Source organism: Burkholderia sp. BCC1640, from assembly GCF_902833125.1.
Classification (GTDB): domain Bacteria; phylum Pseudomonadota; class Gammaproteobacteria; order Burkholderiales; family Burkholderiaceae; genus Burkholderia; species Burkholderia diffusa.
Genome location: NZ_CADFEF010000002.1, coordinates 287927 through 345597, shown reverse-complemented (window position 1 = coordinate 345597; position 57671 = coordinate 287927). Strand labels below are relative to the sequence as shown.

At 66.8% G+C, this 57671-nt stretch carries 49 protein-coding genes and 1 pseudogene (2 of these 50 running past the window's edge); 38 read left to right on the top strand and 12 right to left on the bottom strand.

Annotated features, from left to right (window positions below; all coding sequences use genetic code 11):
* From HWX25_RS03945 to HWX25_RS03910, 8 genes are all read left to right on the top strand, one after another.
* Window positions 1-299, top strand: partial view of an isoaspartyl peptidase/L-asparaginase gene (locus HWX25_RS03945; RefSeq protein ID WP_175907246.1) — the 3' end only. Its footprint begins 688 nt before the window's first position; only the last 299 of its 987 coding nucleotides appear in the window; its start codon lies beyond the left edge, outside the window; it ends in the stop codon at window positions 297-299.
* A 27-nt stretch (window positions 300-326) separates the two neighbouring features.
* Window positions 327-2249 carry a dipeptide ABC transporter ATP-binding protein gene (locus HWX25_RS03940; RefSeq protein WP_175907244.1) on the top strand — a complete coding sequence of 641 codons (1923 nt, stop codon included), beginning with the start codon at window positions 327-329 and terminating at the stop codon, window positions 2247-2249.
* A 129-nt stretch (window positions 2250-2378) separates the two neighbouring features.
* A complete protein-coding gene (gsiB, locus tag HWX25_RS03935; protein WP_175907242.1) occupies window positions 2379-3941 on the top strand; it encodes a glutathione ABC transporter substrate-binding protein GsiB in 1563 nt (520 codons plus the stop codon).
* Window positions 3942-4008: 67 nt separating this feature from the next.
* Window positions 4009-4929, top strand: coding sequence for a glutathione ABC transporter permease GsiC (gsiC, locus tag HWX25_RS03930; RefSeq protein ID WP_059525070.1), 921 nt, complete (start codon window positions 4009-4011; stop codon window positions 4927-4929).
* A 13-nt stretch (window positions 4930-4942) separates the two neighbouring features.
* Entirely contained in the window at window positions 4943-5836 is an 894-nt protein-coding gene (gene gsiD, locus HWX25_RS03925) for a glutathione ABC transporter permease GsiD (protein ID WP_059818930.1), read from the top strand.
* Entirely contained in the window at window positions 5836-6918 is a 1083-nt protein-coding gene (locus HWX25_RS03920) for a P1 family peptidase (protein WP_175907240.1), read from the top strand. Before gsiD ends, HWX25_RS03920 begins: the two co-directional genes overlap by 1 nt.
* The gene (locus HWX25_RS03915) at window positions 6915-7742 is read left to right on the top strand and encodes a M55 family metallopeptidase (RefSeq protein ID WP_059818932.1); all 828 of its coding nucleotides are present in this window, start codon (window positions 6915-6917) and stop codon (window positions 7740-7742) included. The genes HWX25_RS03920 and HWX25_RS03915 overlap by 4 nt, the downstream gene beginning before the upstream one ends.
* A gap of 230 nt (window positions 7743-7972) precedes the next feature.
* Complete coding sequence (locus tag HWX25_RS03910) at window positions 7973-8752, top strand: helix-turn-helix transcriptional regulator (protein ID WP_175907238.1); 780 nt, start codon at window positions 7973-7975, stop codon at window positions 8750-8752.
* Window positions 8753-9211: 459 nt separating this feature from the next.
* Here HWX25_RS03910 and pcaG read toward each other — a convergent pair whose 3' ends face one another.
* From pcaG to HWX25_RS03895, 3 genes are all read right to left on the bottom strand, one after another.
* On the bottom strand, window positions 9212-9805 hold the full coding sequence (gene pcaG, locus HWX25_RS03905) for a protocatechuate 3,4-dioxygenase subunit alpha (protein WP_175907235.1): 594 nt from the start codon (window positions 9803-9805) through the stop codon (window positions 9212-9214).
* A gap of 3 nt (window positions 9806-9808) precedes the next feature.
* Window positions 9809-10516, bottom strand: a complete 708-nt coding sequence (gene pcaH / locus HWX25_RS03900) for a protocatechuate 3,4-dioxygenase subunit beta (protein WP_059525082.1) — start codon at window positions 10514-10516, stop codon at window positions 9809-9811.
* A gap of 291 nt (window positions 10517-10807) precedes the next feature.
* Window positions 10808-11371, bottom strand: a complete 564-nt coding sequence (locus tag HWX25_RS03895; protein ID WP_175907233.1) for a YiiX/YebB-like N1pC/P60 family cysteine hydrolase — start codon at window positions 11369-11371, stop codon at window positions 10808-10810.
* A 120-nt stretch (window positions 11372-11491) separates the two neighbouring features.
* Between HWX25_RS03895 and HWX25_RS03890 the strand changes: the two genes are divergently transcribed.
* The 4 genes from HWX25_RS03890 (at window position 11492) to HWX25_RS03875 (ending at window position 14154) form a co-directional block, all read left to right on the top strand.
* On the top strand, window positions 11492-12229 hold the full coding sequence (locus HWX25_RS03890) for a helix-turn-helix transcriptional regulator (RefSeq protein ID WP_175907231.1): 738 nt from the start codon (window positions 11492-11494) through the stop codon (window positions 12227-12229).
* A gap of 77 nt (window positions 12230-12306) precedes the next feature.
* Window positions 12307-13293 (top strand): pca operon transcription factor PcaQ, encoded by a 987-nt coding sequence (gene pcaQ, locus HWX25_RS03885; RefSeq protein WP_175907229.1) that lies wholly within the window; start codon window positions 12307-12309, stop codon window positions 13291-13293.
* Between the two features lie 134 nt (window positions 13294-13427).
* Entirely contained in the window at window positions 13428-13787 is a 360-nt protein-coding gene (locus HWX25_RS03880; protein WP_059819640.1) for a type II toxin-antitoxin system RelE/ParE family toxin, read from the top strand.
* A gap of 70 nt (window positions 13788-13857) precedes the next feature.
* Entirely contained in the window at window positions 13858-14154 is a 297-nt protein-coding gene (locus HWX25_RS03875) for an XRE family transcriptional regulator (RefSeq protein ID WP_059466239.1), read from the top strand.
* A 96-nt stretch (window positions 14155-14250) separates the two neighbouring features.
* Here HWX25_RS03875 and HWX25_RS03870 read toward each other — a convergent pair whose 3' ends face one another.
* The 3 genes from HWX25_RS03870 to HWX25_RS03860 all read right to left on the bottom strand — a co-directional run bounded on the left by HWX25_RS03870 (window position 14251) and on the right by HWX25_RS03860 (window position 20955).
* Window positions 14251-15525, bottom strand: coding sequence for an amino acid permease (locus HWX25_RS03870; protein WP_175907227.1), 1275 nt, complete (start codon window positions 15523-15525; stop codon window positions 14251-14253).
* 131 nt (window positions 15526-15656) lie between these two features.
* Entirely contained in the window at window positions 15657-20153 is a 4497-nt protein-coding gene (locus HWX25_RS03865; RefSeq protein WP_175907225.1) for a DEAD/DEAH box helicase, read from the bottom strand.
* Window positions 20154-20430: 277 nt separating this feature from the next.
* The gene (locus tag HWX25_RS03860; RefSeq protein ID WP_175907223.1) at window positions 20431-20955 is read right to left on the bottom strand and encodes a metal-dependent hydrolase; all 525 of its coding nucleotides are present in this window, start codon (window positions 20953-20955) and stop codon (window positions 20431-20433) included.
* A 399-nt stretch (window positions 20956-21354) separates the two neighbouring features.
* Here HWX25_RS03860 and ggt point away from each other — a divergent pair, with 399 nt between their 5' ends.
* Window positions 21355-23076 (top strand): gamma-glutamyltransferase, encoded by a 1722-nt coding sequence (gene ggt / locus HWX25_RS03855; RefSeq protein WP_175907221.1) that lies wholly within the window; start codon window positions 21355-21357, stop codon window positions 23074-23076.
* Window positions 23077-23319: 243 nt separating this feature from the next.
* Window positions 23320-24270, top strand: coding sequence for a polyphosphate kinase 2 (gene ppk2 / locus HWX25_RS03850; protein WP_059818940.1), 951 nt, complete (start codon window positions 23320-23322; stop codon window positions 24268-24270).
* Window positions 24271-24325: 55 nt separating this feature from the next.
* On the opposite strand, the gene HWX25_RS03845 is transcribed toward ppk2, so the two are convergent.
* Both HWX25_RS03845 and HWX25_RS03840 read right to left on the bottom strand, forming a co-directional pair.
* Window positions 24326-24613, bottom strand: coding sequence for an H-NS histone family protein (locus HWX25_RS03845; RefSeq protein WP_059818941.1), 288 nt, complete (start codon window positions 24611-24613; stop codon window positions 24326-24328).
* 209 nt (window positions 24614-24822) lie between these two features.
* A complete protein-coding gene (locus HWX25_RS03840; protein ID WP_059525103.1) occupies window positions 24823-25410 on the bottom strand; it encodes a YigZ family protein in 588 nt (195 codons plus the stop codon).
* Between the two features lie 435 nt (window positions 25411-25845).
* Here HWX25_RS03840 and HWX25_RS03835 point away from each other — a divergent pair, with 435 nt between their 5' ends.
* Genes HWX25_RS03835 through HWX25_RS03750 form a run of 18 tightly spaced genes read left to right on the top strand, consistent with a single transcriptional unit; the run spans window position 25846 to window position 42726 of the window.
* Window positions 25846-26541 (top strand): beta-ketoacyl synthase chain length factor, encoded by a 696-nt coding sequence (locus HWX25_RS03835; protein ID WP_175907219.1) that lies wholly within the window; start codon window positions 25846-25848, stop codon window positions 26539-26541.
* Window positions 26525-27319, top strand: coding sequence for a 1-acyl-sn-glycerol-3-phosphate acyltransferase (locus HWX25_RS03830; protein ID WP_059525107.1), 795 nt, complete (start codon window positions 26525-26527; stop codon window positions 27317-27319). Before HWX25_RS03835 ends, HWX25_RS03830 begins: the two co-directional genes overlap by 17 nt.
* Window positions 27294-27599, top strand: coding sequence for a phosphopantetheine-binding protein (locus tag HWX25_RS03825; RefSeq protein ID WP_059525678.1), 306 nt, complete (start codon window positions 27294-27296; stop codon window positions 27597-27599). The genes HWX25_RS03830 and HWX25_RS03825 overlap by 26 nt, the downstream gene beginning before the upstream one ends.
* Entirely contained in the window at window positions 27596-27844 is a 249-nt protein-coding gene (locus tag HWX25_RS03820; RefSeq protein WP_175907217.1) for an acyl carrier protein, read from the top strand. Before HWX25_RS03825 ends, HWX25_RS03820 begins: the two co-directional genes overlap by 4 nt.
* A 2-nt stretch (window positions 27845-27846) precedes the next feature.
* Complete coding sequence (locus HWX25_RS03815) at window positions 27847-28482, top strand: hypothetical protein (RefSeq protein ID WP_175907329.1); 636 nt, start codon at window positions 27847-27849, stop codon at window positions 28480-28482.
* On the top strand, window positions 28479-30170 hold the full coding sequence (locus HWX25_RS03810; protein ID WP_175907215.1) for an AMP-binding protein: 1692 nt from the start codon (window positions 28479-28481) through the stop codon (window positions 30168-30170). The genes HWX25_RS03815 and HWX25_RS03810 overlap by 4 nt, the downstream gene beginning before the upstream one ends.
* A complete protein-coding gene (locus tag HWX25_RS03805; RefSeq protein ID WP_175907213.1) occupies window positions 30167-31873 on the top strand; it encodes a glycosyltransferase family 2 protein in 1707 nt (568 codons plus the stop codon). Before HWX25_RS03810 ends, HWX25_RS03805 begins: the two co-directional genes overlap by 4 nt.
* A complete protein-coding gene (locus HWX25_RS03800) occupies window positions 31860-33470 on the top strand; it encodes an aromatic amino acid ammonia-lyase (protein WP_175907327.1) in 1611 nt (536 codons plus the stop codon). The genes HWX25_RS03805 and HWX25_RS03800 overlap by 14 nt, the downstream gene beginning before the upstream one ends.
* Entirely contained in the window at window positions 33467-33895 is a 429-nt protein-coding gene (locus tag HWX25_RS03795) for a thioesterase family protein (RefSeq protein ID WP_059525117.1), read from the top strand. Before HWX25_RS03800 ends, HWX25_RS03795 begins: the two co-directional genes overlap by 4 nt.
* The gene (locus HWX25_RS03790) at window positions 33886-34554 is read left to right on the top strand and encodes an outer membrane lipoprotein carrier protein LolA (RefSeq protein ID WP_175907211.1); all 669 of its coding nucleotides are present in this window, start codon (window positions 33886-33888) and stop codon (window positions 34552-34554) included. The genes HWX25_RS03795 and HWX25_RS03790 overlap by 10 nt, the downstream gene beginning before the upstream one ends.
* Entirely contained in the window at window positions 34554-36965 is a 2412-nt protein-coding gene (locus tag HWX25_RS03785; protein ID WP_175907209.1) for an MMPL family transporter, read from the top strand. Before HWX25_RS03790 ends, HWX25_RS03785 begins: the two co-directional genes overlap by 1 nt.
* Window positions 36962-38149 (top strand): beta-ketoacyl-[acyl-carrier-protein] synthase family protein, encoded by a 1188-nt coding sequence (locus HWX25_RS03780; protein WP_175907207.1) that lies wholly within the window; start codon window positions 36962-36964, stop codon window positions 38147-38149. The genes HWX25_RS03785 and HWX25_RS03780 overlap by 4 nt, the downstream gene beginning before the upstream one ends.
* 1 nt (window position 38150) lies before the next feature.
* Window positions 38151-38654, top strand: coding sequence for a hotdog family protein (locus HWX25_RS03775; protein ID WP_175907205.1), 504 nt, complete (start codon window positions 38151-38153; stop codon window positions 38652-38654).
* A complete protein-coding gene (locus HWX25_RS03770; RefSeq protein WP_175907203.1) occupies window positions 38651-39376 on the top strand; it encodes a 3-ketoacyl-ACP reductase FabG2 in 726 nt (241 codons plus the stop codon). The genes HWX25_RS03775 and HWX25_RS03770 overlap by 4 nt, the downstream gene beginning before the upstream one ends.
* A complete protein-coding gene (locus HWX25_RS03765) occupies window positions 39376-40605 on the top strand; it encodes a beta-ketoacyl-ACP synthase (protein WP_059818949.1) in 1230 nt (409 codons plus the stop codon). Before HWX25_RS03770 ends, HWX25_RS03765 begins: the two co-directional genes overlap by 1 nt.
* Window positions 40602-41822: a beta-ketoacyl-[acyl-carrier-protein] synthase family protein gene (locus HWX25_RS03760; RefSeq protein ID WP_175907201.1), complete on the top strand. Its 1221-nt coding sequence runs from the start codon at window positions 40602-40604 to the stop codon at window positions 41820-41822. The genes HWX25_RS03765 and HWX25_RS03760 overlap by 4 nt, the downstream gene beginning before the upstream one ends.
* Before the next feature lie 32 nt (window positions 41823-41854).
* Entirely contained in the window at window positions 41855-42280 is a 426-nt protein-coding gene (locus HWX25_RS03755) for a hypothetical protein (RefSeq protein WP_059818951.1), read from the top strand.
* A gap of 47 nt (window positions 42281-42327) precedes the next feature.
* Window positions 42328-42726, top strand: coding sequence for a hypothetical protein (locus HWX25_RS03750; protein WP_059819644.1), 399 nt, complete (start codon window positions 42328-42330; stop codon window positions 42724-42726).
* 45 nt (window positions 42727-42771) lie between these two features.
* Here the strand turns inward: HWX25_RS03750 and HWX25_RS03745 are convergent, their stop codons facing one another.
* Window positions 42772-43491 (bottom strand): class I SAM-dependent methyltransferase, encoded by a 720-nt coding sequence (locus HWX25_RS03745; RefSeq protein WP_175907199.1) that lies wholly within the window; start codon window positions 43489-43491, stop codon window positions 42772-42774.
* A 110-nt stretch (window positions 43492-43601) separates the two neighbouring features.
* Between HWX25_RS03745 and HWX25_RS03740 the strand changes: the two genes are divergently transcribed.
* A complete protein-coding gene (locus HWX25_RS03740) occupies window positions 43602-44849 on the top strand; it encodes an NAD(P)/FAD-dependent oxidoreductase (RefSeq protein ID WP_175907197.1) in 1248 nt (415 codons plus the stop codon).
* A gap of 114 nt (window positions 44850-44963) precedes the next feature.
* Here the strand turns inward: HWX25_RS03740 and HWX25_RS03735 are convergent.
* Both HWX25_RS03735 and HWX25_RS03730 read right to left on the bottom strand, forming a co-directional pair.
* Window positions 44964-47165, bottom strand: a pseudogene (locus tag HWX25_RS03735) (glycoside hydrolase family 3 C-terminal domain-containing protein).
* A 499-nt stretch (window positions 47166-47664) separates the two neighbouring features.
* Entirely contained in the window at window positions 47665-48924 is a 1260-nt protein-coding gene (locus HWX25_RS03730) for an oligosaccharide flippase family protein (RefSeq protein ID WP_175907195.1), read from the bottom strand.
* A gap of 572 nt (window positions 48925-49496) precedes the next feature.
* On the opposite strand from HWX25_RS03730, the gene HWX25_RS03725 reads away from it, so the two are divergent.
* Window positions 49497-51353 carry an alpha/beta hydrolase gene (locus HWX25_RS03725; protein ID WP_175907194.1) on the top strand — a complete coding sequence of 619 codons (1857 nt, stop codon included), beginning with the start codon at window positions 49497-49499 and terminating at the stop codon, window positions 51351-51353.
* Between the two features lie 153 nt (window positions 51354-51506).
* Here HWX25_RS03725 and HWX25_RS03720 read toward each other — a convergent pair whose 3' ends face one another.
* Complete coding sequence (locus HWX25_RS03720; RefSeq protein WP_175907192.1) at window positions 51507-51926, bottom strand: hypothetical protein; 420 nt, start codon at window positions 51924-51926, stop codon at window positions 51507-51509.
* Between the two features lie 127 nt (window positions 51927-52053).
* Between HWX25_RS03720 and HWX25_RS03715 the strand changes: the two genes are divergently transcribed.
* The 4 genes from HWX25_RS03715 to HWX25_RS03700 form a co-directional block, all read left to right on the top strand.
* Window positions 52054-53280 (top strand): polysaccharide biosynthesis/export family protein, encoded by a 1227-nt coding sequence (locus HWX25_RS03715; RefSeq protein ID WP_175907190.1) that lies wholly within the window; start codon window positions 52054-52056, stop codon window positions 53278-53280.
* A 58-nt stretch (window positions 53281-53338) separates the two neighbouring features.
* Window positions 53339-55612 (top strand): polysaccharide biosynthesis tyrosine autokinase, encoded by a 2274-nt coding sequence (locus HWX25_RS03710; protein WP_175907189.1) that lies wholly within the window; start codon window positions 53339-53341, stop codon window positions 55610-55612.
* Window positions 55609-57012 (top strand): oligosaccharide repeat unit polymerase, encoded by a 1404-nt coding sequence (locus HWX25_RS03705; RefSeq protein WP_175907187.1) that lies wholly within the window; start codon window positions 55609-55611, stop codon window positions 57010-57012. Before HWX25_RS03710 ends, HWX25_RS03705 begins: the two co-directional genes overlap by 4 nt.
* A gap of 87 nt (window positions 57013-57099) precedes the next feature.
* Window positions 57100-57671: the beginning of an acyltransferase gene (locus tag HWX25_RS03700; protein WP_175907185.1), read on the top strand. It continues 598 nt past the right edge of the window; the window shows 572 of its 1170 coding nt (coding positions 1-572); its start codon is at window positions 57100-57102; the stop codon falls past the right edge of the window.

Genomic DNA, 57671 nt, shown 5'->3' with positions numbered 1-57671 from the left:
GCTACGCGGACGACGCGACCTGCGCGGTATCCGCGACGGGCACCGGCGAGATGTTCATCCGGCTCGCGACCGCGCATGACGTGGCCGCGCAGATGGCCTATCGCGGCGCATCGCTCGCCGATGCCGCGCACGACGCCGTGATGAACAAGCTGTCGCGCCTGGCCGGGCGCGGCGGGATCGTCGCGGTCGACGCGCACGGCAACGTCGCGATGCCGTTCAACACGGAAGGGATGTATCGCGGCTACGCACGCGTCGGCGAGACGCCCGTGGTCGGCATCTATCGCGACGATGCGGCCTGATTCCGGACCGCACGAGGAGACCTCCGCATGACTTCGAGCCGAACCCCGTCCGCGCTGGTGCTGCCGGAACAGCGCGTCGTCGCCGTCGACGACCTGTCGGTCATGTTTCGCCGCGAAAACGCGACGTTCGATGCGGTGCGCAACGTGTCGTTTCACGTCGATCGCGGCGAGACGCTCGCGATCGTCGGCGAGTCGGGCTCCGGCAAGTCGGTCACGTCGCTTGCGCTGATGCGGCTCGTCGAGCATGGCGGCGGCGAGATCACGAGCGGCCGGATCGTGTTGCGGCGTCGCGGCGGCGCGCTCGTCGACCTCGCGCAGGCGAGCGCGGCGACGATGCGCGGAATCCGCGGCGCGGACATCGCGATGATCTTCCAGGAACCGATGACGTCGCTGAACCCGGTGTTTACGGTCGGCGACCAGATCAGCGAGGCGATCGCGCTGCACCAGTCGAAGAGCGCGACCGAAGCCCGCGCGGAAGCGTTGCGGCTGCTCGATCTCGTGCGCATTCCGGAGGCGCGCCGCGTGTTCGCGCGCTATCCGCATCAGTTGTCCGGCGGGATGCGGCAGCGCGTGATGATCGCGATGGCGCTGTCGTGCCGGCCGGCGCTCCTGATCGCCGACGAACCGACGACCGCGCTCGACGTGACGATCCAGGCGCAGATCCTGCAGCTGATCCGCGGCCTGCAGGACGAAATGAACATGGGCGTGATCTTCATCACGCACGACATGGGCGTGGTCGCCGAAGTGGCCGATCGCGTGCTCGTGATGTATCGCGGCGAGAAGGTCGAGGAGGGCGAGTCCGAACGCATTTTCGCGACGCCCGCGCATCGCTACACGCGTGCGCTGCTCGCGGCCGTGCCGCGGCTCGGCTCGATGCACGGCACCGATAACCCCGAAAAATTCCCGCTGCTGAAGGTGGACGGCGCGAGCGCGGCCACGCCGGCGCCTGCCGCGAACGATGCGGGCAACGCGGCCGCGGCCCCCGCCGCCGGGCAGCCGCACGTCGATCCGGCCGCGCCGCCGATCCTGCGCGTGCGCGATCTCGTCACGCGGTTTCCGGTGAAGAGCGGCGTGTTCGGCCGCGTGTCGCAATACGTGCACGCGGTCGAGCGCGTGAGCTTCGAGCTGCGCGCGGGCGAGACGCTCGCGCTCGTCGGCGAATCCGGCTGCGGCAAGTCGACCACCGGCCGCTCGCTGCTGCGCCTCGTCGAATCGCAGAGCGGCTCGATCGAATTCGACGGCCGCGACATCAGCGCGATGAAGGGTCATGACCTGCAGGCGCTGCGCCGAAACATCCAGTTCATCTTCCAGGATCCATTCGCGTCGCTGAACCCGCGCCTGACGGTCGGTTTCTCGATCATGGAGCCGCTGCTCGTGCACGGCGTCGCGAGCGGCAGCGAAGCGCAGGCGCGTGTCGACTGGCTGCTCGACAAGGTCGGCCTGCCGCCGGATGCCGCGCGCCGCTATCCGCACGAATTCTCGGGCGGCCAGCGTCAGCGGATCGCCATCGCGCGCGCGCTCGCGCTGAATCCGAAGGTCGTGATCGCCGATGAATCGGTGTCGGCGCTCGACGTGTCCGTGCAGGCGCAGATCGTGAACCTGATGCTCGACCTGCAGCGCGAGCTCGGCGTCGCGTATCTGTTCATCTCGCACGACATGGCCGTCGTCGAGCGCGTCAGCCATCGCGTCGCGGTGATGTATCTCGGCCAGATCGTCGAGATCGGCCCGCGCCGCGCGGTGTTCGAGGCGCCGCAGCATCCGTACACGAAGAAGCTGATGAGCGCGGTGCCGGTGGCCGACCCCGCGCGCCGGCATGCGCCGCGCCAGCTCGCGGCGGACGAGATTCCGAGCCCGATCCGCGCGGTCGGCGACGAGCCGCTCGTCGCGCCGCTCGTCGCGGTCGGCCCCGATCATTACGTCGCGACGCATCGCGTCGGCGGCGCGTATTGATTGCACGGCGAGTCGCACATGGACCGCAGCTGCGCACGCGCCAGGCAACGGCGCCATTTTCCCGAGCGGATGCAGTCACGCCGCGATTTCCACCACGCGTTACCGAATCATCCACAGGAGCCAGACAAAATGAACAAGTCGCATTCGTTCCCGATGTTCCGTCCGCGCGCGTTGTTCGCCGCGGGGGCAGGCGCGCTCGCGCTGTCGGTCGCCGTGCCCGCGTTCGCGCAGCAGAACGTCGTGGTCGCCGTGTACTCGACGTTCACGACGATGGATCCGTACGACGCGAACGACACGGTGTCGCAAGCTGTCGTCAAGTCGTTCTACGAAGGGCTGTTCGGCTTCGACAAGGACATGAAGCTCGTCAACGTGCTCGCGACGAGCTACCAGGCGTCGCCCGATGCGAAGGTCTACACGGTCAAGCTGCGCCCGGGCGTGAAGTTCCACGACGGCACGGACTTCAACGCCGACGCGGTGAAGGCGAACTTCGACCGCGTGACCGATCCGGCGAACAAGCTGAAGCGTTACGGGCTGTTCCGCGTGATCGAGAAGACCGAGGTGGTCGATCCGATGACGGTGCGCTTCACGCTGCGCGAGCCGTTCTCCGCGTTCATCAACACGCTCGCGCACCCGTCGGCGGTGATGATTTCGCCGGCCGCGCTGAAGAAGTGGGGGCGTGACGTGTCGCTGCATCCGGTCGGCACGGGCCCGTTCGAGTTCGTCGAATGGAAGCAGACCGACGACATGAAGGTGAAGAAGTTCGCCGGCTACTGGAAGAAGGGCTATCCGAAGGTCGATTCGATCGACTGGAAGCCGGTTGTCGACAACAACACGCGCGCGGCGCTGCTCAAGACCGGCGAAGCCGATTTCGCGTTCACGATCCCGTTCGAGCAGGCGGCCGACCTGAAGAGCAATCCGAAGGTCGAGCTGATCGAGCGGCCGTCGATCATCCAGCGCTACATCTCGCTGAATACGCAGAAGAAGCCGTTCGACAATCCGAAGGTGCGTGAAGCGCTGAACTACGCGGTCAACAAGGAAGCGCTCGCGAAGGTCGTGTTCGCCGGCTATGCGACCCCGCAGACGGGTGTCGCCCCGGTGGGCGTCGAATACGCGACCAAGCTCGGGCCCTGGCCGTACGATCCGGCGAAGGCGCGCGCGCTGCTGAAGGAGGCCGGTTATCCGAACGGCTTCGAGTCGACGCTCTGGTCCGCGTACAACCATTCGACGGCGCAGAAGCTGATCCAGTTCGTCCAGCAGCAGCTCGCGCAGGTCGGCGTGAAGGTGCAGGTGCAGGCGCTCGAGGCCGGCGAGCGGGTCGCGAAGGTCGAGAGCGCGCAGGACCCGGCGACGGCGCCGGTGCGGATGTACTACAGCGGCTGGTCGGCCTCGACGGGCGAGGCGAACTGGGCGCTGTCGCCGCTGCTCGCGTCCGCATCGGCGCCGCCGAAGCTCTACAACACCGCGTACTACAAGAACGGCGCCGTCGACGACGATCTCGCGAAGGCGCTCGAGACGACCGACAACGCGAAGAAGGCCGCGCTGTACGCCGACGCGCAGAAGCAGGTGTGGGCCGACGCGCCGTGGATCTTCCTGGTGCAGGAGAAGATCGTCTATGCGCGCAGCAAGCGCCTGCACGGCATGTACGTGATGCCGGACGGCTCGTTCAACTTCGACGAAATCTCGGTGAAATGACGGCGATTCGCCCGTTGTGCGGCGCCGGCGGCGCAAGCTGCCGGCGCGCTGATTCGATCGGTGCCCCATGCTGAATTTTCTCGTCAAACGCCTGTTCGGCCTGCTGCCCACGCTCGCGATCGTCGCGGTGCTGGTGTTCCTGTTCGTGCACCTGCTGCCGGGCGATCCGGCGAGGCTCGCGGCCGGCCCGGAAGCCGACGACGCGACGGTCGCGCTCGTGCGCGCCGATCTCGGGCTCGACCGCCCGCTGCCGACGCAGTTCGCGAACTTCTTCGTGAAGATCGCGCACGGCGATTTCGGCATGTCGACGCGCAGCAAGCGGCCGGTGTCGACCGAGATCGGCGAGCGCTTCATGCCGACGCTGCTGCTGACGCTCGTCAGCATGGTCTGGGCGACGGCGTTCGGAATGGCGATCGGGATCGCGTCGGCGGTATGGCGCAACCGCTGGCCCGACCGCTTCGGGATGACGATCGCGGTGTCGGGCATCTCGTTTCCGGCATTCGCGCTCGGCATGCTGCTGATGGAGATCTTCTCGGTGAAGCTCGGCTGGCTGCCCGTCGTGCCGGACGGCACCTGGAAGAGCTACGTGCTGCCGTCGCTGACGCTCGGCGCCGCGGTCGCGGCCGTGATGGCGCGCTTCACGCGCGCGTCGTTCGTCGAGGTGCTCAACGAGGACTACGTGCGCACCGCGCGCGCCAAGGGCGTGCACGAGCCGATGGTCGTGCTCAAGCATTGCCTGCGCAACGCGATGATCCCGGTCGTCACGATGATGGGGCTGCAGTTCGGCTTCCTGCTCGGCGGCTCGATCGTCGTCGAGGCCGTGTTCAACTGGCCGGGGCTCGGGCGCCTGCTGGTCGACGCGGTGACGATGCGCGACTACCCGGTGATCCAGGCGATCGTGCTGCTGTTCTCGCTCGAATTCATCCTGATCAACCTGACCGTCGACGTGCTGTACGCGGTCATCAACCCGACCATCCGGTTCAAGTGAGAGTGAGGCGCGCATGAACGCGACTGTCCAGCCCGCGGCGTCGGCCGCATCGAGCGCGATCCGCACGCCGTGGCGCGAATTCTGGCGCAAGTTCCGCAAGCAGACCGTCGCGCTGGTCGCCGGCGGTTTCGTGCTGGCGCTCGTCGTGCTCGCATTCGTCGGCCCGCACATCGTGCCGTTCGATCCGGAGAACTATTTCGACTACGACGCGTTGAACGCAGGGCCGTCGGCCGTGCACTGGTTCGGCGTCGACTCGCTCGGCCGCGACATCTTCAGCCGGATCGTCACCGGCACGCGCATCTCGCTCGCCGCGGGCTTCTTCTCGGTCGCGCTCGGTGCGCTCATCGGCACGTTCTTCGGGCTGCTCGCCGGCTACTACGAAGGCTGGTGGGACCGCATCACGATGCGCGTGGCCGACGTGCTGTTCGCGTTCCCGGGGATCCTGCTCGCGATCGGCGTGGTCGCGATCCTCGGCAACGGGATGGTCAACGTGATCTGCGCGGTCGCGATCTTCAGCATTCCGGCGTTCGCGCGGCTCGTGCGCGGCAACACGCTGATGCTCAAGCACATGACCTACGTGGAAGCCGCGCGCAGCATCGGCGCGTCAGACTGGACGATCATCATGCGGCACATCCTGCCGGGCACCGTGTCGTCGGTCGTCGTGTACTTCACGATGCGGATCGGCACGTCGATCATCACGGCCGCGAGCCTGTCGTTCCTCGGGCTCGGCGCGCAGCCGCCGACGCCGGAGTGGGGCGCGATGCTCAACGAGGCGCGTGCGGACATGGTGACCGCGCCGCACGTCGCGATCTTCCCGAGCCTCGCGATCTTCCTGACGGTGCTCGCGTTCAACCTGCTCGGCGACGGGCTGCGCGACGCGCTCGACCCGAAGCTGGAGCGGCGCTGATGCGAGCGGTTCCGATGTGGAGCACGACGCTGCCGGCCGGGCCACGCGGCACGATCGCCGACGTGCCGGGCGTGACGGTCGGCCACGCGACGCTCGATGCCGGTGACGTGCAGACGGGCGTCACCGTCGTCAAGCCGCATCCGGGCGATCTTTACCGCAGCAAGGTGCCGGCCGGCGCGGCCGTGATCAACGGCTTCGGCAAGAGCGTCGGGCTCGTGCAGGTCGACGAGCTCGGCACGCTCGACACGCCGATCGCATTGACCAACACGTTCGGCGTCGGCGCGGTCGCGCAGGCGCAGATCCGCGCGGCGATCGCGAAGAATCCGCACATCGGCCGCGACTGGTCAACCGTCAACCCGCTCGTGTTCGAATGCAACGACGGCTATCTGAATGACATCCAGGCGTTCGCGGTGACGGCCGCGCATTACGACGAAGCCTGCAACACCGCGTCGCGAGATTTCGCACGTGGCGCGGTGGGCGCCGGGCGAGGGATGTCGTGTTTCGACCTGAAGGGCGGGATCGGCTCCGCGTCGCGCGTGGCCGTCGCGGCCGGCAGGCCGTACACGGTCGGCGCGCTGGTGCTCGCGAATTTCGGCCGTCTGCCGATGCTGACGCTCGGCGGCATGCCGCTCGGGCGCGTCGTCGCGCAGCGGCGTGCCGTCGCGAACGCGCAGGCGGCGGCGCCGGAGCAAGGGTCGATCATCCTGCTGCTGGCGACCGATGCGCCGCTCGACGCGCGGCAACTGTCGCGGCTCGCCCGTCGCGCGGGCGCCGGGCTTGCTCGCACCGGCTCGGTCTACGGGCACGGCAGCGGCGACATCGCGCTCGCTTTTTCGACCGCGTACACGATCGCGCACGATGCATCGACCGTCGCGCTGCCGGCCCTCGTGGCCGATGCGGCACTCGATCCGCTGTTCATGGCCGCGGCCGAGAGCGTCGAACACGCGATCGCCGACGCGCTGCTGCAGGCCGTGACCGTGACCGGGCGTGACGGCCACGTGCGGCAATCGCTGCGCGACGCGGTGCCCGATCTCGATCGGTTATTCAACGAAGACAACGAAGGACGTCCGATCCATTCATGAAGATTCTGATCTCGACCGACATCGAGGGTGTGGCCGGCGTGTTCGCCGTCGAGCAGACGCGTGCCGGCAATCCGGAATACGAACGCGCGCGCCGCTGGATGACCGCCGAGGCGAACGCGGCGATCGAAGGCGCGTTCGCCGGCGGCGCGCAGGCCGTCTGGGTCAACGATTCGCATGGCGGCTTCCGCAATCTGCTGCCCGACGGACTCGATGCCCGTGCCCGCGTTGTGCTCGGCAAGCCGCGTACGCTGGGGATGATGGCGGGCCTCGAACAGCAGCCCGACCTCGTGTTCATGATCGGCTTTCACGCGAAATCGCAGACACGCGGCGTGCTTGCGCACACCATCAACGGCTTCGCGTTCACGCAGGTGTGGCTGAATGGCGTCGAGCTCGGCGAAGCCGGGCTGTACGGCGCGCTGGCGCGCGAATACGGTGCGCATGTCGCGCTGGCGTCGGGCGACGACGTGTTCGCCGAGGAAACCCGGCCGCTGTTTCCGGACGCGCGTTTCGAGACGGTCAAGACGGCCGGCGGCGCATCGAGCGGCGACACGCTCACGCCGGCAGCGTCCTGCGCGCGCATCGCGACCGCCGCACGCGAAACGGTCGCGCACGCGCTGTCGTCCGGCTGGCGCGCGGGTGCGCATCGGCCCGCGCCGGCTGCTTGCACGCTGCGCGTGCAGACGGCCGCGCTCGCCGATCTGTTCTGCGTGCTGCCGTCGCTCGAGCGGGTCGATGCGGTGACGCTGCGCTTCGACGGGCCGTCGGTGGAGCACGTGGTGCGCACGCTGAACAGCCTGTCGGCCATGTCGTTCATGCTGCGGTGATGTGCGCAGACCGGATGCCGGCCCGCGAATTCGCCGCTGAAATCCGTGTCGGCCCACACCGAACGAGATGAAACGTAGTGGATATCTCCGCTCCGATGAAGTCGCTATCCGGCCGATTCGGCCGTCGGGTCTTGCGGCCGTCCGGTCGCGCAAGCGTGGAGCGGATCGTAGACCGATCGAAGGTGACCCGCCTTCGGTATCGGGTCATTCATGATGATGGAATTCGGGCCTTGAGAAATACGCTGCTGGATCCCTACGAACATATTCCGCGTAGCGTCGTGGCGACCGCCAATGACTACGCGGCGGGTACGACGTTTCCGGAGCACGCGCACGGGCGCGGGCAGTTCGCGTTTGCGTCGCGCGGCACGATCAGCGTGTCGACGCCGCACGGCCGCTGGCTGGTGCCGCCGCAGCGCGCGTGCTGGGTGCCGGCAGGCGTGCGGCACGAAATGACGATGACAGGGCCGGTCACGATGCTCAACGCGTTCGTGTCCGAAGACGCGGCCCGGGCCGCGGGGCTGTCGGACCAGTGTGGCGTATACGGCGTGTCGCCGCTGTTGCGGCAACTGATCGACGATGCGATCGACCTGCCGGCGATGTACGACGTCGACAGCCGGGCAGGCAAGCTGATGGCACTGCTGATCGCGGAAATCGCGACGATGCCGCGGCTGTCGCTGCACGCGCCGCTGCCGAGCGATGCGCGCCTCGCGAAGATCTGCCGGCATCTGTTCGCGTCGCCGTCGATCGCGGCCGATCTCGACCAGGTGGCGACCGATGCGGGCGTGAGCCGGCGCACGTTTACACGGCTGTTCCGCGCGCAGACCGGCGTGAGTTTTGCCGCGTGGCGTCAGCAGGTCTGCATGCTGGCGGCGATCACACGGCTGAGCGACGGGCAGCCGGTGACGCGCGTCGCGCTCGAGCTCGGATATGCGAGTGCGAGCGCCTTTACGTCGGCGTTTCGCCGCATCCTCGGCGAAACGCCGAGCCGGTATCTGGAGGCGCGCCGCTAGTCGGAACGGATACGCTGGCGGGCGCGGTGCCACGCTTCGATCACGGACGAAAAAAACGCGCCTGCCAGGTTTCGGTCAGACGCGCTTAAAGGCACTCGGTCAGAAAAAATGCGCGACAGCCAGCGGGACGTGTTCGTGCATCGAATCGTGAAATTGTTGCTTGTTCAGATTTAATTCCCTCGGCGGGCTGCGGATAGCAAAGCATACGCCGCATAACGCGCAAACGATATTGCGCGGCCCCCACGATTTATGTGCAATCGCAGCATGCGTTTTAATCGCGCGTTCGATTTCGGGGTCTGAAGGAGCCAGCGACGGGCGTCGGCGATCCCGACCGGACATGCTGCGGCACGGCATCGAATGTCGGCGCGCGAAAACGAAAACCGCCGCGCGACGCGATACCTGTTGGTATCGCGCCACGCGGCGGTTCGGTGTGAGCAGCCGGCCGGCGCCGGCTCCGCGTCACACGTCGAAGAACACGGTTTCGTCCGGCCCCTGCATGCGGATGTCGAAGCGATACACGACGGGCCGGCCCGGTTGCGCGTCGCGCTTCGCGACGAGCGTCGCGCGGCGTTCGGCCGGCACCAGGTTCAGCACCGGATCGGCCGCGTTCGCGGCAGCTTCGTCGTCGAAATACACGCGGGTGAACGCGTGGGTCAGGATCCCGCGCATCATCACGGTCACGTTGACGTGCGGTGCTTCGTCGGCGGCGATGCGGCCCGGCTTCACCGTCGATACGACGAAGCGGTGCTGCGCATCGGTGCCCGTGCCGACGCGGGCGAAGCCCGTGAAACCGGACTTCGCGATGTCGTCACGCGACGCGGGAAAGCGGCCCGCCGCGTCCACCTGCGTGAATTCGAGCACCGCGTCGCTGACGACGTTGCCGTCGCCGTCGAACACCTGTCCGACCAGCAGCACGTGCTCACCGTCGGCGTCCGGCGTGGCGATCGTCGGCGTGAACAGACTCTTCAGATCGTAGTTGTATTGCTGCGGGCACAGGCCGTACGCGAAGTACGGGCCGACCGTCTGCGAAGGGGTTTGCTTCAGCGTCGTCATGGTTCAGCGCTCCATCGGGGTAGCGTCGCGGCCGCGCAGCACGATGTCGAATTCGTAGCCGAGCGCATAGCCTTCTTCGGTGATGTCCATCGAGAAGCGCGAGATCAGGCGGTCGCGCGCCGCTTCCGGCGTGCCCTGGAAGATCGGGTCGTACGCGAGCAGCGGGTCGCCGGGGAAGTACATCTGCGTGACGAGGCGCGAGCCGAAGTAGTCGCCGAACAGCGAGAAGTGGATGTGATTCGGGCGCCACGCGTTCGGATGGTTGCCCCACGGATAGGCGCCGGGCTTGATCGTCAGGAAGCGGTAGCGGCCTTCGGCGTCGGTCATGCAGCGGCCGGCGCCGAGGAAGTTCGGGTCGAGCGGCGCGTCGTGCTGGTCGACCTTGTGCACGTAGCGGCCGGCCGCGTTCGCCTGCCATACCTCGACGAGCGTGTTGCGCACGGGCTTGCCGCCTTCGTCGAGCACGCGGCCGGTGACGACGATGCGCTCGCCGAGCGGCTCGCCGTTCTTCACGGCGTTCTTCGTCAGGTCGTGGTCGAGCGCGCCGAGATCCTCGGCGCCGTAGACGGGGGCGAACTGGTCGCGCAGCTTTTCCTTCAACGGGATCATCGGGCGCGTCGGGCCGCGCTTCACCGACGAACGGTACTCGGGGTGGACATACGCGGGATGCGACGGCCAGTCGCGCGGCGTGAGGATCGTGGGGGAATCCATCGGGCGTCTCCTGATAGGTATTTCGCGAAGTGGATGGCAAGACTTTAGCCAAGCCGGAAAGTTATGAAAAATGACCTTTTTTCGCGAATTGCATAACCATTCGTTATATTTTGCGGCGCCAATGAAAGTCCGCCGGACAGGCGGCCTGTCCGGCGGAAAAAGCGATCGGGCTTCGCGTCGTCGGCGACGACTCCGTGCACGGCCCTCCAGCCAGCCCGTCGCTGCTTTATTGTGTTTCGTTGTTGTTGTTATCCGGTCTCCCCGAGCATGCCCGTCGTTCGTCCTTCGTCGTTACGGTCGGGCGGGATCGAAGACGATCCCGTCGAATTCGAGCGACAGCGTGCCGCTGCGCAGCAGCGCGGCCGGTGTCACGGCGCGGTCGGCGCCGAGCACGTCGGTCACGTAGTTCGCGCAGAACCCGCGCTGCGCCAGCAGCTTGACGCGGCTGCCGAGCAGCGCGTCGATCCGCTGTTCGGCCAGCGCGTGCACGTTGCGTTGCGCGTCGGCGTTCGGTGCCGCGACGCGGCGGGCCAGCGCGATGCGGCCGCCGTCGGCGCGGGAGACGAAGCGCGACAGCGGCGTGAGCTTCGTCCGCGCAAACGCGGGCTCGGCGATCAGCGGCTCGTCGCCCGACGTATCGACGACGATGCCGAAGCGACCGGCCCACGCGTCCGTGCTGCCTGCGGCGGCGCGGGACGCGCCAGCCGGTACGCGGATGAACACGAGATCCCCGACGTGTGCGCCGGCGGCCAGCGTGCGCATCGTGGCGAGCGGTAGCGTGCGATCGGTGTCGCGGGCATCGCGCCGAGCAGCGTGCTGCGGATCGAAGGAGTGGGTGTCGGTTCGGGTGTTCATCGCGGCTCCGTCGGTGCATGACAGGACGGAGCGGATTATGCAGACGAGTATCCAAAAGTGCTTGTTCGGATGCGCGAGTAGCCTAATATCCGACCATTAGCATCATTTTTCGATACCAACATGACCGAGACCGCCCAACTCATCGAAACGCTGAAGCGCCAGCTGAAGGCGCAGGGGATGACCTACCGCGACGTCGCGCGTGCGCTCGACGTGTCCGAGACGAGCGTGAAGCGGCTGTTCGCGAGCGGCCGCTTCACGCTGGAGCGTGTCGCGGAAATCGCGCAGTTGCTCGGCTATACGCTCGCCGAGCTCGTGCAGGAAGCGTCGGCATCCGCGCCGCGATTGCGCGTGCTGACCGAGCAGCAGGAGGCGCTGCTCGTGTCGGACGAGAAGCTGCTGCTCGTCGCCGTCTGCGCGATCAACTACTGGACCGTGCAGGACATCGTGTCCGCCTATCGAGTGACGCAGGCCGAGTGCGTCAAATACCTGCTGATGCTCGACCGGATGAACGTGATCGCGCTGCTCCCGGGCGACCGGATTCGCGTGCGCGTCGCGCGCGATTTCGACTGGCTGCCGGGCGGGCCGATCCGCCGCTATTTCCATGCGCACGTGCTCGACGACTTTCTCGGCAGCCGCTTCGACGGCCCGGGCGAGACGATGACGTTCTCGCAAGGGATGCTGACGGACGCGGCCGCCGCGGAACTCGAGCAGGAACTGCGGCGGCTCGGCAGCAAGGCTGCGGCGCTGCATGCGGAGTCGTCGGCGGCGCCGCTCGGGCAGAAGCGCGGCACGGCGCTGCTGATCGCGAAACGGATCTGGGAGCCGACCGGATTCCACGCGCTGCGGCGTCATGCATGACACCGCGCCGAATGCTTGGGCCTTTCCGGAAAGTTATGCAAAATGGCATTTCATCATCACCCGCATAACTGCTCGTTATGAATAACCGTATCGCCGACGGCCGCGTCAAGTTCCGGCACCTGCAATGTTTTCTCGCGGTCGCGCAACTGGGCGGTGTGCAGAAGGCGGCCGAAAGCCTGTCGATCACGCAGCCGGCCGTGTCGAAGACGATCGCCGAACTGGAGTCGATCCTCGGCGTGAAGTTGTTCGAACGGGGGCGTCACGGCGCGCAGCCGACCCGCGAAGCGCAACTGTTCATCCCGCATGCGAACGCGTGCGTGCTGGCGCTGCGGCAGGGCGTCGGGCTGCTCGCGCGCGAGGGCGGCGCGGCGGCGGCGACGCTCGAAATCGGCATGCTGCCGACGGTTGCGGCATCGCTCGCGCCCGCGCTGATGAAGGCGCTGACCGCACGCTGGCCGCGCATCGTGGTGCGGATCGCGACGGCCGCGAACGCCGAGCTGCTGGAGCGCCTGAAGGCCGGGACGATCGAATGCGCGATCGGGCGCCTGTCGGAGCCGGAGCGGATGATCGGCCTCGCGTTCGAGCAGTTGTACAACGAACCGCTCGTCGCAGTCGTGCGCGCGGGCCATCCGCTGCTGACGAGCGCCACGCCGGCTGTCGAACTCGCGCGCTACCCGGTCGTGCTGCCGCCGTTCGGCACGCTGATCCGCCAGTCGGCCGAGCAACTGCTCGGCGCGTGCGGCGCGCCGCCGCTGGATTCGTTCATCGAGGTGCTGTCGGTGTCGGTCGCGCGTGCGCTTGCGCTCGAGAACGACGCCGTGTGGTTCGTGCCGCTCTATGCGGCCGAATCCGACCTGTCGGCCGGTGCACTCGCGCGGCTCCCGCTGCCGTCCGCGGGCACCGACGAGCCGGTCGGGCTCGTGCTGCGCACCGACGCGCAACCGTCGCCCGTCGCCCGGACGTTGATCGACGCCGTGCGCGAGATCGCGCAGGCGCGGTTCGGCGATGCGCCCACCCGTCGCACGCCCCGCGGCGCGCGCAAGCCGGCTCGCCGCGCGCGTTGAGCCGCCGGGCAGGGCGTGGGCGGGCGGTGTCCGGCCGCCGTTCTTTCACCTCCATTCGTTAGCCGTTCGGTCAGTAGCGGACCTCGTCATGCTTGGCATATCGTACCGTTTTTGATACGCTCGATGACACGACGATGGCGAGACAGCAGATTCAGATCACGCTCGGCGTGCGGTTCTTCCGCACCGCGCGTGGTAACGAGCCGGTGCGCGAATGGCTGCAGGCGCTCGGGCAGGTCGAGCGCAGGGTGATCGGCGAAGAGATCAAGACCGTTCAGCTCGGCTGGCCGCTCGGCATGCCGCTGGTCCGGAAGATGTCTGCGGATCTTTGGGAAATCCGCGTGATGCTGCCGCGGCGAAGCGCGCGCGTGCTGTTCACGATCGTCGGCGACACGATGGTGCTGCTGCATGCGTTCTTCAAGCAGTCGCAGGCCACGCCGTCCGACGATCTCGATGTGACCGTCGCGCGGCTGAAAGCGCTGACGCGCGCCATCTGAATTCCCCCGGCTGCGCCGCCACATGCGATCGGCGATGTGCCGGCCGGCAACGCCATGCACTGGAGTACCCATGACGACCACGAACAATCCGCATATCGGCAGCGACTTCGACACATTCCTCGAGGAGGAAGGGCACCTCGAAGCGGCCACCGCCACCGCGATCAAGCGCGTGATCGCGTGGCAGATCGGGCAGGAAATGAAGGCGCAGCACATCACGAAAACCGCGATGGCCGCGCGGATGAAGACCAGCCGCGCCGCACTCAACCGGCTGCTCGACGAAACCGATACGAGCCTCACGCTCGCGACGCTCGCGAGCGCCGCCACCGCGCTCGGCAAGCGGCTCAGCTTCGAGCTCGTGCCGGCCTGACGCACCGGGCGAAGCGGTGTGTGGCCGGTGCGGGGCGTGCCGGTGCATCGCGGCGAACGGGCGCGCGCTCGTCCGCACACGGGCACCGGCAAGCGATCACGTGCGGTGCCCGGCTATCCGCAGATACAGCAGCGCACCGCCCGCGAGCAGCAGCGGGCACAGGAAATACCATCCGGTCGTCAGGAACAGCCCGGCGACGGCGACCAGCGAAATCCACGCGCAGCGATATGCAATGCCACCGCGCGGCAGCAGTTTCAGCGCGGCGGCCGCGCCGAGGCCGTACACCATCACGAAGCATCCGGACGTGACGAGCACGAGCGGCTTCGGCCCGACGTCCGAGAGCGTCGTCGCGGCCAGCGCGACGGCCGCCAGCATCGCGATCACGCCGAGGCTGCGGCGCGGCACGCCGCCGACCTGGCTGCCTTGCGCGAGCCATGCAGGCAGTGCGCCGTCGCGCCCGAGCGCCGCGCCGAGCTTGGCTGCGCCCGCGAAGTACGCATTCATCGTGCCGAGCGTGAGCAGCAGCGCGGCCGCGGCCGCCAGCACCTGCGCATGACCGCCGATGCCGCCTGCGATCAGTTCCGCAAGCGGCGCACCGGACGCGCCGGCCGACGGCCCGAGCACCGTCACGCTCGCGGCCGCGACCGACAGATACAGGAAGCCGACGACCACGACGGCGATGCCGGCCGAGCGCGGCATGTCGTGCGCGGGCCGGCGAAATTCGGCCGCGAGGTGCGTGATCGCTTCCCAGCCCGCGAAGCTCCACACGAGCAGTGCGGCAGCCTGGCCGACCGCGAGCCACCCGTGCGGCGCGAACGGATGCAGGTTCGCCGGGCGCGCATGTGGCGCGGAGGCGAGCACGGCGGCCAGCAGCAGCGCGACGAGCAGCGCCGACAGCACGAGCTGCATGCGGCCCGATACCGTGACGCCGAAGGCATTCGCGGCCGACACCGTCGCGATCAGCGCGGCAGCCGTGACGATGACCGTCGTATGCCCGCCGCCCGTGACGGCCGCGACGTACGCGCCACCGAACATCGCGGCGGCCGGCGCACCGGCCGGCACCGCGAAATAGAAACACCAGCCGACGATCGCCGCGGCCTTCGGCCCGAACGCGCGTCGCGCGTAGGTCGATACGCCGCCCGCGTCCGGATAGCGCGCGCCGAGTGCGGCGAAGGTGGCCGCAAGCGGCCCCGACAGCACGACGAGCGCGGCCCACGCAAGCAGCGACGCCGGGCCAGCGACCTCGGCGGCGAGCGCGGGCAACGCGATGACGCCGGTGCCGAGCACCGCGCCGATATATAGCGCGGCGCCCTGGAAAATCGTCAGCGAGCCCGCGTGATGAGCGGCGGGCGAATCGGCATGCGAGGACATGAAGGGCAGTCTCCGGAAGGCTTGTTCTGCGCGCGGACGGCCGCGCGGTGAATCGCTCGATGCTACCCGAACGGGCGCGGCGATGCGGCGCGGCGTTCAGTAGTCCGCGACGTGCCGCGTGTCAGCCGATGTCAGTAGCGGCGTGCGAGCCGCAGCCGCGCATCCTCGCGTGCAGACGGCGGCAGCTCGGGCACGTAGTGGAACGTGCCCGATACGAGCGACGCGACCGGCACGCCGTCGCGGAACAGCACGCGATTGCCGGCCAGCGCCGGCACCTTGTCGCCGGGCAACAACGTGCCGGCCAGGTTCAGCGGATCGGCGCCCGTCACGCACACGTACTGGCCGTCGCCGGGTTGGCGACGCAGTTCGCGCAGGATCGGGATGGCTTCCGGCAGCGCGAACTGCTCACCCGCAAGCCCCGCGACGAAGCGTCCGCCGCGAATCTCGCCGCGCGCTTCGAGACGTTGCAGCACGCGCACGAGTTCGCGCCAGCTCGGCAGCCAGTCGGCCTCGCGTTCGAGCAGCCGCCAGAACACCACGCCATAGCGGCGCAGCAGCGTCCAGACGATATGTTCGAGTGCGTCGGGATCGGTCGCGGCCGGGCCGCGCTTCGGTGCGGGCGCATCGTCCGGTGCCGAAGCGCGTTGCACGAGCGCCCAGCGACCGGCGTCGTCCATTCCGCCGATCAGCGCGCCGCCGCGCCGCGTGCGCGGCGCATATGTCGCGCTGCGCTTGACCGCGGGCTTCAGCAGCGCGCGCAGTCCGGCGAAGCTGTCCGCATTCACGAGGCCGGCCGACACGAGTTCGCCGAGCGCCTGTTCGAGTTCGACGGGCAGCATGTGCAGTTCGTCGAGCAACGCGTCGAAGAACATCGCACCATGCGCGGCGAGTGCGTCACGCACCTGGGTCGCGCGTGCGGACAGCGCCGGTTGCGCGTCCGGGTCGCGCAGCGCCTGCCATGCGCCGAGGTGGCGGCGCGGCAGCAGCACGACCGGCGTCGTTTTCACGGGGGTGCCGGCCGCGCGGGCCGGCGCGCCGATGCGGGTCCACACGAGCTTGCCCGAGCGGCACAGCTCGTCGAGGCCGCCTGCCGTGTAGTCGGTCAGGCGCGCGGGCAGCAGCGCGTCTTCCCATGCGCTCGCCGCGGCTTCGTAGCCTTCGAGCTGCTCGACGACGGCCGCGAGCGCGTCGCGGCCCGTGCCGCGCGTGTCGGGCGTCAGGTGCTGCCAGTGGAACAGGAAGCGCATGAAATCGGCGCGCTCGACCGGTTCGATCTCGCGGCGCAGCCGCTTGACGGTGTAGCGATGAATGCGCGCGAGCAGGTGACGTTCGCACCATTCGTCGGTCGTCGCGCCCGGCGTGAAGCGGCCGCGCATCACGTAGCCTTCGCGCTCCAGTTCCGCGAGCGCGGTCGCGATCGTCGCGGACGGCAGGCCGAGCGGCTGCGCGATCGCGTCGAGCGTCAGCGGCCCGAAGCCGGTGAGCCGCGCACGGATCACGTCGACGAGCGCGGCATCGACTTCCCAAGGTTGTGCGCAGGCGGCGGGCACCTTCAGCGCCGGCGCGACGCGTGCGTCGGGGTGCAGTGCGCGCATGCAGACCAGCCGTTCGACCGGCACCCACAGCGCGGCGCCGTCCGACGTGACGAGCTTCGTCGCGCGGCGGCGTTCGGTCAGTTCCGCGAGCCGTTCTGGCCAGCCTTCGTGCGCATGCGCTTCGCTGTCGGCGACGCAGGCGAGCGTGAGCAGTGCATCGTGCATTTCGTCGGCATCGCGCACGAGCGGCCATGCCTCGTCGCGCACCGCGTCGATCGCGTCGGCGTCGAGCGCGCCGAGATCGTCGGCCGATTCGGGATCGCTCCAGCGGCGCGACTGCACGGCCTGCGTGCGGCGCTCCTCGAGCGGCGCGTCGTCGAGGAACGCATAGGGCTTCGCGTTCAGGATCTCGGCCGCCAGCGGCGACGGCGCGGGCAGGTCGCGCGCGATCAGCTCGATCGCGCCGCTTTCGATCCGGCGCAACAGCGCGAGCCAGCCGTCGGTATCCATCGCGTCGTGCAGACAATCGTCGAGCGTCTGGTCGACGAGCGGATGATGTGGGATCTCGCGTTCGCCGACGATGTTCTCGAGGCACGCGACCTGATCGGGGAACACGGTCGCGAGCAGGTCCTCGCTCTTCATCCGCTGCAACTGCGGCGCGGTGCGCCGGCCGCCGGTGAAGCGCGGCAGCGCGAGCGCGGTCGTCGCGTTCCAGCGCCAGCGCACGCCGAACATCGGCGCGTCGAGCAGTGCCTGGACCAGCACGTGCTCCGCGCTGGCCGAGCGCAGGTAGCGCCACACTTCGTCGAGCGCGAAGCTGTGCGCGAGCGACAGCGACAGAATGATCGCGTCGTCGGTCGCGGCGGCCTGCAGCTCGAAGTTGAAACTGCGGCAGAAACGCTTGCGCAGCGCGAGCCCCCACGCACGGTTGATGCGGCTGCCGAACGGCGAATGGATCACCAGCTGCGTGCCGCCCGATTCGTCGAAGAAGCGCTCCATCACGAGCGTGTCCTGGGTCGGCAGTGCGCCGAGCGCGGCGCGCGTGCGGGCGAGATAGTCTGCGATCTGGCGGGCCGCATCGGGCGACAAATGAAGATCGTCGACGAGCCAGCGCAGCGCCGGCGCGAGGCGGCTTTCGGCCGGGCCGATCGCGGTGCCGACGGCGTCGTCGCGCGAATCGGTGGCGGCACGGGCTTCCGCCGCCTGCCCGGCGTTGCCGCGCGTGCCCGTCTTGCCGGCTGAGGCGCCGCTCGCGTGCTTGCGTCCGCCGGCCTCCGTGTGCCGATCGCCTTCGGCGAACAGCCCGTCGAGCCGCGCGCGCAGCCGGCCGACCGCCGCCGACAGCTCGTCGCTGCGCCCGGGCGCCTCGCCGAGCCAGAACGGAATGTTCGGCGACTGGCCTTGCGCGTCCTCGACACGCACGCGGCCCGTTTCCACGCGAATGATCCGGTACGACTGGTTGCCGAGCTGGAACACGTCGCCCGCGAGGCTCTCGATCGCGAAATCCTCGTTGACGGTGCCGACCTGGATGCCCTGGGGCTCCAGCAGCACCGCGTAATCGGCCATGTCGGGAATGGTGCCGCCCGATGTCGTCGCGGTCATCATCGCGTTGCGGCGCCCGCGCACCGTGCCGCCGACCACGTCGCGATGCAGGTACGCACCGCGCACGCCGCGGCGGCTCGTGAAGCCTTCGGCGAGCATCTTCATCACGTCGTCGAAGCGTTCGCGCGACAGGCTCGCGTACGGCGCCGCGCGCGTGAAGCTCGCGTACAGCGCGTCCTCCTCCCATTCCGCGCAGGCGACTTCGGCGACGATCTGCTGGGCGAGCACGTCGAGCGGCGCTTCGGGAATCCGCAACGCATCGAGCTCGCCGCGTTGCACGCAGTCGAGCAGCGCCGCGCATTCGACCAGCTCGTCGCGCGACAGCGGGAACAGGCGGCCCTTCGGCACGCCGCCGACATGGTGCCCCGAGCGGCCGACGCGCTGCAGGAACGGCGCGATCCCGCGCGGCGAACCGACCTGGCACACGAGATCGACGTCGCCGATGTCGATGCCGAGTTCGAGCGACGCGGTCGCGACGAGCAGTTTCAATTCGCCGCGCTTGAGCCGCTGTTCGGCTTCGAAGCGATGCTCCTTCGCAAGACTGCCGTGATGCGCCGCGATCGCGTCCTTGCCGAGACGGTCGGCGAGATGGCGCGCCATGCGCTCCGCGGTGCGCCGCGTGTTCACGAACACGAGCGTCGTGCGGTGCGCGGCGGCGAGCGCGGCGATGCGGTCGTACACCTGCTCCCACACGTCGGTTGCCATCACCGGTTCGAGCGGCACGTTCGGCAGCTCGAGCGCGAGGTCGCGTTCGCGCGTGTGACCCGTGTCGACGATCGTGCAGTCGCGCGGCGCGTCGGCCGGGCCGCCGACCAGGAAGCGCGCGACCGCGTCGATCGGTTTCTGCGTGGCCGACAACCCGATGCGCGGCAGCGCACGACCCGTCAACGCATCGAGGCGTTCGAGCGACAGCGCGAGGTGGCTGCCGCGCTTGGACGATGCCAGTGCGTGGATCTCGTCGACGATCACCGAACGCACGCTGGACAGCATTTGCCGCCCCGACGTGGATGACAGCAGCACGTACAGCGACTCCGGCGTCGTCACGAGAATGTGCGGTGCGCGTTTGCGCAGCGCGGCGCGTTCGGCCTGCGTGGTGTCGCCGGTGCGCACGGCGGTGCGGATCGCCGGCACCGGCAGGCCCAGTTGCGCGAGCGATTCGGCGATGCCGGCGAGCGGCGCGTCGAGGTTCACGTGGATGTCGTTCGACAGCGCCTTCAGCGGCGACACATAGACGACGAGCGTCGCGTCGGGCAGCGCGCCGTCGTGCGCGAGCGCATCGCGTACGAGATCGTCGAGCGCGCACAGAAACCCAGTGAGCGTCTTGCCGGAGCCGGTCGGCGCGGCGACGAGCGTCGACCGCCCGGCCTTGATGTGCGGCCACGCGAGCGCCTGCGCGCCGGTCGGCGCGGCAAACGCACGGCGGAACCACGCGGCGACGGCCGGGTGGAACACGTCGAGCGCGTTGGCGGGGCGGGTGGCTGTGACGTCCATCGGAGCGTTGAATTGGGGTGCGAGCGCATGGGCGCCGCGCGAATCGTCAGTGTGCCAGACGTCGCGTGCGCGTGCCGGACACCGCGGGCGAGAGAACGCGCGCGTCGGAGATTCAGATGAGGTGCGATGCCGGCATTTCAACGGGCGAGCGCGCGGAACGGCACCCGTCGGGTCGCGGGTGCCGGATCGGCGAGAGGAGGACGTCGTGTTCGACGTGCGTCGGGCGGTTGCGCGGCTCGATTCGCGGCCACGCGAAACTGCATGCGATTACACGCGACTACACGCGATGCAGCCAGCCGAGCCAGTGTTCGAGGAACGGGGCGCGCGTCCACAGCGACTGCGCGAGCCACAGCGTGCCGCCCCATGCGGCGGCCACGACGATCAGGTCGCAATGTCCGCTGTTCCACAGGTTCAGCGAATGGCGCCGCCAGATCCACGGCACGCCGAGCGGATTCGGCCAGTCGGCGAGCAGGTGCATCACGCCGCCGCACGCGAAGCCGAACAGCGGCGCGGCCCACAGCGGATGCGGATGATGCGTGAGCCCGTGCCATCCAAGCGCGAGCAGCGCGATCCAGCCGATGCCCCAGTGCGTGACGGTGCGGTGCGTGATCCACAAGCGGCGCTTGCGGGTCCACCACGCGACTTCGAGCCAGTCGGGCGCGGTGCCGCCCGCGACGCCGGCCGCGAACGCGGCGAGCAGGCCCGCGTGCCAGGGGCCGGTCGCGCCGGTTTGCGCGACGAGGATGGCGGCGGCGACGCCGGCCGCGAAGCCGGACGCGTGATGCGCATTGTGTGATGCCATAGGAAACGAGACGAAAAAGCGTGAAGCAACGGCAGACGAACGGGAACGATCGGCCCCGAAAGCGGGGCGCTATCTTCTCAGATCGGCCCGCCCAGCGGGCGGTCCGATCGCGGTTTTTTTGCATGCACCGCACCGCGCAAGCGCCGCGTGCCGTGATTTTCCGATTGTGCGATGCGCATCGAATTCGCCGCATGCAATTTCGACCGATCCGCCGGCCCGCTTTTTGCTCCGCCGTGTGGCCGAGCGCACTGGATTCGCGATGATTCGTAGTCAGAGGCGGGTTTTCCGTCAAGGCGAACTCGTTTACTACGAAAACGACATGCGGCCGACCGCGTGCCAGCGGCTATAAGCGGATCAGGGGCTTATTCCAGCTCGCCGGAGATCCATGGGGGACATGCAATGACTACGCTGAATCGTTTCAAATCATCCGCGGTCGTGCTCGCGACGGTGGCCGGCATCGGCTTCCTGCCGAATGCGCCGGCCTATGCGAAGGGGCCGCAGCCGGCGGTCCTGACGAGCGCGGCGGTCGCGGTGGCCGACAAGTACAGCGCGGACGCCGCGGAGCAGATCTTCAAGGAAGGCGGCAACGCGATCGACGCGGCCGTCGCGATCGCGTTCACGCTCGCCGTCACGTATCCGGAGGCCGGCAACATCGGCGGCGGCGGCTTCATGACGATCTACAAGGACGGCAAGCCGTACTTCATCGACTATCGCGAGCGCGCGCCGCTCGCCGCGACGAAGGATATGTATCTCGACAAGGACGGCAATGTCGTCAAGGGCATGAGCCTGTACGGGCCGCGCGCGGCCGGCGTGCCGGGCACGGTGTCGGGCATGTGGGAAGCGCAGAAGCGCTTCGGCAAGCTGAAGTGGAAGCAGGTGCTCGCGCCGGCGATCCGCTATGCGCGCGACGGCTTCGTCGTCGACGAGCAGCTTGCGCAGCGCGGCGTCGACGCGTCGAAGGAGTTCGGCGGCAAGACCAACTTCGACAAGTACTTCTCCACGATGAAGGCCGGCACGAACTTCAAGCAACCCGATCTCGCCGACGTGCTCGCGCGGATCGCGAACGACGGCGCGAACGGCTTCTACAAGGGCAAGACGGCCCGGTTGATCGCCGCGTCGATGAAGACCGGCGACGGCGACGGGCTGATCACGACCGAGGATCTCGCGCAATACCGTGCGGTGTGGCGCCAGCCGGTGCAGGCGAAGTGGAACGGCTATGACGTGATCACCGCGCCGCCGCCGAGCTCGGGCGGCATCGGCCTCGTGCAACTGCTGAAGATGAAGGCCGACCTCAAGCAGGACTTCGAGGGCGTGAAGCTTAACTCGCCGCAATATGTCCACCTGGTCGCGGAAATCGAGAAGCGCGTGTTCGCCGATCGCGCGCAGTATCTCGGCGACCCCGACTTCTACAAGGTGCCGGTCGCGCAGTTGACCGACGACGCGTACATCGCGAAGCGCGCGGCCGAAGTGAGCCCGACGCAGATCGCCGACACGAAGAGCGTGCAGCCGGGCCTCGGCACGTCGATGCCGGAGAAGGCGGAAACGACGCACTTCTCGGTCGTCGACAAGTGGGGCAACGCGGTGTCGAACACGTACACGATCAACGGCTACTTCGGCTCGGGCGTGATCGCCGACGGCACCGGCATCGTGCTGAACGACGAGATGGACGACTTCTCCGCGAAGCCGGGCGTCGCGAACATGTTCGGCGTGGTCGGCAGCGATGCGAATGCAATCGAGCCGAAGAAACGACCGCTGTCGTCGATGTCGCCGACGATCATGACGAAGGACGGCAAGGTGTCGCTCGTGATCGGCACGCCGGGCGGCTCGCGGATCTTCACGTCGATCTTCCAGGTGATCAACAACATCTACGATTTCGGGATGCCGTTGAAGGAGGCTGTTGGTGCGATGCGTTTCCACCATCAACTGCTGCCGCCGAACACGATCTTCTGGGAGCCGTACCACCCGATCGAAGGCGAACTCGCGAAGCAGATCGAGGCGCGCGGCTATACGCTGAAGGGGCAGGACTTCAGCGGCGACATCCAGGTGATCAAGATCGACGGCAAGACGCCGGAGGCGATGGCCGATCCGCGCGGACGCGGGGTCACGCGGATTATTCAGTGACCGAGGCGGGTGGGGGTACTGCTCGATCACGTGCCCGGCTTTTTCCGTTGCGCACGAGGATCAGGCCCGACGTCAGCCCGCCGAACCGGAGGCTGGCGTCCAATACCTTCGATATTTCCGCGAACCCGGTGCGGCTCGGATTCCGCTTGTGAGGGGCGGATCGGCCCCTTTTTCATCAATTTGACGCGAGACGCTGGGATAATGGTGGAGTTTGGCTGCGTCAATTGAAGGAAGGAGGCCCCCATGGGCGATAACGATTCCCGCACCGAGACCGACAACTTCACCGATTCGGCATCGCTCGAGTCGCGCCAGCGCCGTTTCGAGGAAGACCTCGTCGACGCGTACGACGAAGAACTCGAGATGGAGCTCGACGACCGCCGCTTCGATGACAACGAGGATCTGCTGTTCTCGCCGGAGCGCCGCGAAGCGCGCAAGCAGTATTTCCGCGAGCTGTTCCGGCTGCAGGGCGAGCTCGTGAAGCTGCAGGACTGGGTCGTGAACACGGGGCACCGGCTCGTCGTGATTTTCGAGGGGCGCGACGCGGCGGGCAAGGGCGGCGCGATCAAGCGCATCACGCAGCGCCTGAACCCGCGTGTGTGCCGCGTGGCGGCGCTGCCGGCGCCGAGCAACCGCGAACGCACGCAATGGTACTTCCAGCGCTATGTCGCGCATCTGCCGGCCGGCGGCGAAATCGTGCTGTTCGATCGCAGCTGGTACAACCGCGCGGGTGTCGAGCGCGTGATGAATTTCTGCACCGAAGACGAATACGAGGAGTTTTTCCGCTCGGTGCCCGAGTTCGAGAAAATGCTCGTGCGCAGCGGGATCCAGATCGTCAAATACTGGTTCTCGATCACCGACCACGAGCAGGAGCTGCGCTTCCAGAGCCGGATCGAGGATCCGCTGAAGCAGTGGAAGCTGAGCCCGATGGACCTCGAGAGCCGCCGCCGCTGGGAAGCGTACACGGCCGCGAAGGAAGAGATGATGCAGCGCACGCATATTCCCGAGGCGCCGTGGTGGGTCGTGCAGGCGGTCGACAAGAAACGCGCGCGCCTGAACTGCATCCATCATCTGCTGACCCAGGTGCCGTATCACGACGTGCCGCGCCCGACGATCGATCTGCCGCAGCGTGAGCACCACGAGGACTACATTCGCCGTCCGACGCCGGACAGCATGATCGTCCCGGACGTTTACTGAGCCGCCCGGGCCGGCTGGATCGACCACTGAGGCGCGCCTTGCAACGCGGCGCGCGTTACTCCCGGATCAGGAACGCGCTGCGGTCGCGGCCGGCGATCCACGCGGGCGCACGACCGCGTCCGCTCCAGGTGGCGCCGGTCACCGGATCGTGATATTTCGCCCCGATGGTGAACAGCTTTGCGCGATTGCTGTAACCCTGCCCGAAGACTTCGCGAGCGGTCAGCGCATGGTTCTTCACGAGTTCGCGTACCTGCACCAGCGCCGCGTGGCGTTCGCGGCGGCGCGCCGCCCGGATGCGTCGATCGAGTTCCGTGAGTTGGGCTTGTAATTGCTGCAGTTGCATGCGTCCGATATCCCCGTAGCTGAATTCTGATTGTTGGCTGTCGCGCGATGTGCCGCGTGTCTGTACATTCGGCCAGACGTTTGCAGGGCGCATCGCGAGGAACACGGGAGAGATTAAGTTTCGGCGCGCGGATTTTCTATCGGACGTATCTGAATTTTCACGGGCATCTGTGTGAAACCGTGATGGCGATGCCGGGAAGGCTGCCCGCCTCACAGGTCGGGGAAGCCTGAGCGCCCTTGCGTCAAATCGAACAGCTCGGTCTTGGCTGCCGCCTCGGCTGTTTCCGGCAGCTTGATCACGAGCTTCACCGTCATCCCGTACGCGCTGTCCACCAGCTCATAACCCGCCTGCTCGATCCAGCGGCGCACGCGCGCCTCGTCCGGGTAGCCGATTTCGATCGCGAACCGCGTGTGTCGAATGCGTTCGACGCGCTCAGCGTCGAGCAGCGCCGAGGCGATCGCATCCGTATAGGCGCGCACCAGGCCGCCCGCACCGAGCTTCACGCCGCCGTAGTAGCGGACGACCGCACCGAGCACGCCGTCGAGATCGTGATGACGCAGCACTTCGAGGATCGGCCGGCCGGCGGTGCCCGACGGTTCGCCGTCGTCGGACATGCCGGACTGGCCGCCCGCAAGCAGCGCCCAGCACACGTGGGTGGCCGTCGGGTGCTCGTCGCGCAGGCGCTGCAACGCCTGCATGGCGGCATCGCGGTCCTCGACGGGGATCGCGAACGCAATGAAGCGGCTCTTGCGGATTTCGAGTTCGCGCGTGTAAACAGTAGCGAGTGAATAACTCATTGAACGGAAAGCAGGTCGTGTGGGGGCGGCATCGAGCGCATTATGAGCCATTCCGGTGCAGGATCGGCGCAAGGCACGCCGGGTCGTGGATCGGCTCGATAACCGACGATGCGCGATTTTCTCGAGAAATTGATAAATGGTTAAATCTGGAAGGCGCCTCGCGCAGTGGCGTTGATCTTTTGTAACGGCCCTGTTACAGTTCCGGCGCACTGATATGCCGCTCATTCAATCGCAGCGATTGACAATCCGGGTGCCGGCTTCGCAAACATTACGATTTCCGATTTTTCCAGGTAGTACCGGAAGGGGGAGTCGATGGCGCGAGTCCGGTGGTCAATACGCAATGGGCGGCTTTCATCGAAAGCGGAGCGCAACCGCCTGATGCTGGGTGGCGCGATATAAAAACACCCAAGAGAAGCAATCCTAACGAGAACAACAATGGCCGATTTGCATTGGACCATGCCAATCGCCAGATGGACGTCGATTTCGACCGCGGGGGTGCCGGGCGTCGAAGCCCTCGATCCGATGGTGCGACGCCGCTTGAGCCGGCTGTCGCGGCTCGCGCTCCAGGCGGCCTACGATTGCGCCGGAACGGAAAATCCGTTGCGCATGGTGTTCGCATCGCGTCACGGTGAACTGGTGCGCACCACCGGCATTCTTGCCGATATCGGCGCCTCGGAACCTGTCTCGCCGACGGCCTTCAGTCTCTCGGTTCTCAATGCCGTTACGGGTATTTTCGGGATCGCCCGTCGCGACCGAACGGCAGCCACGGCGATCGCGGCCGGCCATGAAACCCTGGGCTACGCACTGCTCGAAGCCTTTTCCCAGTACGCAACGTCGCCGGGCTCGCCGGTGCTGCTCGTCTATGCGCACGAGCCAGCCGATCCCGTTTATGGCGATGTCGATGACGCTCCTGAGAGCGTCGGGCTGGCCATTCTGATTGGCGCCGATGAATCGGACGACTATCTGACCTGTGAGATGGCGGCGGGCGACGCGGACGACGCGGGCGATGCCGACGATGCGGCCGGTACGCAAAGCGAGGCGGTGCTGCGTTGCCTGTCCGCGCGCACCACGGCGTCGTGGCGCTGTCAGCACGCATCCTGGAGATGGAGCTTGCATGATCGCGCGGCTTGACTACGGCTGGCGTCTGTTCGCGACCGGTGCGAGCCTGGCGTTTTTCGCGCTGTGCGGATCGGCGTTCTCGTTGTTGGCGATCGTCGTCGGCGGATTATGGCCGCATCGGCGCTCGCGCCAGCGCGGGGTGACGCTTGTCATCCATTATTTCTTCCGCGCGCTGGTCGCGATGCTGCAACACATCGGCGTGATGAGGCTCGAGCTGAGCGGCGCGGAGCGCCTCGCAAAGGACGGCCCTGCAATCGTCGTCGCGAACCACCCGACCTGGCTCGACGTCATGGTGCTGCTGTCGCTGACGCCGAAGGCGTGCTGCGTCGTAAAGCGTGGTCATTGGGGCAACCCCTGTTTCTGGGGTATCGTCCGCGCGGCCGAGTACGTGAGCAATGCCGATGCCGTCCATCTCGTCGAGGCCGGCGCGCGACAACTGGCGGCGGGCTACACGATGATCATCTTCCCGGAGGGGACGCGCAGTCCGGGCGGCAATCGCCTGCATTCGTTCTCACGCGGTTTCGCACATATGGCGCTGCAATCCCGCACCCGGATCCAGCCGGTGCTGATCGATTGCGACCCACCGGTATTTACCAAGGCGCTGCGCTGGTATCACGTGCCGGCTCGAGCATTTCGTATGCGCATCGACGTCCTCGAGCCGATGGACCTGAACCGGCTGGCGCCGAACGTGACATCACCGTCGATTGCCGCTCGCAGCATCGCCCGCGAGGTGGAAGTGCACATTACTCAAAGCCTGTTTCAGCATGGATACTTTAAAACTGCAAATTAAGCAGCTTCTGATCGAGATGCTCGATCTCAGCGACATGGCGGTCGACGACATCGACGACGATGCGCCACTGTTCTCGACGGACGGAATCGGACTCGATTCCGTCGATGCACTCGAAGTCGGCATCATGCTGCGCAAGAAATTTCACCTGACGATCGCGGCGAACGACGAACGCACGAAAGCGCATTTCCGTTCGATCAACACGCTGGCGGCGTTCATTGCCGACCAGCAGTCTCACCAGGCATCGCAAGAAGCCGTGCTGGAAAAAGGGAGTCACTCGTGACCGACGCAGAAATCCTGGAGCGCATCCGCGCCATCTTTCATGAGAATTTCGCGATCGAGCCGGAGCGGGTGACGCCCGATACGCACCTGTTCGAAGAGCTTGATCTGGACAGCATCGACGCGGTCGATCTGGCCATCAAGCTTCAGGAAATGACAGGCAGGCGCATCAAACCGGAAGAATTCAAATCCGTACGGACCGTCGATGACGTTATCGCCGCCGTTCACGTGTTGCTCGCTCGCGCTTGACGATGGTGGTGACGGGCATGCGGGCTACTACGGGCACGGTCCTGCCGCGCTGGGCAGGTGTCGCGACCAGGGCTGCACTGGTCCTTGCCTATCCGCTCGTCATCCTGTTTGCGTGGCAGAGCATGTCGCCGCGTTACGTCGGTTGCCTGTTGATCGCATTGCTGTGGCTGCAGCGCACGATCGGCAAAGGCACGCTGGCGAAGGCGCTCAAACGCCTCACGCTACTCGACTGGGGCGTGGCCGGTGCATTGACCGTGTTGTCGGCCGCGATTGCTGTGACCGATAGCGAACGACTTCTTCATCTCTACCCGGCATGCGTGAGTGTCGGCTTGTTGGTCGCGTTCGGCGCGACGCTGCGGCACGGTCCGACCATGATCGAAAAATTCGCACGACTGACTTATCCCGAGCCGAGTCTGGAAATCGTCCGGTACACGCGGCGCGTCACACAGGTGTGGTGCGCGTTCTTTATCGTAAACGGCAGTTTTTCGGTCTATACGGCGCTGTACTGGAGCCGTGCGGGATGGGCGCTTTACAACGGGCTGATCGCGTATGTGCTGATCGGTGCGTTGATAGCAGGCGAGTGGCTGTGGCGCAGGTACTTCATCGCCGTCGCGCGAAAGCGAACGGGTGTCGCATGATTGCGCTGCACGAGATCCTGTGTGCCGAAGCGGATAGCGGAGTGGCGGTTTGTCGCGATGGCGCCGAGGTGCTGACGCTGGGTGATCTGCGCACTCGCGCCGGCGCGATTGCGAGGGTGGTGGAAGCGAGCGGCGCGCGACGCGTCGCGATCTGCACGGATGATCCGTACGAGTTCGCGTGTGCATTGTTTGCGGTTGCGGCGGCGCACGGGGAAGTCGTGATTCCAGCCAGCAGCGCACCCGGCTATCTTGATGCACTGGCGCATGCATACGACCTCGTGCTGGATGCGCCGGCACTGGCCGCGTGCGGGCACGACACGGATGCCGGATCTGCACGCTTCACTCGTCCGATCGATGCTGTCGCAGCGGTGACGCTTTACACGTCGGGCAGCAGCGGCACCGCGAAGCCGGTGCGAAAGTCGCTCGCGCAGCTCGATGCCGAAGTGCACACGTTGCAGCGCGAATGGGGCGACCGGACAGGCGCGGCAGTGACACTGTCGAGCGTACCGCATCACCACATCTACGGACTGCTCTTCAGGATCCTTTGGCCGCTGGCGGCCGGCCGTGCGTTTGACCGGATGACGGTGCTTGAACCGCTGCAACTGCAGCAGCGGCTGGCCGAATACGGTGGCGGTGTCGTGGTCTCCACGCCGTCGCAACTGATGCGCTGGCCGGCGTTGCCCGGTTTTCCGATGCGGGCGCCCATGCCGTGCGCGTTCTTCTCGTCGGGCGGCCCGTTGCCGGCCGATGCGGCTACGGCCTATTCGAACGCATTCGGCGCTGCGCCGTTCGAGATATTTGGCAGCACCGAAACCGGTGGCATTGCATGGCGTCGCCAGGACGTCGCACACGCGTGGCAGCCGCTGACCGGCGTCGACGTGCGCTGCGACGACGATGACGTGCTGTGCGTTCGCTCTGCCCATCTCGGCCACGATCGCTGGCACCGCACTGACGACACCGCACGATTCGACACGAACGGTCGCTTTGCACTCGCAGGACGACGCGATCGCGTCGTCAAGCTGGACGGCAAGCGCGTGTCGCTGCCGGAGCTCGAGGCGCAGATACTCGCGCATGCATACGTCGAGCAAGCGGCGGCCGTGGTGGTCGACGGTACGACGCGCGCGCACGTCGGCGTCGTGGCGGTATTGACCGCGGCGGGGCGCGATGCGCTGGCGGCGGATGGACGGGTTGCCGTTGCCACGACCTTGCGGCACGCGCTCGGTGCATATTTCGACTCGGCCGCATTACCGCGCTACTGGCGGTTCCTGCACGCAATGCCGTTCGATGCACGCGGCAAGTTGCCCGCTGCGGCGCTGGCGGCCGCATTCACGGCTACGCCGGAGGGCTTTGAACTGCTCGCGTCATGGCGCAGCGACGACGCGTTGCATTACGAGTTGCGCGTGCCGCCCACGCTCGCGCATTTCGACGGTCATTTTCCGGGGCTGCCGATCCTGCCCGGAGTCGTGCAAATCGACTGGGCTGCGCGCCTGGCTGGCCGCGAGATGCCGACCGTGCGCGAAATCCGTTCCGTCGAACACCTGAAGTTCAAGGCACCGGTGCCGCCGGGCGCTGTGCTGTCGCTGCGCATCGCGCATGACCGTGTACGCGGATCCACGCGCTTCGCGTTCCGTTGCGGCGACCGCGAATGCACATCGGGCGTTCTGGTCTATGGCACGGCGGCCCGATGAGCGACACCTGCATCGTCATTCCGATCTACAACCATCGCGCCGCGATCGGCGGCACGCTGGCGCGCCTCGCCGTGCACGGCCTGCCGATCCTGGTGATCGACGACGGCAGCGACGAGCCGACGCAACAGGTGCTGGCCACGCTGGCGGCGCGCTACGCGGGCCTCGTGACGCTGCTGCGGTTGCCGGTCAACGGCGGAAAGGGTGCGGCGGTCATGGAAGGATTGCGCGCCGCGCGTGCCCGGGGCTATCGGCACGCGATTCAGATCGATGCCGATGGCCAGCACGACGCGGCCGATGTGCCGAAGTTCGTCGCGGCCGCGCAGGCCGAGCCGGACGCCGTGATTCTTGGCCGGCCGCGTTTCGACGACAGCGTCCCGAAGGCGCGCCTGTACGGCCGCTACCTCACGCATGCATGGGTGTGGATCGAAACCCTGTCGCTGGACATTCCCGATGCGATGTGCGGGTTTCGTCTTTATCCGGTCGACGTCGTCTGCGAACTGATCGACGCGGTATCGATGCCGACGCGGATGGCTTTCGACAGCGAAATCCTGGTCCGTCTCCACTGGCGCGGCCTCGCGTTCAGGACGGTTCCGACGCGCGTCATCTACCCGGTCGACGGAGTGTCCCATTTCGATGTCTGGCGCGACAACGTGCGCATCAGCCTGAGCCACACACGGCTCGTCGCGGGGATGCTCGCCCGCGCGCCGATGCTGCTGACACGCCGTCTGGTCGGGCGGCGCGGCGCGGCGCCGACGGGCCGCCCGCGCGCATGGTGGCGCATGCCGGAGCGCGGCAGCCGGATCGGCATGGCGTTGCTGGCTCTCAGCTGCCGCTGGTTCGGCAAGGGCTTCACGTCGTTCTGGCTGCATCCCATCGTCGGCTATTTCGTGCTGACGAATCGTACGGCGCGCACCGCGTCGCATGCATATATCGCGCGCCTGCGCGATGCGGAGGCGGCGGCCGTGCCGAAGCCGGGGTGGCGCAGTGCTTACCGGCACATGCTTGCCTTTGCACAGGCAGGATTCGACAAGTTCGTCGCGTGGTCCGGCCGTCTCGACGAGCTCGACGTGCGTTTCGACGATTCGTCCGCGTTCGATGCGCTCGCGGCGAGCGGGCGCGGCGCACTCGTGATCGGCGCGCATCTGGGCAACCTGGAAATGACACGGGCGCTTGCGCTGCGCGACGCACACACGAAGGTGACGGCGATCGTCTACACCGAGCATGCGAAGCGTTTTACCGGCGTGCTTGCAGGCGCGAGCCGGGAATTCGGCAAACAGCTCGTCGAGGTGTCGAACTTCGGACCGGATACGGCAATGATGATGCAGTCGCGCATCGACGCGGGAGAGTTGCTCGTGATCGTCGGCGACCGCGTGCCGCCGCGTGATTCCGGTAAAACGGTCGACGCCCGTTTTCTCGACGCGACCGCCCCGTTCGCGCAGGGCCCGTATATCCTCGCCCACGCCCTTGGTTGTCCTGTCTACCTGTTCTTCTGCCTGAAGGAGGCGCACGGCTACCGCCTCTATTTCGAGCCGTTCGCCGACCGGATCGAGCTACCGCGCCGTGAGCGCGCCGAACACGTCGCGGCATGGGCGCAGCGCTACGCCGCGCGGCTCGAACATTATTGCCGCAAGGCTCCCTACCAATGGTTCAACTTCTTCGATTTCTGGGCGCGGCCCGATGGAGGTCCGCGTGGCGGAGCATGACATGAACGACGTCGCGGCATGCACCGCCGCGGATCCGAATCGGCCGGCCGTGGTGGTCGGAGGCCGGCATCTGACGATCGAGGACGTCGTCGCGATCGCCCGCGACGGTGCGCCCGTCGCACTGAACGCGGGACCCGAATGGCGCGCGCGGATCGAGCGCGGCGCGACCTGGCTGCGCGTCTATCTCGCGAATGGCGGCACGCTGTATGGCGTGACCACCGGATATGGCGACGCCTGCGTGGTAGAGGTGCCGCCGTCGCTCGTCGAAGCGCTGCCGCTGCAGCTGACCCGCTATCACGGGTGCGGCATGGGTGACTGGTTCGATGCGACGCAAACGTTGTCCATCATCGTCGCCCGGCTCAACTCGCTCGCTTTCGGCTACTCGGGCGTGCGGTTCACGTTGCTGGAACGGCTGGCCGACATGGTGAATCACCGCATCCTGCCACGTATTCCATCGGAAGGCTCGGTCGGCGCGAGCGGCGACCTGACACCGCTGTCCTACGTAGCCGCGGCGCTGGTCGGCGAGCGCACCGTCGTGTTCGACGGCGCCGAGCGGGACGCGCGGGAGGTATGGCATGCGATCGATCGCATGCCGCTGACGCTCGCGCCGAAGGAAGGACTGGCGTTGATGAACGGCACGGCGGTCATGACCGGGCTGGCCTGTCTCGCGTTTGCGCGCGCCGACTACCTGACACGTGTGGCGGCTCGCCTGACGGCATTGACCACCGTCGCGCTCGACGGCCGGGCCGGGCACTTCGATGCGCGGCTGTTCGACGCGAAACCCCACGCGGGGCAGGCGGAGGCGGCAGCGTGGATCCGCGCCGACCTGGTCGGGCGCGACGAATTGCCCGGACGCCGGTTGCAGGATCGCTATTCGGTACGTTGCGCACCGCACGTGATCGGCGTGGCGCGCGACGCACTGTCGTGGATGCGCCGCGATATCGAGAACGAGCTGAACAGTGCGAACGACAATCCGCTGATCGACCCGGACGAAGGGTGCGTACTGCATGGCGGCAATTTCTACGGCGGTCATATCGCGTTCGCGATGGATGCGCTGAAGACCGCGGTGGCCAACCTCGCGGACCTGATGGACCGCCAGCTTGCGCTGCTGGTCGACGACAAGTTCAGCAACGGACTCCCGCGTAACCTGACAGGCGCCGGGCCGGAACGCGCGGCAATCAACCATGGATTCAAGGCCGTGCAGATCTCGTCTTCCGCGTGGACGGCGGAGGCGCTGAAGCTCACGATGCCGGCGAGCGTGTTCTCCCGCTCAACGGAGTCGCACAATCAGGACAAGGTCAGCATGGGGACGATTGCTGCGCGCGATTGCCTGCGCGTTCTGACCTTGACCGAACAAGTTGCCGCGGCGCATGTGCTCGCGACCGTGCAGGCTACCCGGCTGCGACTTCGCGATAATCAGCAGACGCAACTTTCGCCCGCGCTTCGCGCGTTCGTCGACGATGTGGATCGTCAATCGCCGCTGGTGGTCGAGGACCGGCCGCTCGAAGCCGAGTTGCGCGCGCTGACCGCGCGCCTTGCCGCGTGCGAGGCGATCGGCGGCACGTACGGCGGAATCCGGCACGGGGAGGCGGCATGAACGCGTCTCGTCCGCCGCTGACCGCGACAGCCCGTGTCGAGGTCCTGTTTCACGACGTCGATGCCATGAACGTCTGCTGGCACGGCCATTACCTGAAGTACTTCGAGAGCAGCCGTGCTGCGTTGCTGCGCATGATCGACTACGACTATCCCGCGATGCTGGCGTCGGGCTACATGTGGCCGGTGGTGGAGGCGCATCTGAAGTACGTTCGTCCGGCCCATTACAGTCAGCAGCTCGACGTGCGCGCGACGCTGCTCGAATTCGAGAACCGGCTGAAGATCGGGTACGAAATCGTCGACGCGGCGTCCGGCGAGCGCTTGACGAAGGGATATACGGTGCAACTGGCGGTCGATGCGACGACGCGCGAACTGCAGTTCGTGTCGCCGCCGACCCTGATCGAAAAGGTGCATGCACAATGGGCCTGAATTCGCACTACCGACGGTTTGCGGCGGTGACGCTGACCGTATGCATGACGCTCTCCGGCGGCACGGTGCTGGCCGCCCCGGCGCCGGTTGCGGCGTCGCGGCCGTCGAATGCCGCGCTCGTATCCGACGTTGCGGCGCGGCTCGCGCGCATTGGCGCGATTCGCACGGATTTTCGGCAAACTCAGACGCTGTCGGCGATGAAGCAGCCGCTCGTCAGCACTGGATCGATGTTGTTCGATCGCAGGTCGGGCGTCGTCTGGCGAATCGAGACGCCTTACAAGGCTACTTACGTGATCACCGATAGCGGCGTGCGCGAGGTCGGCGCGGACGGGCACCTCGTCGCGCCCGGCGGCGGCGGCCGCGGCGTCGCGCAAGTGTCGCGCATGATGCGCGACATGCTCGGGGGTGACCTGTCGGCGCTGTACGCGCAATTCGACGTCGATGCGAGCGGAACGCCTGAACGGTGGCGGATGGTGCTGCGGTCGAATCAGCCACAGCTTGCCCAGGCGGTTCGTGTGCTCGAAATGAGCGGAGGCACTTATCTCGGCCGGCTCGACTTGACTTTTGCGAACGGCAATGTGACATCGCTGGAGTTCACTCGGCCGACGCCGGTCGACGCACCCGCGCCGGTCGAGCGCACGTGGCTGGAGGCCCGGTGATGGATGCGGCGCGTGATGTCGTCGACGCATCGGGCGAACGCGCACGGCGGCGCGGACTGTGTGCTGCATGGCTGCTCGTTGCGCTCGTGGCGGCTGCGTACATTCTATGGCGCTTCTCGAGCGGGGCCGCGCCGCTGCAGACGAACCTGCTCGCGTTGCTGCCGGCTACCGAGGCAAACCCGGTTGCCGAGCGAGCGGTCGACATGCTCGGAGATGCGCTCGGCAACCGCACCGTCTACCTGGTGACCGACCCGGACGCCGCCCGCGCCAAGGCCGCCGCGAAGCAGTTCGGTGCGCGGCTCGACGCCAGCGGAGCGTTTCGTTCGGTGACGGTCGAGGTGCCGCCATTCAATCTGTCGGACATCTCGGCTACCTACATGCCGGCCCGTTTCGGTCTGCTGACGGATGCGGATCGCCGGTCGCTCGAGCAAGGCGGGGCCACGCTCGACGAACGATTGGTCCGGCGTCTCTATGCACCGCCTGTGGACGGCTTGCAGACCGCCGTGGCGGACGACCCGTTCGGCTGGTTACAGCACTGGCTCGGCGAGCTGCCGCTCGCGGCGTCCAATCTGTCTCTCGAGGATGGCATGCTGGTGTCGCATCGCGATGGCGCAACTGGCGTCCTCGTGATGACGTCGTTGCCGGGCTCGGCTTACGAATCGAAGATCCAGCACGCCGTGCGCGTCGCGACGGACGATGCGGAACATGCGCTCGCGGCCGAGTTTCGGGGCGTTCGCATCGACCGCGCCGGCGCGGTCTTTCATGCGGAAGCAGCGCGTGCCAGCGCCGAGCGTGACGTACACGTGATCGGCGCGGTATCGCTGGGCGGCATCGCGCTGCTGCTCATGAGCGTATTCCGTTCGCCGCGCCTGCTGGTGCTCGCGTTCGCGTCGACGGCATTCGGCATCGTGTGCGCGCTGGCGGCAACGCTGCTCGTATTCGGCAAGCTGCACCTGTTGACGCTGGTGTTCGGTGTGAGTCTGATCGGCGAAGCCGTCGATTATTCGATCCAGTACTTCGTCGCGTATCTCTCCGCGGGGCGGCAATGGGACGCGCGTCGCGGTGCGGCGGCGGTCAGGCCGGCACTCATGGTGGCGCTGGCGACCAGTCTGCTGGGTTACGCGATCCTGATGTGGGTGCCGTTCCCCGCGCTCAAGCAGATCGCGTGCTTTGCAATCGTCGGAATCCTCAGCGCGTTCGCGGCCGTCACCGGCTTTTTGCCGCTCATGCTGACGAAGGGGCCACGGCGCGTGCCGTCCGGTGTCTTCGCGTGCGCGGCCCGCCTGCTGCGCGGATGGCAATCGCTGCTGGCCGGTCGGCGCGCCCTGATCGCTGCCATGCTGGTTGCGCTGGTTGCGATCCCGGGTTGGTCCCTCTTGAAGAGCGACGACGACATTCATCTGCTGATCCAGCGCGATGCGGACCTCGCGCGGCAGGAGAACAATATCCGCGCGGCGGTCGGGCTGGCGAACACGGCACAGTTCTTTGTCGTTCAGGGCGCGACGCCGGAGGAGGTGCTCGAGCGTTCCGAGGCACTGATCGGGTCGCTCGATCAGCAGCGGGTCGGCCGTGTCCAGTCGATCACGACGTTCGTGCCGTCGGCCAAGCAGCAGGCGCATGACCGTGCGGTGCTGGACACGCACGTGTTTGCCGATACCGCCGCACTGCGCGGGACGCTGGCGCGCGCGGGCTTCCGCGATGAGGCGGTCGACGCGTGGATCAACGCGTATTCCCGCAATGCCCCGGAGACGCTCTCCATCGACACCTGGCTGGCGGCACGCTGGTCGGCGCCGTTCCGCTATTTGTGGCTCGGACGAATCGAGGGCGGCGCCGGTCCCGTCGATGCGGCGCTAGCGATTCCCGAGCGGGTCGATGCGTCGAACGCCGAAACTTTCGCCGCCGTCGCGCGCACGCTGCCGGGCGTATCGTGGGTAGACAAGGCATCGAGTGTGTCGAGCCTGTTCGGTGCCTATCGGGTCGACAGCGGCTTGTGGCTGGCTGGCGCGCTCGTCGTGGTCACCGGACTGCTGATGTGGCGCTACGGCGTGCGCGGCGGCATCGCAACGACGTTGCCGGTCGTGTTCGCCATTGCGTTGACGCTTGCGGCGTTCGGCTATGCACGGGTGCCGCTTACGCTGTTCAATTGGCTCGCGCTGATGCTGGTACTCGGCGTGGGCGCCAACTACGCGGTGTTCCTCCGCGAAGGCTGCATGCGAGACAGTGCCGGCATCGGCGCAGTGTGGACCGGCGTGCTGCTGTCGGCGGCCACGACGTTGCTGTCGTTCGGGATGCTCGGAGCGAGCGCGATGCCCGCGCTGCGCAGCTTCGGCACGACCCTCGCGATGGGCATCGTGTTTTCGGTGCTGTTCGCGCCGCTTGCCACGCCGTCCACGAAGGAGTGTCGCGCATGAATTCGAAACAGGCGCCGGTTTATCTGTCGGCACCCGGCATGATCAACGCGCTTGGCGCAACCACGGACGAAATCGTCGACGCATTGTGCGCCGGCATCGCACCGGGCATGGCGCCGCGCACCGATGTTCCCGCCGGCGGCTGGATCGGGCGCGTGCGGTCGGCAGTCGATGTCGCGCCGCCCGAATCCCTCGCGCATTTCGATTGCAGGAACAATCGCCTGCTGCTTGCGGCGCTGGCGCAGATCGGATCCTGCGTCGACGCGGCGATCGCGCGTTACGGCCCGCGCCGGGTTGGCGTCGTGATCGGCACGAGTACGTCCGGGATCCAGGCCGCAGAGCAGGCACTCGCACAGCGTGTCGCAACGGGCGCGATGCCGGCCGGATTCGATTATCGGCAGATGGAAATCGGCACGGCGGCGCCGTTCGTGCGTGCGGCGCTGGGTGTGGCCGGGCCGGCCTACACGCTGTCGACGGCCTGCACGTCGAGCGCGAAGGCATTTGCAGCCGCGCGCCGCCTGTTGCAGTTGAGGTTGTGCGACGCGGTCGTCGTCGGCGGAGCGGATTCGCTGTGCGAGCTGACGTTGCAGGGCTTCGCCTCGCTCGAATCGGTCAGCCCGGGACGGACCAATCCGATGAGCCGGAACCGGAACGGCATCAATATCGGTGAAGGTGCCGCGCTGTTCGTGATGTGCCGCGATGAAGCAGCGGTTCGGCTGGCCGGCGTTGGCGAGTCGAGCGATGCGCATCACATCTCGGCGCCGGACCCGGCGGGATATGGCGCGGAGGACGCGCTGCGCGCCGCGCTCGCGGACGCCGGCGTGACTTCGTCCGCGATCGGCTATGTGAACCTGCACGCGACGGCGACGCGCCTGAACGACGAAATGGAAGCGAACGTGACGGCGCGGGTGTTTCCGCACGGCGTGCCGGCGAGCGGGACCAAGCCGCTGACGGGGCACATGCTTGGCGCGGCTGGTGCGACCGAACTCGGATTCGGCTGGCTGACGCTGGCCCGCGGGATCCCGCTGCCGACGCACGTCTGGGACGGCGAGCACGATCCGGCGCTGCCGAAACTCGATCTTGTCCACGGCGAGCGCCGCCTCGCGGGCGATGCAACAGGGCGCTATGTAATGAGCAATTCGTTCGCCTTCGGCGGCAGCAATGCCAGCCTGATTCTGGGAGCCTGACATGCATGCCGAACCTTTGATCGACGCGTTGCACGGCGGTGCAGATATCCCGGTCGGGAACGTGCCGGACGTATTGCCGCATCGCGGCACGATGCTGCTGCTCGATGCGATCGAGCGCTGCTCGGAAACCGGCATCGAAGTGAGCGCGACCGTGCGCCGCGATGCGTGGTATGCCGACGGCAGCGGGGCGATGCCGGCGTGGATCGGCATCGAGCTGATGGCGCAGGCGATCGCCGCGCACGTCGGCCTGCTCGTGGCACATGCGGGCGGCCGCGCGAAGCCGGGCGTGCTGCTCGGGGCCAACCGCTATGTCGCGCATCGCACGACGTTCGGAGCGGACACGGTGCTGCGCATCGTCGCGCGGGAACTGCTGCGCGGCGACGAGGGGCATGGCGCATACGAATGCGCGATTCATGCCGAAGGTCAGTGTTGCGCGGAAGCCGTCGTCAAGGTGTACCAACCGAACGATTTCCAATCTTTTATCGAAGGGAGCTTCAATTCATGACTCGGCGAGTTCTCGTGACAGGGGCGAGCCGCGGCATCGGCCGCGCCGTGGCGCTGCGCGTGGCGTCCGACGGCTTCGCCGTGACGGTTCATTGCCGCACCGGGCGCGAGGCAGCGGAAGCGGTCGCCGCGACGATTCGCGCGCAGGGCGGCACGGCCAGCGTGTTGCAGTTCGACGTGCGCGATCGTGCGGCGTGCCGGCGTGAGCTGGAGGCCGACGTCGAAGCGAACGGCGCGTACTACGGGATCGTCTGCAACGCAGGCGTGACGCGGGACGGTGCATTTCCGGCGTTGTCCGAAGAGGACTGGGACGTCGTGATCGAAACCGGGCTGGACGGGTTCTACAACATCGTTCATCCGCTGACCATGCCGATGGTGCGCCTGCGGAGCGGCGGACGCATCGTGACGATCGCGTCCGTGTCGGGCGTGATGGGCAATCGCGGCCAGGTCAACTACAGCGCCGCGAAGGCGGGCCTGATCGGCGCGACCAAGGCGCTGGCGGTCGAACTGGCATCGCGCAAGATCACGGTCAATTGCGTTGCTCCGGGGCTGGTTGACACCGGCATGCTCGACGACGTGCCGCTCGAGCAGGCATTGAAGACGGTGCCGATGGGCCGCGTCGGTCAACCCGACGAAGTCGCGGCGGTAGTCGGCTTCCTGATGTCGGACGCGGCGACCTACGTCACCCGGCAGGTAATCGGCGTCAACGGCGGGATGGTGTGATGAAGCGAGTGGTCGTGACGGGGATGGGTGGCGTGACCGCCTTCGGCCAAAGCTGGCCGGAAATCGAGGCGCGCTTGCGCGACGGGCGCAATGCGGTACGGCGCATGCCGGAATGGGATTGCTACGAAGCGCTGCATACGCGGCTCGCGTGTCCGTTGCCGGCCTTCGAGTTGCCGGGCACGTATCCGCGCAAGAAGACGCGTTCGATGGGGCCGGTTTCGATGTACGCGGTGCGAGCGAGCGAGCTCGCACTGGCGGATGCGGGGCTGACCGACGATCCGTCGATCCGGGACGGCCGGATGGGCGTCGCGTATGGGTCGTCGTCGGGATCGGTCGAACCGATCCGGGCGTTCGGCACGATGATCGAGACGGGTTCGATGCGGGACGTCACATCGAACAGTTACGTGCAGATGATGCCGCACACGACGGCGGTCAACGTCAGTCTGTTCTGGGACCTGAAAGGCCGGATCGTGCCGACGTCGTCCGCGTGCGCGTCCGGCAGCCAGGCGATCGGCTATGCCTACGAGGCGATCGCGACGGGCAAGCAGACGCTGATGCTGGCGGGCGGCGCAGAAGAATTGTCGGGCCCGGCGGTGGCGGTGTTCGATACGTTGTACGCGACCAGCACGCGCAACGATAACGCGAACCTGACGCCGCGCCCGTTCGACGCCGATCGTGACGGCCTGGTTGTCGGCGAAGGTGCGGCGACGCTGGTGCTCGAGGAGTACGAGCACGCGATCGCACGCGGCGCGACGATCCATGCGGAGATCGTCGGCTTCGGCTGCAATTCCGACGGTGCACATATTACCCAGCCGACGGCCGAGACGATGGCGGTCGCCATGCATCTCGCGCTGGGTGACGCGGGGCTCGATGCCGATGCGATCGGCTACGTCAACGCGCACGGTACGTCGACCGATCGAGGCGATGTGGCGGAGAGTCACGCGACGGCGTCCGTGTTCGGGGAGCGTATGCCGATCAGCTCGCTGAAAAGCTATGTGGGTCATACATTGGGCGCATGCGGCGCGCTCGAGGCGTGGTGGACGATCGAGATGATGAAGCGCAACTGGTACGCACCGACGCTCAATCTCGAGACAGTCGATCCAGCCTGTGCACCGCTCGACTACATCGTCGGCGACGCGCGACGGATCGACGTGGAATTCGCGATGAGCAACAACTTCGCATTCGGCGGAATCAACACGTCGTTGATTTTCCGGCGGGTCGGCCGATGACGGCGCGCGTCGTCGTCACCGGGCTCGGCATCGTGTCGTGCCTCGGTAATTCGCTGGACGAAGTATCGGCCGCGTTGCGAGCCGGTCGCTCGGGTGTGAGTCACGTGAACGCGTGGCGCGAGCGCGGTTTTCGCAGCCAGGTCGCAGGGGTGGCGTCGGTCGCATCGGCGGCGCGGTTTTCGCGCAAGCACGAACGGTTCATGGGCGACACGGCGCGCTTTGCGGCGCATGCGGCTGCGTCGGCGCTCGACGATGCGGGCATCGATGCCGGGATGCTTCGTTCGCCGCGCGCGGGCGCGATCGTGGGGTCGGGCATCGGATCGATGGCCGATTACGACGATGCGATGACGATTGCGAAGCATCGCGGTATCGACAAGACGCCACCTTATGTCGTTCCGAAGGCGATGGGCAGCACGGCATCGGCATGCGTTGCGCAGTTGTTCGGCATCGAGGGCGTGTCGTACTCGCCGTCGTCCGCGTGCACGAGCGCGGCGCTCGCGATTGGGCAAGCGACGCAATTGATCCGGTCCGGTTGCCAGGACATCGTGCTTGCGGGCGGGAGCGAGGCGCTGCACGACAACATGACGTTGATGTTCGACGCGATGGGTGTGTTGTCCGGCAGTTTCAACAGTACGCCGGATCGCGCGTCGCGTCCGTATGCGCTTGGCCGCGACGGCTTCGTGATCGCATCCGGCGCAGGCATTCTCGTGCTCGAATCGCTCGAGCACGCGCGTGCGCGTGGTGCGCGAATTTACGCGGAGGTCGCCGGGTTCGGCCAATGCACGGACAGCGCCGGCATGGCGACGCCTCACGCGGCGGGGATCGCGCGGGCGATGCGCGGCGCGCTGGACAGCGGCGGACGGCGTGTGGACTACGTCAATACGCACGCGCCATCGACGCCGCTCGGAGACATCGAGGAACTGAAGGCGCTCATCGACGTATTTCGGGGCGACGTTCCGGCGTTCTCGTCGACGAAAGGCATGACGGGGCATCCGCTCGGCGCGAGCGGGGCGCATGAAGCGATCTATACGATCCTGATGATGCGCGACGGTTTTGTCGCGGGCACGGCCGTCGGCCACGAGCCCGACCCGGCAATCGCCGGCATGCCGCTCGTTCGCGACGCACGCGAATGGACAATCGAGCGGGCGCTGTCGGTTTCGTTCGGATTCGGCGGCAGCTGCGCAAGTGTGTTGTTGGACGCCTGGAAGGGCGATTGATGTGAACTTACTGAGCTGAGAGGACGATAACAATGAAGCACAAACGACATCTGGCCGGCATGTTGGTCGCGGCATCGTTGCTGACGGGGTGCGGCACCGTGGTCCGTTCGCTGCCTCTGCCGGCAGCGGCGACGGCATCGGACACGAGCGGCGTCGCAATCTATTTCGGTGCGCAGCCGCACCCGGACGTCAAGACCAGCATCGGTCCGCGTTCGGAATCGGTCCGTGTGTCGCGCGGGACGCAAGCGGAACAGCCGACGTGCGACCAGGCGTTGGCCGAAGCGCTGAACCGTCTGCGCGTCTATGCGAAGAATCATGGCGGGAATGCGGTCATCAACGTGACGACACGTTTCCATGACAAGCGCTCAAATTCGACGAGCGAATATACGTGCGGCGTGAGCGGCAGTGCCGGTGCGATCGCCGTGTCGGGCGACGTCGTGCAGCTGAACGCGCAATAACGGGAGCGCACGTGAAATATCGCATTGCACTGGCGCTGTTTGGCGCGATGTTCGCGGTCTCGGTTGCACACGCACGGGACACGATCAACGATTATCCGATCGAAAGCGCATTGAAGAGCGAGGAAGGCAAGCTCGACAATGGCATCGCGCTCTATTTCGGCGATCAGGCGCATCCGCGTGTCATCAAGTCGTACGGTTCGTTCGCGACCAACAAGAAGACCAATTCGGTCGGCAAGAGCGATGAGGCCGCGTGCCAGCATGTATTCCTGTCGGCCGTGATCGAACTTCAGGCGCGCGCGCGAAAGGAGGGCGGCAATGCCGTCATCGGCATCAAGAGCAATTACCGCAACGTGTTGCGATCCAGCGCGACCGAGTTCACGTGCGGTGCCGGTGCGATCGTGGCCGGGGCAGCACTGACCGGCGAGGTCGTGACGTTGAAGCCGTAATCGCCACGCGTCGGGAAGGGGCCGCCAAACGGCGGCCTTGTTCGCTCAGGCAGGTTTGCGTGCAGCGACGTTGACGAGCGTCTCGCGGCGCTTGCCGGGCTTCGGTGCATACAGGCCGATGCGCTCGAGCAGGCCGAAGTCTTTCGCGCGGCTCCACCACAGGTAGGGAAACGACACGTTGCACGGTTCGAACGCAAACCCGGCGTGGCGGAGCATCGCAAGGTAGCCGTCGGCGCTTTTCTGAACCTGCATCGGGTGACGGAACAGCAGACGGATCACCCATGACTTGATGTACGCATCGGTCGATTCGGCGAACAGCAGCAGCCCGCCGGGTTTCAGCACACGGCGAAAGTCGGCCAGTGCATGTTCCTGATCGACGAGATGGTGAAAGGTCTGATGGCAGAACACGATGTCGACGCTCGAATCGGCAAGCGGAATCTGCGTGCAGTCGGCGTGATGCAGTTCGACGGGCGTTGCGCAGCGATGCGCCTCTTCCGACGCATGCTCGAGCGAGTCATCGTGGCAATCGATACCGATGATCTTGCCGGGCGAGAACGCTTCACTCAGCAGGCGGAACGATTTACCCTGACCGCAGCCCGCATCGAGGATGACGGGCGCCGTCGGCAGCGGCGTCGCGACAAGCCGCTTCAGATCGTCGATGGCCACCCTGAGCACGTGATGTTCCCAGGTATGCGTGCGAAGAAACCAGATGCCGAATCGGGTTTCGGGAACATAGGCGGGAGCGTGCGTGCGGTAGGACGTCATGGGCCTCTCGTCGGAATCTTGGATTTGTTGAGCGCCTATTGTAATTTGCAACGTCAAATCGTGGCGTGAGAAACGTAAGATACCCAATCAATCGAAGTGAATTGGCAAGCATGAGTGAAATGAAATCGAATTCGATCGACGTCGCGATCATCGGGGCAGGGCCGTCCGGTGCAGTCGCAGCCGCGCTGCTGCGCAAGGCTGGCCGCTCGGTGCTGGTGCTCGAACGGCAGCATTTTCCGCGCTTTTCGATCGGGGAAAGCCTGTTGCCCCAGAGCATGCGGTATCTCGAAGAAGCGGGCATGTTGCAGGCAGTCGTCGAGGCCGGCTTCCAGTTCAAGAACGGCGCGTATTTCGTTTATCGCGACAGGATGTCGTCATTCGATTTCCGCGAGAAGTTTTCCGAGGGCTGGGGAACGGCGTATCAGGTTGAACGCGCAACGTTCGACGATCTGCTGATTCGGTGTGCGGCCGAACAGGGCGCGGACGTGCGATTTGGCCATACCGTACGCGCTTTCGAGCCCGGCGATACGCCGCGGCTCGACGTCGTCGACGAGGCAGGCCAAGAATATTCCGTTCAAGCGTCGTTCGTACTCGATGCGAGCGGGTTCGGTCGTGTGTTGCCGCGCTTGCTGGGGCTCGAGGCGCCCACCGGCCTGCCGACACGCGCGGCCATCTTTTCGCACGTCGAAGATGGCTTGCCTGCCGGATCGACCGATCGAGACAAGATCTGCATTGCTGTCCATCCGGCGCGACGCGATGTGTGGTTCTGGATGATTCCGCTGACGAACGGACGTTCGTCGGTCGGGTGTGTGGCCGATGCCGGATTTCTGGACGTGCCGGAAGCGCAGAAGGAATCGCTGTTGCGCGAATTGCTGCAGAGCGAGCCGACACTGTCGCGGCTGGTCGGCAGCAAGCCCTTCGTGATGCCGGTGCGTCGCATTTCAGGCTATGCGTCGAATGTCGAGTCGCTGCACGGCCGCGGCTATGCATTGCTCGGTAACGCGGGCGAATTTCTCGATCCGATCTTCTCGTCGGGCGTGACGATCGCGCTGCGGTCCGCGCATCTGGCGGTTGCCGTGCTCGAACGGCAGTTGCGCGGTGAGACCGTCGACTGGACGCGCGATTACGACGTCGCGTTGCGCAAGGGCATCGACACCTTCCGCGCCTTCGTCGAGCGTTGGTATTCAGGGACGCTGCAAGACATCGTGTTTCATGAAGACAAGGCATCCGACGTGAAGCGCATGGTCTGCTCGATCCTGGCCGGCTACGCATGGGACGAGTCGAATCCGTTTGTGCGGGAACCGGCGCGCGGCCTCGACGTGCTCGCCGAATTCTGCCGTTCCGGCGGCCTCGGCTGATTCACCTAAGCCGCATGTGCGATACGGGAAGCCCGGACGTCGTGAGACGTCCGGGCTTCCCGTTTCACCTGTCAGCCGAGCGGGCGGGGGCGCGCTGGCCGCCTGGCTGTCCGATCAGCTCCCCTGCAGCCGGATATCGCGCGACGACGCGCCCACATACACCGTCCCGCCCGGCACGACCTTCCATCCGTTGCGTGACGTGTCCCACACGCTCTGCATCCGCGGCGAGACGGTCACGCGTACATGCCGTGCTTCACCCGGGTTCAGCCGGATCTTTTCCCAGCCGACCAGCCGCTTTGGCGGTTCGTCCTTGTACGGCACGCCGAGATAGACCTGCGGCGTTTCCGCACCGGCGACGCGGCCGTCGTTGCGCACGGTAAACGCGACGCTCAGCGAACCGTCCCGTTGCCGCGACACCGACAGGCCCGAATACGCGAAGTGCGTGTACGACAGCCCGTAGCCGAATTCGAACATCGGCTTGATGTTGCGCGCGTCGTACCAGCGGTAGCCCATGTTCAGCTTCTCCGCATAGACCGGATCGTTCTCGAACGCGCCGTTTTGCCCCCACGCCGGCGAATCCTGGTCGCGCGCCGGGAACGTGACGGGCAGCTTGCCGGACGGATTGACCGCGCCGAACAGCACGTTCGCGATGGCCTTGCCGCCGCCTTCGCCGGGATACCACGCCTCGACGATCGCCGACACGTTGTCCTTCCACGGCATCAGCACCGGATTGCCGCTCTGGACGACGACGATCGTATGCGGATTCGCACGCGCGACCGCTTCGACGAGTGCATCCTGGTTCGACGGATTCGCGAGGCTCAGGCTTTGCAGATCACCGAAATCCTCGCCGGCCGGCTGCGCGACCACGACGATCGCGACATCCGAGCGGCCCGCGAGTGCCGCGGCCTGGTCGATTTCCTGCTGCGTGTACGCGCGGAACGGCGACTGCTGATCGCTGTTGCCCGCGAACGTGACCTGTGCCGCCGGCGCGAGCGCGCGGATCGCCGCGACGATCGGCACGTCGACCTTGAGCCACGGATTGCGCCACCAGCTGCAGCCCGTCGACGACCCGAACGTCAGCCCGCCGCAGCCCGCGAACGAACCCGTGACCGGATCGCGTGTGTTGCCCGAGCCGCCGCCCGACAGCACGGCCGCGTCGGCGTGGCCGCCGATCACGGCGATACGCGACAATGCCGCGGCCGCCAGCGGCAACTGGTTTCCGTCGTTCTTCAGCAGTACGATCGACTGCTCGGCGACCCCCTGTGCGAACCGATTCGCCGCCGAGAAATCGATCGTGCCGCCGCCCTTGGCCGGATCGTCCATCACGCCGACGCGAATCATCACGGCCAGCTTGCGGCGCACCATGTCGTCGAGGCGCGCGGTCGACACCGAGCCGTTCGCGATCGCCTGCTTGACGGCGGCCGGCGTCAAGTAGACCGACGGCCCGACGTCCTCTTCCTCGTCGAGCCCGGCGTTGATCGCGGCGGCCGTGCTGTGCGTCGCGCCCCAGTCGGATTGCACCTGACCCTGGAAGCCCCATTCGTTCTTCAGCACGTCGTTGAGCAGGTGATTGTTCTCGCACGCATACGTGCCGTTCAGGCGGTTGTAGCTGCACATCACGCTGCCAGGCTACCCGCGTTTCGCGGCGATCTCGAACGGCAGCAGGTAGAGCTCGCGCAGCGTGCGCTCGTCGATCTGCGTGTTGCCGCCCATCCGGCCATGCTCCTGTTCGTTGCCGGCATAGTGCTTGATGGTCGCGATGACCTTCTGCCGCTGCGTCGCGAGTGTGCGCTCCGCGAGCAGGTCGCCGGCGAGCAACGGATCCTCGCCGAGATACTCGAACAGGCGGCCGCCGCGCGGTTCGCGAGCGAGATTGGTGCCGCCGGCGAGGCCCATGCCGAACCCTTGCGCGCGCAACTGGATCGCGACCTGCTTGCCGAAGTCGTACGACAGGCGGCGATCCCAGCTCGCGGCGACGGCGATCGTCGCGGGAAACGTCGTACTGGCCTGCGATGTGCTGCCGGAACCGGTCGCCGAGTCGACCATGTTGAGATCGGGAATGCCGAGCCGCGGCACACCCTGGATGTAGCCGGCTCCGCCGCCCGGCACCTTAGACATTTCGTATTGCGAATGGATAAACTGAAGTTTCTCGTCGAGCGTCATCTTGCGCACGAGGAGGTCGGCGCGTCGTTGCACGGCGGAAGATGCGAACGCGTCGGCAGCGTCGCCCGGTGCATTGAAATCGGCGTTGCCCGCGTAAGCGGTGGTGCAGAGGGTCGCTGCCAGCACGGCGGCCGGCCAGAGTGTGTCCCGCATGTTGCTCTCCATGATCGTATTGCCGGTTGTTCGAGTGATGTCTGGAGCTGCGCACGCCCGGTGGATTCGCACCGGACGCATTCGGCTGGCGATGCAGGGTGATTGCGCGTCGGCATGCCAGGCCTGGCGGGGAATCGTTACGGCCGGTTGGGCCCGATCGAATAACGCGGACGGCGACGCGGACCGTCCGACGCTGCCGAATCGGATGTAGCGATTCTCTGCAGCGACCAATCGTACGAATGTAGTTTGACTACAGTATCGGTATTTCTACCGATACGTATGATCTTTTTTCGAGATGGTCGCGCGGTGTGGGGAAAAGGCAGTAAGCGTTCCTGATTGTGCGTATGCAGCAGGGTAAGAAGTACCTGCGCGCGAGCGTTTCGAAGGGGGAAGCGGAGAGGCGTGTGCCCGTGCGACGCCACTCGTTGCGTGCGCATCGAACGCGGCACCGCGGGGATCCGGCCGCTTCGGCGAAATCGAGGCGGCCCGTCCGGACTCGCTAGCCGCGTCGCGCGATGGGACTGCCGGGCAGCGGTATCCCAGCGCGATAGACGACGGTTGCAAGCGCCGCGGCGACGGCAGCCTCGGCCGTCAGCACGGCGGCGGCGGCGCCCAGTTCGGCGAAGTACTTCGCGAGCACCGGCACGAGCACGATGTTCAGAATGCCCGATGACATGAGCACGCGCGTGAATTCGGACTTCATCCCGAGCGGCAGCATCGTCTGCACACCGAAGAGGTCAGTCATCCCGGCCATGAAGGGAATGAAGGCCATCCACCGCAGAACCTGGACCGTGGGTTCGTACGAAGGCCCGTACAGGATGCGCACGGCGAGCGGCGCGCCGAAGAAGATCGCGAGCGAGATGCCGAGCACCATCGCGACCTGCACGACGAACAGCTTGCGCAGGAAAGAAAACGCGTCGTTTCGCGCATGCCGCATCAGATAACTGATACGTGGATAGGTGGCGGCCTTCAGCGGCTGGAGCATGCTGAGCGCCGCGCGAATCAGCTTGTCGCCGGCGGCGAAATAGCCTGCCGCGACGTTGCCCGACACAAAGCCGAGCAGCACGGTGTTGGTCGACGCATAGAACGCGATCGACGTCGATGCGAGGAACACCTGCCAGCCGCCTTTCAGCGATTCGGCGATGTCGGCGAAACCGACGCGAACGAAGTCGATTTCGCGCTGGGCATACAGATAGACGGCCAGCACGAGCGCGGACAGCGTCGGGACGGCGGCGTTGACGATCATCGCGCGATCGATGTCCGCCGGGCTGTGCACGAGCGCGAACATCGCGGGCAGGCTCAGGATGCGGCCGACGAACAGGATCACGCTCAGCGCGCGCAACTTCTCCATGCCCTGGAAATACCAGCCTGGCGTGAACGCCACGCCGGCCACCATTCCGAAGCCGATCAGCAGCAGGTCGCGGTCCTCGCCGAAGCGGCCGACGAGGACGATCAGCCCGATCAGCACGACGAAACAGATCACCGCGATGCCGATCTGCGCATACAGCGTCGCCCAGAAGATGCGGGAGCGTTCGGCGCGGTCGTCGCGGGCGAGCGCGATGCGCGGCGTGGCGGTCAGGTCGAAGCTGTAGCTCGTGCAGTTAGTGAGATACGCGATGACCGCGAGCGAAAACGCGAGCTGCCCGTAGCCTTCCGGGCCCAGCGCATGCGTGAGCAACGGTGCGATCAGCAGCGGCACCGCATACATCGAAATCTGCAGCGTCAGCAGCAGCAGGAAATTCTTCTTGATGTTTGACATTCGCTTGGTCGGCGCCGTGGGTGTCGCTGGGCGGCGGCGCGCGTGCCGCCGTGCGCTCGCGCGGCCGGTCGGCGCTGACCCGGCTGCGTGGGTTCGCGGCCTGTTCCGGCTGGCGCCGGTTTCATCCGGCGATGCCGGACACGGCCACATCGTATGGCGGTCATGATACGGGCCGAGCGGGACGGCAGTGTTCGCGAGCCTACCTTTCGGGGATTCGGTGCGCATGTGCGGCGCGAATCGCGACAGCGCGCGCCTCGTTGTATCGCTGCAGTGATGAATGCATTTGTAAGCTGGCGCACCGAAGAACGTTCGGGCCGAGTGCTCTAATCGAACGACTGTTTGGGTTCGCGGCGGAAAGGCTTGACGACGACTCAGGCCGGCAACCTGCCGCAGCGGGACCGGGACAACGCATGGCGAAGGTCGAACGAGTCGCGCAGGGGCGCGGCGAAGGTCCGTTGCCTGAAGGCCGTGCGTTGTCGCGCAGTCACATGATCGTGGAGTGGCCGATTCCGGTGGAGCCGCCGGAACGCGTGTTCGCATCCGATAACAAATACCGATCCGAGGAGTACCGATTGAAGCCGATAACGTTCGGCAGCTGCGTGGGGTGGCTGCACGAAGGACAGACGACACAAGGCGTGATCCTGTGCGAATCGCTGGGTCACGAAGCTTCATGGACGCACAAGCTCATGCGGGCGATCGCTGAGCGGCTGGCCCGCGAGGGCGTCACGGTATTGCGATTCAGCTATCCGTGCACCGGCGACTCGGCGGGCGACGATCGCGATGCCGGTCGACATGCCGCGAGCATTGCCAGCATTCACGACGCGATCGACCTGCTGCGCGATCAGGCCGGTGTCACCGCGCTGACGCTTGTCGGGATCCGCGCGGGCGCGCTGTTCGCGATGCTGGCCGCCGCGGGTTTCGGCCCGCGCCCGGCGCCGCGTGTCGACGCACTGGTGGCGCTGGCGCCCGTGGTGCGCGGCCGCGCCTACCTGCGCGAGCTGTCGTTCGTGCATCGCCAGTGGCTCGATACCACGTCGCCCGCCATCCGCGTCGCGCATCGCGACGAACCGTGCATGAACGTACTGGGGCACCGCTTTCCCGGCGATTTCGTCGACGCGCTGAAGGCGGTCGATCTGTGCGACGTCGTGCGCGATGCGCCGACGTTGCCCGGCGCGATGTTGCTGATCCAGCCCGATCAGGGCGACGGGCCCGCATTGCGTGAAGCGTTGCTCGAGCGCGGCGTGGACGTGGCGAGCGATCCGTTCCGCGAATGGCCGACGACGATGCTGGACGGCACGCGCTCGCGCCTGCCGCTCGCGGCGATCGACACACTCGCGAACTGGATCGTCGCACGCGCGCCGGGTATGGCGACTGGCGTCGAGGCACCGTCGCGAACGAATCCGGCGTGGAATGGCGAATCGGCCGTCGCGCTCGACTTGCACGACATGACCGAGCAGGTCGTCGCGGTCGGTCCGGACCGGCTGGTCGGCGTGCTATGCCGTCCCGCCGACACGCGGCCGACGAATCCGGTGGGGCCGGCGGTCGTGATCGCGAACACGTCGACGAATCCGCGCAGTGGCGAAGGGCGCTTCAGCGTGCGTCTCGCGCGCACGCTGGCACGCGCCGGCGTGACGACGTTGCGGATCGACGTGCAGGGCGTCGGCGATAGCGGGCCCGCTGCGCTGGACGATCAGTCGGGCGTCGTGTATTCGGCGCAGTCGAGCGACGACGTGGCCGCTGCCGCGGACTGGCTGCGCGCGCTCGGTCACCCGGAGGTCGCCGCGGCCGGCATTTGTTCCGGCGCCTATGCCGCGTTGCATGCGGCCGTGAAGACGCCGTCGCTCGGCGGCGTGATCGCGATCAATCTCGCCCGCTTCGTGTGGCCGGCCGGGCTCTCGCTCGAGGTGGTGCAGAAGCAGCGGAACAACTCGGTGCGCGGCTACTGGCTGTCGGTGCGCGACTGGCAGAAGTGGAAGCGTCTCGTGCGCGAACGGCGCGACCTGCGGCCCATCGTGCGGGCCGTGGCCGCGAATGCGATTGCGCGGGTCAGCGTGCCGGTGAAGGAACTCGCCGCGCGCGTCGGCTGGAAGCCGGGCATCGGCACGCCACGCGGCGTGATGCACGAGCTTGCGCGGCGCGACGTATGGACGACGCTGGTATACGGCGCGCTCGATCCCGGCATCGACGATGTCCGGCGTCACTTCGGTGCAATCGAGTGTGCGTTCCGGCGCTCGCGTCACGTGCGTCTGCACCTCGAGCCGCAGGTCGACCATGCGGTGTACGGCGCGGTCGGCACGGACATCGTGATCGATCTATGCATGCAGGCGCTGGGCCGCGACGCGGCCCGACCGGTCGCGCGCATCGCCGATCCGGCCATACCCGAAGCGGCCGCGCGATCGTACGCGAGCGTGTCGGTCGGCCGGTCGTGATGCGTGCCGCGTCGTGCGCGTTGGGGTGCGATCCCCGTTACATATGAAGATCGGCGTTCGGTGGGGTCCCTCACAGACGCGCCGTTCGCCGTGGTGTCCAATCCCGTATCGGCGCATCGCCGGTCACGCCGCGACATGACCGGCCGGGATGCGTCAGTCCGGAACACCCGGTTGCTCATAGGGCGACTTCGCGTAGGGCGACTCGTACAACCTGTCGCTGCGCCATACGTCGTCGGCGGGTGCAACGGCCAAGTGCGAGCGATGCGGCCGCCCCGGCACGAGCGGCCGGCGCAGCATGCCACGGGCGCGCGTGTCGGGCTGGACGGCGGCGCTGGCGGCGGGACGCGCGAAGGCGGGCGTCGCGACCCCGGAGGCGGTTGCCGCGGGATCGGCGGCGTCGTTTGTCGCGGCGGCTTGCGCCGAACGTTGCAGCGGTGCCGGCGAAAGCACCGCCGACGATGCGAGCGCCGGCGCGTCGGCCGGGACGGCGGGCAACGTCTGCGCATTGACGGCGCAGGCAAAGCCGACCGAGACGATGCAGACGAGTGACGAAAGCGACGAAGAGCAGTTCATGACGAATCGTACGGAATGACGTGCGGTGTAGAGGGAGGTGCGGCACCGCGATGCGAGCCGCGCCGGCAAGCGTAATGCCGGAATTCGCCGCGTTCGGCGGGTTACCACACAGTTTTGGAAGGGCACGATGTCAATCACCACGCAACCCGAATCGACGCCAGGGACGCCGCGGCCATGCATGGGCGGTACCCGTCGCGCACCGTGGCTGTCGCGTATGGCGATCGTGGCGGCCGCGTGCGCGCTGAGCGCATGCGTGCTGTCGCCGGGCATGACGTACCGGGCGCCTGCCGACCGTGACGCGAACGCGCGCGTGAGCGCCGATGCGTCGGGCTCGGGCGGCCTCGACGGCGTGCAGAACGTGTCGAGCGAGGAGCTGATCGAAATCACGCCGGCATTCGTCGCGCAGCAGCACGCGGGCCGGCCGGCCGATGTCGACGCGGAAATCCGTCAACTGTTCGGCAAGCCGAAGCCGTACGCGATCGGCCCCGGCGACGTGCTCGGCATCGTCGTGTGGGATCACCCCGAGTTGAATCTGCCGACGACGCAGACGACGGGGAGCGGCGACGGTGTCGGCGCCAGTTCGGTTGCGACCGGTTACACGGTCGACGCCAACGGCAACGTGCAGTTCGCGTACGCGGGCCTCGTGCACGTGGCGGGGTTGACCGAGGCGCAGGCGCGCGCGCTGCTGACGAAGCGGCTCGGCGAATACGTGCGCAAGCCGCAGATCGCGCTGCGCGTGCAGACCTATCGCAGCAAGCGTGTCTATCTCGATGGCGAGGTGCGCACGCCGGGTCTGCAGATCGTCAACGACATGCCGATGACGCTGCCCGAAGCGATCGACCGCGCGGGCGGCTTCACGCCGACGGCCGACCGCTCGCAGGTCTCGGTCACGCGCGGCGACAGGACCGTGAACGTGAGCCTGCCCGCGCTGATCGCCGCGGGCGTGAACCCGTCGAACATCCTGCTGCGCGACGGCGATCTCGTGCGTGTGCGCGCGGCGAGCGACGCGAAGGTGTTCGTGCTCGGCGAGGTGTCGCGGCCCGCGACGCTGACGCTGACCGACGGCCGGATGAGCCTCGGCGAAGCGCTCGGCGACACGGGCGGCGCGAGCCAGTACACGTCGGACGCGCGCCAGGTGTTCGTCGTGCGTCGTGGCCCGGACAACCGTCCGCGGGTGTACCACCTCGACGGCAGCTCGCCCGCGTCGTTCGCGCTGGCCGACCAGTTTCCGCTCGAGCGTCGCGACGTCGTGTTCGTCGATGCGTCGTCGCTGGTGCGCTGGAGCCGCGTCGTCAACCTGTTGATTCCGTCGTCCGCGCAGGGCGCGCTGACGGCCAAGGCGATTTCGCCGTGACCCTCGTGACCCATTTCGTCATCGCGACCGCGCGTCGCGCCTACGGGACTGATGCCGTATGACTTCTTCGACCCTGCCCGACCCGCACGGCGGGCCCGCCCTGCGGCCGTCCTATCCGGTGCGCCGCTACTGGAGCATGCTGTACGGCGGCCGGCGCCTGATCCTTTGCACGGCGCTCGCGGGCGCGCTCATCGGCGCCGTGTATGCGCTGTGTGCGGCCCCCGTCTACCGGACCGACATCCTGTTCCAGGTCGAGCAAAGCCCGACCGACTCGAAATCGACGTCGCCCACAGGCGATCCGTCGTCGGTGTTCGACCTGAAGACGGACGCGTCGACCGAGATCGAAGTGCTGAAATCCCGCGCGGTGCTCGATCGCGCGATCGACAGCACCAATCTGGCCGTCGACGCACGGCCGCACTACCTGCCGCTGATCGGCTGGCGGCTCGTGAACGCGGCAGACGGCGTGTCGTCGCCGTTGCCGGGCGGCTATGTGTACGGCACCGAGCGCATCGACGTGCCGACCTTCGACGTGCCCAAGCGCCTGCTCGGCAAGCGGTTCGCACTGACCGTCGGCGACGACGGCGTCTACACGCTGCAGCGTACCGGCTGGTTCGGCCGAAGCGGCCCGGCATGGCAGGGGCGCATCGGGCAGCCGCTGCATGTCGAGACGCCGCAGGGGCCGCTCGACATCTTCGTGCGCGGCGTGGCCGGCAAGCCCGGCGCACGCTTCGACCTGACGCGCTACAGCGACGAGGAGGCGACGGCCTGGCTGCAGAAGAACGCGCTGATCTCGGAGCGCGGCAAGCAGTCGAACATGGTCGGCGTGACGCTCGACGGGACCGATCCCGTACACGACAGCCGTGTGCTGAACGCGATCGGCGACGCGTACCTGGCGCAGAACACGCAGCGCAAGTCCGAGGCGGCCGACAAGCTGATCCGCTTCATGGACGCCCAGTTGCCGCAGCTCAAGGCGCAGCTCGAAAAGGCGGAAAGCCGCTTCAATGCATTCCGGGCCTCGCACGGGACGGTCAATACGAGCGACGAGGCGCTGGCGTTGCGCCAGCAGTCGGTCGATATCGAGACGCGCGTGCAGACGCTGCAGCAGCGGCGCGAGGAATTGCTGACGCGCTTCATGCCGAAGCATCCGGCCGTGGTGGCCGTCGATGCCCAGCTCTCCGACGCGCAGCGTTCGCTCGAGACGACACGCAAGCAGATTCAGCAACTGCCTACCGTCGAGCAGGGCGTGCTGCAGCTGCAGCGCGATGTGGCCGTCGACACTGCGCTGTACACGAACCTGCTCAATACGCGTCAGCAGATGATCCTCGCGCGGGCCAGCAAGACCGGCACCGTGCGGATCGTCGATACGGCGAAGGTCGCCGAGCAGCCGATCGGTCCGCATCGCGGGGTCGCCGTGATCGCCCTGTTGATGGTGGGCCTGCTGGCAGGCGCGGCGATCGTGATCGTCCGGCAGCGCATTGTCGGCACGATCGGCGATGCCGAGGAAATCGAATGGACGACCGGGCTGCCCGTGTTCGCGACCGTGCCGCACAGCCCGACCGCGGCGCAAGCGGAATTGCGTCCGAAGGCCGGACGGCGCGGCGCGCGCGCGCCGGTTCCGCCGGTGGCCGTGCAAGACGCGGCGCTCGAAAGCCTGCGCAATTTCCGCGCGGCGCTGCAACTGTCGATGCCGGGCGCGTCGAATCCCGTCGTGCTGATCTCAGGGCCGACCACGGGCGTCGGCAAATCGTTCGTCGCCGCGAATATTGCATCGCTCGTCGGCGCGGCGAAGCGACGAGTCCTGTTGATCGATGCCGATCTGCGCAAGGGATCGCTGCACGAGCGGTTCCGCTATAGCCGCGCACCGGGCCTGTCGGACGTGGTGGCAGGCACCCACAGGCTCGACGAGGCGATCAAGCGCGGCGTCGTGCCGGGTCTCGATTTCATCGCGATGGGCAGCGTCGTGCCCGATCCGGGCGAACTGCTGCTGCAGCCGGCACTCGCCGAACTGATCGAGCAGGTCGCATCGCGCTACGACATGGTCGTGATCGACGGGCCGCCGTTGCTGCCGGTGGCCGATGCGCTGGTGCTCGGCCGCCTCGCGGGAACCGTATTCCTCGTCGCGCGCAGCGGCGTGACGACGCTCGCCGAACTCGACGAAAGCGCGCGACGGCTCGAACACGCGCATATCGACGTGCGCGGTGTGGTCCTGAACGATTACAAGGGCGCGCCGGGACGGTACGACTACGGCTATACGGATACGAACACGCATCAGGCCGCGTCCGGATATGCCGGAGTGATCGCGCCGCGTCAACGGGTGGAACGGGTGTCATGAACCGGCGAGCAGGCGGCGCACGGGGCGAGCCACGACAGCGCCCGGCGACGATGCGCAGGATGGCGCGCGTGCGCGGTGGCGTGGGCGGTTATACGGGCTATTGGTGGGAGGATCCGGCGCGCCTCGTGCTGATGTTCATCCTGCCGTTGTACGGATTGCTGTCGCTCAGCCTGCTGGGTGACCAGAAGTCGATTGCGCGGATCTACTTCGACGGCTACTACGCGTTCGTCGGCGCGCTGTTCCTGATGGTGGTGATGGCGGCGTCATGGCTTGCGACGACCGAAGTGCGGACGCGACGCGGCCCGCCGCCAGCCGAGGTCGAACTGTCGCCTCGCGTGCTCGATTTCGTGTTCGCGCTTGCTCTGTTCGGCTACGCCTTGTTACTGAGCGGCATCGTCACGCATCCTGCACTGCTGGTCGCGTTCGTCCGCGGTGAAGCGAACGCATACGACATGCTCGATCTGAAAGGGCGCATCACGGGCCTCAGCACGTTCACGCAGGCGACCGCACCGTATGTTGTCCTGTATTTCTATGTGTTCAGGACACCGGTAAAGGGCTTGAATCGTTACAAGATCTACTTCGCCGTGCTCGCGGTGCTGACACTGCTGCGCAGCTTCATCTTCGCCGAGCGGCTCGCGCTGATCGAAATGGTGATGCCGCTTGCGCTCATGGTCGTGCGATTCCGCCTCGGCGGCAGGTATTCGCGGTTGTTGACGTTCGGCCCGTATGCGGCGATCCCGTTGCTGTTCGGGCTGTTCATCGCGAACGAGTACAACCGGTCGTGGGAAGCCTATTACGTCAACATCTACGACAACCTGTTCGATTTCGCGCTCGAACGTCTCGGCCTGTACTACTCGACGTCGTTGAACAACGGCGCGGGAATACTGAGTGTGCTGGGCTGGGACCAGGGCCACCCGATGTTTACGTTCGACTGGCTGCTGCGTTTTCCGATCATCGGCGCGACGTTGCAGCCGTGGCTCGACTCGGGAGACAGCATCAACCTGTTCCTGAACGGCTACGCCGATCCGGAGTTCAACAATCCGTCAGGGATTTTCGTTCACTTCTACGAGTGGGGCTGGTTCGGCTTGTTCGACGCGCTCGTGCTCGGCTGGGCGGTCGGCCGCAGTTATGCGGGCTGGCGGAGCGGGAACGGCTTCTGGTGCTGCGTACACGCGGTGCTGTTCGTGTCGGTCATGGAAGTCATGCGGACCCCGAACCTGTTCAGCGGGCGGAACTTCGTTCCGGTCGTACTGCTCATCGCCGTATTTCACCGGTTCGCCAAGCCTCGGGCGCGCGCGGCACCCGATGCCGCCGGCGCCGGACCAAATGGAGACGGAAGCAGGCGCGCCATCGCGCGCGGGAATCGCGCCGCGGACATCGATCCAGTGTTGTCGCGATAACAGCAAGGGTCGCGCGGTACGGGGCATGCGACCGCTTTATAGATTGCCGGGTCCCAAAACCAATATTTCCCGGAGCCGTTACTTTTCATGGCTACTCACAAGCAGAAGTTTGAAATTCTGGACGGATTGCGCGGTATTGCGGCAATCAGCGTGATGTTTATGCATTTCCTTCAGGATCTGCCGATTCCGATACTGCAGAGCGCGTATCTTTCGGTGGACGTTTTTTTCATGCTGAGTGGATTCATCCTGACGCACTCTTATGGCGAAAGATTGCGTCAGGAGTCGTGGTGGGGCGAGTATCTGAAGCGACGCGTGATACGCCTGTATCCGATGATATGCATCGGGCTCACGATCGGGTTCGCGAGCCTCGTCGTCATGCGTATCCACGCGTCGGCGGCGTTTTCGTTGGGTAACCTGGCGGCAGCCACCGGCCAGAACTATTTCCTCGTTCCGTATCTCGGTCGTTTCTTGGTGTCGGGCTTCGTCGGCGCTGCAAGTCACGGCCTGCCGGCAGTCGATGACCCGGGAGTGTTTCCTCTCAATCCGCCTGCATGGTCGCTGTTCTTCGAGCTGTTCGCGAGTGTCGTCCTGATCGCGGCGATCAGGACGAATGCGCGGAATCTGCTGCGACTGGCGTATGCATGTCTCGGCGCTTTCGT

Bases quoted from the DNA above. Each gene is read 5' to 3' on its own strand.
- HWX25_RS03940 (WP_175907244.1), top strand. From the start codon at position 327: ATGACTTCGAGCCGAACCCCGTCCGCGCTGGTGCTGCCGGAACAGCGC.
- gsiB (WP_175907242.1), top strand. From the start codon at position 2,379: ATGAACAAGTCGCATTCGTTCCCGATGTTCCGTCCGCGCGCGTTGTTC.
- gsiC (WP_059525070.1), top strand. From the start codon at position 4,009: ATGCTGAATTTTCTCGTCAAACGCCTGTTCGGCCTGCTGCCCACGCTC.
- gsiD (WP_059818930.1), top strand. From the start codon at position 4,943: ATGAACGCGACTGTCCAGCCCGCGGCGTCGGCCGCATCGAGCGCGATC.
- HWX25_RS03920 (WP_175907240.1), top strand. From the start codon at position 5,836: ATGCGAGCGGTTCCGATGTGGAGCACGACGCTGCCGGCCGGGCCACGC.
- HWX25_RS03915 (WP_059818932.1), top strand. From the start codon at position 6,915: ATGAAGATTCTGATCTCGACCGACATCGAGGGTGTGGCCGGCGTGTTC.
- pcaG (WP_175907235.1), bottom strand. From the start codon at position 9,805: ATGACGACGCTGAAGCAAACCCCTTCGCAGACGGTCGGCCCGTACTTC.
- pcaH (WP_059525082.1), bottom strand. From the start codon at position 10,516: ATGGATTCCCCCACGATCCTCACGCCGCGCGACTGGCCGTCGCATCCC.
- HWX25_RS03895 (WP_175907233.1), bottom strand. From the start codon at position 11,371: ATGAACACCCGAACCGACACCCACTCCTTCGATCCGCAGCACGCTGCT.
- HWX25_RS03890 (WP_175907231.1), top strand. From the start codon at position 11,492: ATGACCGAGACCGCCCAACTCATCGAAACGCTGAAGCGCCAGCTGAAG.
- pcaQ (WP_175907229.1), top strand. From the start codon at position 12,307: ATGAATAACCGTATCGCCGACGGCCGCGTCAAGTTCCGGCACCTGCAA.
- HWX25_RS03880 (WP_059819640.1), top strand. From the start codon at position 13,428: ATGGCGAGACAGCAGATTCAGATCACGCTCGGCGTGCGGTTCTTCCGC.
- HWX25_RS03875 (WP_059466239.1), top strand. From the start codon at position 13,858: ATGACGACCACGAACAATCCGCATATCGGCAGCGACTTCGACACATTC.
- HWX25_RS03870 (WP_175907227.1), bottom strand. From the start codon at position 15,525: ATGTCCTCGCATGCCGATTCGCCCGCCGCTCATCACGCGGGCTCGCTG.
- HWX25_RS03865 (WP_175907225.1), bottom strand. From the start codon at position 20,153: ATGGACGTCACAGCCACCCGCCCCGCCAACGCGCTCGACGTGTTCCAC.
- HWX25_RS03860 (WP_175907223.1), bottom strand. From the start codon at position 20,955: ATGGCATCACACAATGCGCATCACGCGTCCGGCTTCGCGGCCGGCGTC.
- ggt (WP_175907221.1), top strand. From the start codon at position 21,355: ATGACTACGCTGAATCGTTTCAAATCATCCGCGGTCGTGCTCGCGACG.
- ppk2 (WP_059818940.1), top strand. From the start codon at position 23,320: ATGGGCGATAACGATTCCCGCACCGAGACCGACAACTTCACCGATTCG.
- HWX25_RS03845 (WP_059818941.1), bottom strand. From the start codon at position 24,613: ATGCAACTGCAGCAATTACAAGCCCAACTCACGGAACTCGATCGACGC.
- HWX25_RS03840 (WP_059525103.1), bottom strand. From the start codon at position 25,410: ATGAGTTATTCACTCGCTACTGTTTACACGCGCGAACTCGAAATCCGC.
- HWX25_RS03835 (WP_175907219.1), top strand. From the start codon at position 25,846: ATGGCCGATTTGCATTGGACCATGCCAATCGCCAGATGGACGTCGATT.
- HWX25_RS03830 (WP_059525107.1), top strand. From the start codon at position 26,525: ATGATCGCGCGGCTTGACTACGGCTGGCGTCTGTTCGCGACCGGTGCG.
- HWX25_RS03825 (WP_059525678.1), top strand. From the start codon at position 27,294: ATGGATACTTTAAAACTGCAAATTAAGCAGCTTCTGATCGAGATGCTC.
- HWX25_RS03815 (WP_175907329.1), top strand. From the start codon at position 27,847: ATGGTGGTGACGGGCATGCGGGCTACTACGGGCACGGTCCTGCCGCGC.
- HWX25_RS03810 (WP_175907215.1), top strand. From the start codon at position 28,479: ATGATTGCGCTGCACGAGATCCTGTGTGCCGAAGCGGATAGCGGAGTG.
- HWX25_RS03805 (WP_175907213.1), top strand. From the start codon at position 30,167: ATGAGCGACACCTGCATCGTCATTCCGATCTACAACCATCGCGCCGCG.
- HWX25_RS03795 (WP_059525117.1), top strand. From the start codon at position 33,467: ATGAACGCGTCTCGTCCGCCGCTGACCGCGACAGCCCGTGTCGAGGTC.
- HWX25_RS03790 (WP_175907211.1), top strand. From the start codon at position 33,886: ATGGGCCTGAATTCGCACTACCGACGGTTTGCGGCGGTGACGCTGACC.
- HWX25_RS03785 (WP_175907209.1), top strand. From the start codon at position 34,554: ATGGATGCGGCGCGTGATGTCGTCGACGCATCGGGCGAACGCGCACGG.
- HWX25_RS03780 (WP_175907207.1), top strand. From the start codon at position 36,962: ATGAATTCGAAACAGGCGCCGGTTTATCTGTCGGCACCCGGCATGATC.
- HWX25_RS03775 (WP_175907205.1), top strand. From the start codon at position 38,151: ATGCATGCCGAACCTTTGATCGACGCGTTGCACGGCGGTGCAGATATC.
- HWX25_RS03770 (WP_175907203.1), top strand. From the start codon at position 38,651: ATGACTCGGCGAGTTCTCGTGACAGGGGCGAGCCGCGGCATCGGCCGC.
- HWX25_RS03765 (WP_059818949.1), top strand. From the start codon at position 39,376: ATGAAGCGAGTGGTCGTGACGGGGATGGGTGGCGTGACCGCCTTCGGC.
- HWX25_RS03760 (WP_175907201.1), top strand. From the start codon at position 40,602: ATGACGGCGCGCGTCGTCGTCACCGGGCTCGGCATCGTGTCGTGCCTC.
- HWX25_RS03755 (WP_059818951.1), top strand. From the start codon at position 41,855: ATGAAGCACAAACGACATCTGGCCGGCATGTTGGTCGCGGCATCGTTG.
- HWX25_RS03750 (WP_059819644.1), top strand. From the start codon at position 42,328: ATGTTCGCGGTCTCGGTTGCACACGCACGGGACACGATCAACGATTAT.
- HWX25_RS03745 (WP_175907199.1), bottom strand. From the start codon at position 43,491: ATGACGTCCTACCGCACGCACGCTCCCGCCTATGTTCCCGAAACCCGA.
- HWX25_RS03740 (WP_175907197.1), top strand. From the start codon at position 43,602: ATGAGTGAAATGAAATCGAATTCGATCGACGTCGCGATCATCGGGGCA.
- HWX25_RS03730 (WP_175907195.1), bottom strand. From the start codon at position 48,924: ATGTCAAACATCAAGAAGAATTTCCTGCTGCTGCTGACGCTGCAGATT.
- HWX25_RS03720 (WP_175907192.1), bottom strand. From the start codon at position 51,926: ATGAACTGCTCTTCGTCGCTTTCGTCACTCGTCTGCATCGTCTCGGTC.
- HWX25_RS03715 (WP_175907190.1), top strand. From the start codon at position 52,054: ATGTCAATCACCACGCAACCCGAATCGACGCCAGGGACGCCGCGGCCA.
- HWX25_RS03710 (WP_175907189.1), top strand. From the start codon at position 53,339: ATGACTTCTTCGACCCTGCCCGACCCGCACGGCGGGCCCGCCCTGCGG.
- HWX25_RS03705 (WP_175907187.1), top strand. From the start codon at position 55,609: ATGAACCGGCGAGCAGGCGGCGCACGGGGCGAGCCACGACAGCGCCCG.